Genomic DNA, 52,763 nt, shown 5'->3' with positions numbered 1-52,763 from the left:
AAATTAATGTAAATATCGTAAAAGATACTTCAACAGCTGTTAATTTATTTGAAAGTAAACAAGTAGACCGAATTACGATTAATTCAGAGTTTGTTGATAAATATCAAAAAGATCCGAGCTTAAAGAAAATGGAACGTCCTTCTGTGACGTTTTTCCGATTTAGTCAAAAGAACCCTTTGTTAGCAAACAAAAATGCTCGTAAAGCTATTTCGCTTGCTTTTGATAAACAAGGAATCGCAACAACGATTTTAAACAATGGTTCTATACCTGCGAATGCATTCGTTCCAAAAGGATTCGTAAAAGGACCTGACAATAAAGATTTTCGCAGTACAAGTAATGTAAAAGTAGAAACAAATGTGAAAGAAGCTAAAACACTATGGGAAACTGCGAAAAAAGAAACAAACTTACAAAACGCTTCTCTTTCAATCATAACAACAGATGAGTCTAACGATAAAAAAATTAGTGAGTTTTTAAAAGGTGAACTGGAGAAAAACTTACCCGGATTAAAAATCACATTACAACCACTTCCAGTAAAAGCATTTTTAGATCGTGAAGGAAATGGCGATTTTGAAATCTCACTTTCTACTTGGGGACCAGATTATCCTGATCCTACAACATTTTTAAATATGTTCGTCACAGACGGACCGTTTAATAAGATGAGTTACTCAAACAAACAATACGACGAATTAATTGAGAAAACGAGCTCTACTTTAGTAACTGACTTACCAGCACGTTGGAAAGCGTTCCAAGATGCCGAGAAAATCTTACTTGAAGATGGTGCAGCTATCGCTCCAATCTTCCAATCAGGACTTGTATATTTAGAACGTCCAACAGTAAAAGGTGTTGTTGTTCGTCCATTTGCAGGAATTTATTCTTATAAATGGGCCTCTATTACAGAATAAGAAAAAGGCGATCCTAAAACATTTTAGGATCGCCTTCTTTATTAAATTGCAAAACGCTTATATTTTTCGTAATCGCTCGTCTTACATTCCACTTCTAGTTTCGTACCTTCGTTTTCATAACTCGTAGATAGAACGTGCGCATGAGTATTGAAATAAGAAACCACCTGTCCTTGATCATACGGAATTAACATTTCACACTTCGTATACTCTTTATAAATGTGTGAGCGAATCATTTCGACAAGCTCTTTTATTCCAACATGTTTCTTCGCCGATAAATAAACACGGTCTTCTTGTACTTTCGGAATTTCGACATCTACCATATCTGATTTGTTATAAGCATAGATTGTTGGAATATTTTCTACTCCAATTTTCTTTAACGTTTCATTTGTAATATCAATTAACTGTTCATAATTTGGATTTGCATAATCTACAACATGAATAAGTAAGTCTGCTTCCGCTACTTCTTCTAACGTTGAACGGAATGCTTTCACAAGATGATGCGGTAATTTACTTACAAATCCAACTGTATCTGTTAATAAGAATGATTTATTATCTGGTAAATCAATATTTCGCACCGATGTTTCTAACGTCGCGAATAACATATCTTTTTCAAATACTTGTTTTTCTTCTGTCCCATTATAAATTTCAAGCATCGCATTCATCGTCGTTGATTTTCCTGCGTTCGTATAACCTACTAATGCTACAACAGGAATTTCATTTTTCTTACGTTGCTTTCGCTGCGTTTGACGCTGCGCAACAAGAGCTTCTAAATCTTTATTTAAAACTGAGATTTGTTCTTCAATTTTACGACGATCCAACTCTAATTTCTTCTCACCGACACCTTTATTTTTCGTACCAACACCGCCGCTCTGTCTTCCTAACGATTCGCGAAGACCGATTAAACGAGGCATCATATACTGAAGATGGGCCACCTCTACTTGCAACTGCGCTTCTTTCGTTTTCGCACGTTGCGCAAAAATATCTAAAATTAATATGGTACGGTCAATTACTTTACAATCTAAATCCGCTTCCAAATTTCGAATTTGTGAAGGAGATAATTCGTCATTAAAGATGACCATATTCGCATCTACTTCATTTACATAGGCTGCTACTTCTTCAATCTTTCCTTTTCCAATATAGTGAGATGGATTTACACGTTGTAAATTTTGCGTCACTTGGCCAATTACCTCTACATCACAAGCTTCTGCAAGATTCGTTAACTCTTCCATCGAATACGCAAAGTCATCTTCATTACCTAAATTTACCCCAACTAAAACTGCTCTTTGTAATAATTCTTCCATATATTTATTCCTCCATTTCGATTACGTAAAATAAAAAACACAGGTAACTGCCTGTGTTTTCGTAAACGGATAAGGGTTCACCAAAGAAACAGGAGAAAGCTGTACTTTCATCCTATCTCATAGTCAAAAAGCCCCAAGATCATATACGTATCCACAATAAGTGTTCACCTATACGATCCCATTCTATTTATAAAGGCAAAACAAAAAGAGGGCGTATTCGTCCCTCCCTCTTTTTCACATATAAGCTTAATAAAGGGTTCCTTTAAAATAGGCAGACCAATCCCGTTCACTCTGCACACAGACAGAGCCTTTGAGCGCTATTCAATTATTGGCACAAAGTATTGAGACGTAATCTGATTAAGATCAAAGGAAGCCCCTCCGTTCATTTTAAGTTACATAAAGTGTAGCATAAGTAATTCGCTTTCACAAGGTTAAACCACCTATAGAAACTGAAAGAAAATCTTTGTATTTTTACTTTAATCGTCATTTTTTGCGCTTTTTTCTTACAATAAAAATCACAAGAGCTACTATCAGTAACAGACCTACAGAAAGAGTAACAACTTGCCACCAGCTTAAACCATTCAACATGCCACCTTTTAAATCGACTTTCTTGGTCGGAACAGATTCTTTTGCAATTTGACTTAAAGTTACTTTGTCCGCCCCTGCCTCATCTAATCTCTTCGTTCTACTACAACTATTTGTGTGTAATTGTTTTTCCAATCCTCTTTGAGAAGAATATACTAAGTACTCTCCTCCTTCCACAAAGTGAAATACACAATCACCACCATTTGTATATACAATAATTTGCGAAGAATTTGTCCCTTTCCAAATTTTCTTCACTTCAAATAATACTTCAATTCCAACCCCTTCTTTCCTTCCAACCTCAATTACTTTTCCCTCAAACACTACATCGTTTTTTTGAAAGGCCTCTTCTGCTGATACGTTAATACAATCACAAGCATAAGATTTCTCTGAAAAAATAATAAGAATAAAGCTACAAATAATGACAACAGGCAACATGCGTAAAACTGTTTTCAAGGAGCTCAACTCACTTCATTATCAATTTTAAAAACTTCTCATATATTATTTTTTACAACACTCGCTAAATTCCTTCATAGTAAGCTAAGTCGTTCAATACACCAAAAATCTATATTGACATTTTTATAACCTGATATTAGTATCAGGTTACAAAATAAAGTTAGGAGCTGTTCCTATGAATTCTAAATCTCGTATTACTGCAATTGGTACTCATGTTCCAAATCAAATACTCTCTAATCATGATTTAGAAAAAATGATCGATACGAATGATGAATGGATTGTACAAAGAACAGGAATGAAGGAAAGAAGGATTGCTAGCGAAGACGAATACTCCTCACACTTAGCCATTAAAGCAATTGAAAATTTATGTACAACATATAAGAAAAACTTAGAAGATGTCGACTGTATCATTGTTGCTACTACTACTGCTGATTACGTTTTCCCTAGTGTTGCTTGCCAAATACAACAATACTTCAACATACCTCATACAATAGCATTTGATTTAAATGCCACTTGCGCTGGTTTCACATATGGCTTGCACGTCGGTAATAGCTTGATTACTTCTGGATCACATAAAAAAGTACTTGTCATAGCGACAGAGACATTATCAAAAGTTACTGATTACATCGATAGAACGACCTGCATTTTATTTGGCGATGGTGCTGGCGCTATTTTATTAGAAAGAGATAAAAACAAATCGAGCTTTATTGCTGCTCATATGGGCACAAATGGTGACGGCGGAATTCATCTATACAGAACAAACTTATCTACAACTATGAATGGTACACCACTGCAAACAAATGAAAAAATCGTGCAAAATGGAAGAGAAGTATATAAATGGGCAACACGCACGGTGCCAACAGGGATAAAAGAACTATTACATACCGCAAATATGCAAAAGGATGATATAGACTGGTTCATTCCTCATAGTGCTAATTTACGAATGATCGAATCTATTTGTGAAAAATCTCAAATTCCAATACAAAAAACATTAACGAGTGTGGAATTTATGGGGAATACATCTTCCGTCTCTATTCCACTCGCACTAGATTTAGCTAGAAAAGAAGGAAAATTAAGTAACGGAGACACACTTTTACTATACGGATTTGGCGGTGGTCTTACGCATTTAGGGCTTATTGTGAAGTGGGATTTAATTTAAGTTTATAAAAAGAGGTTCTAGTTAGTAACTAGAACCTCACTTCAATTTCGTTATCCTTTTCGGGACCATATCACAACAGGAATAAGCATGAAAGCTACCCCCCCTCCAGCTAATGATAATGCCGCATAACTTGAATTCGCCACTACCATTCCTGACATCGCTCCACCTGAAGCTCCAGCTAGCGCAATAAACACATCTATTTTCCCTTGTGTCTTTGCACGTGTGGAAGGGATAGTTGCATCAACAATTTGAGCCGTACCACTTATTAAACCGAGGTTCCATCCTAATCCAAGTAATGACAAAGCAACAATTAATAGTATTAAAGAATCACTTGGCGCTATCGCCGCTATGACACCTGCTGCTAGTAAAATTACTCCACCAGCTATACTCATCGTAGTTCTTCCAATTTTGTCAATTAGCATTCCCGTAAAAAGAGACGGAAGATACATTGCACCGACATGAAAACCAATTACAAGACCTACTGCACTTAAAGCGTGACCGTGGTGTCCCATGTGAACTGGAGTCATCGTCATAATTGCAACCATCACGATTTGAGTAAGTATCATTACGATAGCTCCAACCGTAATGCCTCTTTTATTTTCTTTCACTTCCTCTGTTACTGCTTGCCCTTTATATGTATGTTCTTGTTTATATGATTCTATCATATTAGCAATAAGTAACGGATCGGGACGAAGCATAACAAATAGTACAAGACCCGCCAGTATAAATGCAGCTGCTGATAATATGAACGGACCAGCAAGTTCAGGAATTCCAATTGAATGAGCAAACCTTCCCATTACACCTACTAAATTCGGACCTGCGACTGCACCAAAAGTTGTCATTACCATAGTAATACTAATGGCAGTTGCTCTTTGCTTCTTATTCGCTAAATCCGTTCCAGCATAACGCGCTTGTAAATTCGTAGCCGTACCTGCACCGTATATGAGTAAAGAAACTAGTAAAAGAATAATACTATTTATTACAGCTGACAATACAACTCCAATAGCCCCTAGTCCCCCTACTATAAAACCTGCTGCAAGCCCTATGCGGCGACCGTGTTTTTGCGATAACTTCCCGACAAAGAAAGCCGCTACCGCCGATCCCATTGTAAACATAGCAGCTGGTAATCCTGCATATGCATCTGTCCCAAGCATTTGTTGTGCAAGAAGTGCACCTACTGTAATCCCAGCAGCCAACCCTGCTCCGCCGAACATTTGTGAAATACTTATGATTAGTAATGTTCGTTTATATAATTTTTGCTGCTCTTCTTCTGTATACATACGATTATTTATTGAAACATTGGCTGTATTAATCATTTCCTCACCCTCTCTATAAAGTGAAACTTTAATCGGTGGGGGTCTTACTGCCCATTAAAGCGGGATAAAACTAATCCCCCTTGTTAATGTACTATAGAACAACAAAATCCCCAAATTTATAATGCTGAAATGTATTTATACATGTAAAGAACCCCACGGTTTACGTTTCACTCATTACCGAAGGGTTCCTATAATAATTATACTAATTTTTTCACAACTAGCATTCCATCATTTGAGTATAACTCACCTTTAGATTATTTCCCTTACACTCCCCCTACAACTCTTTCTCCTCTCTTTTTACTCAAAGCCTTTCCTTCCCAAAATAACAAACTCACTAAAGCAAAGAGTAAAATAATTGGCACACTCGCTTTATATAAATCTGTAAAACTCATAGCCATCTGATTCTTAGCATAATGATTCACATCGTTCGAAAATGCACGTACTTCTTTCTTTATACTTTCTTCTTGTTTTTCAACTTCATTTGTCACTTGATTCATAACTTCTTCTCTTTTTATATCTCTATATTCTACTGGAACAGCATTTAATACTTCATCTACTTTTTGGTGAATTAATTCGTCTTTTTTCTCTTTATTTAACCCTACAAATTTTTCATTTTGATGCTTTTCTACATTCGTTTCTATACTTTGATTCTCTATTTTTTCTTTTGTTACTTGTAATATCTCAGCTTGCTCGACACTACTCACATGAATATTACGCACCTTTTCTTCTGCATAACGATATACATTCTCTTTATTTACAGTTAAGTTGTGAGTTAAGTTAGATACAAATATTGCGACCGCTAAAACAATACCTACTTGCCGCAACATTGACACAACACTTTGAGAAGCAGTTAATAATTCCCCTTCAAACGAAGAAGCACTTAAAACTGTAATTGGACCTACTACTAAACCATACCCAACACCCAATATCATACATGGAATAATAATTTCTATATTTGTTGAATTAACATCAATCATTTGCAACCAATAATAAGATAAGCCCATAACAAGAAAGCCTGATAAAATAATAGTTACTTTTCCGAGTTTTTTAATTAAAGTTGCTGCAGCTGGTGAGACAAAAAATATCATTGCTGAAATAGGTGTCACTAAAAAAGCTGCTTCAATTTCCGTTCGCCCTTGTATTTTCGTTAAGAATGTTGGAAGTAATACAGTAACTCCAATTAAAAATACATTACTTAATATGACAACGATAGATGCTCCGACAAACATTCGATCTTTAAATAAATTTAAATTCACCATCGGATTATGAATCTTTCGTTCTACTAGAACAAATAGAATAAGAGAAATAGTACTAAGTACATAACAAGACAAAGCTATATTACTTTGCCATCCCCATGTATTTCCTTTTACTAATATGAGAGTAAAAGAGAAAATTGCTAAGCTACTTAATAGTAGTCCTACCCAATCTATTTTTGAGATAATACGTTCTTCATTTTTTATTTTTAACATAGTGCAGCATAAAATGATTCCAAGAATACAAATTGGAACATTTACGAAGAACACCCATCTCCAACCGAAATTTTGTGTAATAACTCCACCTATTACTGGTCCCATCGCAGCTGACAGACCTTGTGTTACGCCTAAAATTGCAAGTGCAACATGCCTCTTAGCTAATGGCATTGCTGATACACCAATTACCATACTAGTTGGAAATAAAATCGCTGCCCCTACACTTTGTATAAAGCGAGAAAAGATAAGAAAATCTCCCGTATTAGCAAAAGCACACAGTACTGACCCGCCACCAAAAATCACCAGACCAAGAATATACATCTTTGCTTTTCCAAAGATATCAGCTATCCGCCCTAGCGGAATAGCAAGTACTGCTATTGTCATTGTATAAACATTTAATACCCAAGACATCTTTTCCAATGAAGTATTTACACTCGTTTGTATCGCTGGTAAAGCTATATTCATAATAGTCGTATCAATCATACAAAGAAATATACCTAAACACATTAAAAAGACAATCTTAATCCCCTTTGATTGCTCCATATTCATCCACCCTTTATTTATTGTGAACTTGTTTTTCATTCTTCTGTTTTATTGTTTTTTTGTTTCTAATTGTTCTAGTTTTCTTTTCAATGTCTCAACTTGAGCACTATACGATGCGATACCTACATCGAGTGAAATTTCCTCAACAAAAGTAATACCTTCTCTCCACTTTTCATATTTCAGACGTAGATCCGCAATGTATGCTTCTTTCCTTTCAATCTCGTCCTTAATCCATCTTTTTATCGCCTGATCATCGCTATAATTACCGAAATACATCCTCATTAAAAAGTCTGAACGTAAAACATCTTTCTCTACATCCGTTTGCATGTATTGATAAAACTCTTCACGCCCCTCATCTGTAATAAAGTACATTTTCTTATTTGGTTTCCCTTCTTGCATAACAACTTCTTTTTTTATTTTCCCCTCTTTTTCCAACTGACGTAACGTTGGATAGATCATTCCAAAACTTCCATCAAAGAAATGAGTAAATACGTCTTCAAACACAATTTTAATATCATAACCAGACAATTCTTTTTCCATTAGTAAGCCTAAAACAACATCTCTTCCCTTCACAATAAGACCCCCACACAGTATATAATCAATAATCATATTAACAATGTTAATATGATTATTGATTATATACCTTATTCTGTTAATTGTAAAATGTTTCTAAATAAAAAATACCCTGTAATTTTGTTGTTCCAAATTACAGGGTATCTCTACTTTATATTTCATATATAAACCTTGTACTATTTTACAACTACATCTTGATTCGTTTCAAAGTCTTCCGTCTTACCTTCTTTCATTTCATAATAATAAGAAGGCAATTCTATACCATGCTCTACAAAATAATCCTCAATTAACGAAATAATCACTTTCAACGTTTTCAAACGTGCGTATAATTTATCGTTGCTCGCGATTATTTGCCATTTTGCATTGGGCTTATTTGTTTTTTCAAACATGTCTTCCATTGCCTCAACATACTCGTCCCATTTTTCACGGTTACGCCAATCTTCATCTGTAATTTTCCATCTTTTTAAAGGATTGTTCTCTCTATCTTTAAACCTCTTTAATTGCTCATCTTTACTAATATGATAGAAGAACTTCCCGATTATATAATGATCATCTGTTAGTAGTTTTTCAAAATCATTAATCTCACCATACGCTCTCATCCACTCTTCCTTTGTAGCAAACCCTTCAACACGCTCAACTAACACGCGGCCGTACCACGAGCGATCGAAAATAGTAATTTGCCCGTACTGAGGTATTTTCCGCCAGAAACGTCGCAAGTAATGGTACCGCTTTTCATGAGGTGCTGGTGCTCCAATTGGATTTACTTGAAACCCACGCGGATCAAGGTGCTCTGTCACTCGTTTAATCGCTCCGCCTTTTCCTGCCGCATCCCAGCCTTCCATAACGAGCATAACTGCGATTTTTTCTTCTTTTACTATTTGCTGCAACGCTAATAAGCGCCTTTGATATTTTTCAAGTTTCTTATTGTACTTAGATTTCGATTCAATTCTTTTCGTTACATCTACTTTAGCAAGAACTCCATTTTCCATAAAACAAATCCCCCTTGTTGTATGACAATGTTATTTTAACATATTATTGGAAATTTTCTACATTAGAAAAAAACTGTGTAGAAAAATTTCTACACAGCTTCCTTCTCTAATTGCACATCTACTTCAATATTCTCATTTTTATTTTTCACAGCTTTTATAAAGAATACAGCAGTTAATATAACGGTAATAACCGCACCTACCATATAAGATATGTTTAACGGAATATTAAAACCAATTTTTGCATTTAAAATGTAAATGACAGTCATGAGCGTCATAAATATCGCCGGAATTAAGGAAACAACATACGGTTTTCCTTTTATAAATAAATACATCGTTCCAATCCATAACGCAATTGCTGCAGTCGATTGGTTAGCCCAAGAGAAATATCTCCATAATAGTGTGAAATCAATTTTCGTTAAACCGTATGCAATAACAAACAATGGAATTGCAATAATTAAGCGGTTTTTCAATTTCGTTTGATTAAAATTGAAATAGTCCGCAATGATAGAACGTGCCGCACGAAATGCAGTATCACCAGATGTAATTGGTAGTACAATTACTCCGATAACAGCAATCGTTCCGCCGACAGCCCCTAACATTGTCTTTGAGATTTCACTTACAACCGCAGCTGGTGTACCAGATTTAATTAACTCATTTAATTCACCATATGAGAAAATACTCATCGCCGCCGCTGCCCAGATCATCGCAATAATTGCTTCTGCAATCATCATGCCGAAAAATACATATCGGCCGTGTTTTTCAGTTTGAAGTGTTCTTGAAATAATTGGTGATTGTGTTGCATGAAACCCGGATAAAGCACCACATGTAATTGTCAGCATTAATAGTGGAAAAATCGGTGCATTATCTGGATGCATATTTTCAAACGTTAATTCTGGGATAGGAGAACCTTTTATTATCATCATTCCCCCTATACCAATAGCACTTATTAGCAATAATGCACCTAATACCGGATAAATCTTCCCAATAATTTTATCAATTGGCAAGATCGTAGACAAAATGTAATATACAAAAATAACAGTTAGGATAATAGTGATTGACACTTTCCCTTGTAATACGATATCAAGTAATGATGCTGGTGTTGTAATAAACACAGTTCCTACTAATACTAAAAGCAACAGTGAAAAAACATTTACAATGTGTCTCATTGCATTTCCTAAAAACTTCCCTGCTAATTCAGGAATATGCGCCCCTTTATTTCGAATAGAAATCATCCCTGTAAGATAATCATGAACAGCACCTGCAAAAATAGCCCCTATTACGATCCAAACAAATGCAACCGGTCCATATAAAGCACCTAATATTGGCCCAAATATAGGTCCAGTACCTGCAATATTTAATAATTGAATCATAGAATTCTTTCGCCTATCCATAGGCACATAATCTACGCCATCTTGGTTCACATAGGCCGGCGTCTTTCTTTTGTAATTGACTCCAAATATCTTTTCAATAAACTTTCCGTATGTAAAATAACCAATTATCAATACGACGATTGATACTAAAAATGTAATCATTCCTATCCCCTCCCCTTTACAGAAAATGCTTTCCTATTCCTATATAAGAAAACGTTTTCAATTTATTCTAGCATATTTAACCAAATTAAATAAATATTTTATATAGAATTTTTAGTATATTCTTTTTATAACAAAAGTATCCCCCTTATAACAATAAGAGTGACTTGATTATTCGTAACTAAATCCATTCCAACGATAAGGCTTAGTACCCCAATACTTATATACACAATTACTGCATTACATGGATTCAAATCTAAAAACATCCCCAAAATAAATATATACAAAAATAATAATTGTAGAAAAATACTGCTTCCCATACTTACGAGTTCTTTCAATATATCCTCTCCCTAAACCGTATGGTATATTATCTCAAAAAGAGAAGAAAATAATGAACAAATCCATTAAAGAATGGGAGCTCTGAAAAAATGAAACAAAAAATATTAACTCTCTTTACGCTTATATGCTTAGCACTACCAATACAAGCTAGTGCATACACATTTCAATCACTACCAATTGCATCAAAGTCTAAACAATGGTATATCGAAATTGATAAATCTCATAACGTAAACAAGCAAGCAATCCAGCCAAAACAAGGTGTATTTGATACATATAGTTTACTCGTAAAAAACATCGGTCATGATGTATCAAACGTATCCGTGGAAATACTTGATAACAATCCTACCTCTAAAGCTACCTTTAAACCTACTACACCTAATGAAAATATTTCTAAAAGTCATACAAGCTTTGACTACATGGTATTCCCATTAGACTTTAATAGCCATAATTTTAAAGTTGTGATTACTTGGGAAGAAAAGAACTTTTCTTACAACGGCCATCCAGTAAATGAAAGTAAAAAAATGAAACAAACATTTGTATTTAATGAAGAGTAAGCCCTAATTTGATTAGGGCTTACTCTTCATTTACAAAACCAGATTGAATTGCTTCTGTCACTTCTTTTGTGATGTCCAGTTTTGTTGCATCGGTGCTAATTTTCTTATGCCAAATATGCACGGAAGGCTTTTCGTTAAAAAAATGTTTTATTAATACTAGTTGATTATATGCTAGCTTATTTTCTCTATGGGTAGCAATATAGACTGTGAAATTTTTTGCTTCAACGATCTTTTCCTGCAAAGTATATTGGTTGTCCCATTCCTTTGCGACTATATCTTTCAAATCTTCTATAATCATATAAATCGTTCCCCCTCCCCTTATATCATCAATCAAATCTTCGAATACTCGGCACACATAATGCTACTCCAATTGTTACAAGTACTAAAATAGCTAGTGTTATAATCGTTATCTCGCCACCTATGACAGTAGCTAACCACCCTACAACTACGTAACCTAGTGGCAATAAAGCAAATGAACCTAACATATCAAGGCTTGCCACTCTTCCGAATGCTTCTTCTGGCACGAGCTCTTGTAAACTCGTTTCCCAAATGAGTCCAAATATCATCATACCGAAACCTTCAATTGCCATTAATACAATTAAAACAGGTGCCCAAGTAATGAACGGCATTATTAAAAGTGCACAACCACTTATTAAAACACCACCATAGGCAAGTAATCCTCGCTTATGCCAACGCTCTTTCCCGCCGAATATTAGCGCAGCAACTACAGCTCCAACACCAGAGGATGCCATTCCTAATCCATACACATATGCTTCAAAATGATGATGAACATTAAATAACCATGGAATTAATACGACGATAATTCCTGCATAACAAATATTGATGAAAGAAAAGACTAAAATTGTAATCCATAACCACGGATGACTTTTTAAAACAAAAACACCTTCCATAAACTCTTTTTTATAGTCGACTTTTTTCTTTTCAATAGGTTTTACCTTTTTAAACTTTATTTCTCTTAAAAATAATAAACATAAAAATGATAACAAATACGTTACTGCATCTAGTCCAAATCCTATTCCAGCAGATGCAACTGAAACGATTAATCCTCCAAGAGCCGGTCCAATTAGTCGTATACCTTGATTACTCATTTGCGTTAATGCATTAGCTGCATTTCGAATTTCTGGTACAAATACTTTCGCTCTTACAGCCGCATACGCTGGCTGAAATATGCCTTCCATAAGTCCATATAATGCTACAAGTACATATAGAAGTGGAATTGTTAAAACATCCATAAATATAAGTGTTGCAAGTAATAGCATTAATATGCAGCGAATTATATCTGTAAATAACATTACTTTCACCCGATCCATTCGATCTACTACTAATCCAGCAAACGGTAACGCAAGAATATTAGGAAGCATGTACATTGCCATAGTCATTCCCATTACAACTGTTGAACCAGTTAATGAATACACAACGACTGGCAAAATAACCATCGTTATCGAACTACCTAAAGTCGAAAGCAATTGCCCAATCCACAAAAATTTAAAATGTGGTGACGCTTTAACTGGCAATAGCAATTTACCGATATAGCTTAATTTTTTCTCTGTTGGTATTTCTCCTTGCATACCTCTCTCCTCTTTTCGAAGGATTAAATCCTCCTAATAAAATGTTTTATTTTTAATAATATTCAATCTAATTATATATGAAATTATCAAATTTATGGTAATATTATCAAAAACATAAAGGAGATAATATATGAAAACAATTGAGACAGAAAGACTCATACTACGCTCATTACAATTATATGACGCTCTAGTAATCGAAAAATTAGCTGGCGATTATGATGTTGCTAAAACAACCCTATCTATTCCACACCCATATCCAAAAGGCTCTGCAAAAGATTTCATTACACATATGCTACAAGCAGAGATCGATAAAAAAGTTGTGATTTTTTCTATAATAGATAAGAATAATAAAGAATTAATAGGTGTAATTAATTTAAATTTAAATCATATTCATAAACGTGGGGAACTGGCCTATTGGGTTGGAAAGCCTTATTGGGGAAATGGATTTGGTACCGAAGCATCGAAAGCACTACTACACTATGGATTCAACGAGCTGCATTTAAATAAAATATTCGCTGCAGCTTTTACAAATAATCCTGGTTCATGGCGAATTATGGAGAAAATCGGAATGAAACATGAAGGAACGTTTAAACAGCATGTTGTAAAATCTGGTGAACCTATGGATATTACATACTATGGAATATTACTTGATGAATATAAATAAAAAGGTGTTTTCATAAATGAAAACACCTTTTTATTTATAATTTTAAGTTCTTCTTCAATGTCCAATATTTTTCTTGAGCATTTTCAAATGAAAATTCTACCCAGCCATTTGGATCTTCACGATATACATTTACTTTTGTACCATTTTCTAATTTTCCAACTTCATTTTGTGTCACATTTGGTACACTCTTAATTGGATTGTTAAACGGGAATGGCACTTGATAGTAAGATCCTACCGATTGGACAGTAGCTTTTGCATCTTTTGCATAATCTGTATAAGGAATCGCTTCACTTAATACTTCTACATTTAATGTATTAGGGTTTTTCGGTAGTCGTTTTGCATTTTGGTAATCCGCTTTATTAAAAGGCTTAATGCGTTCCATGATATTAGCGATTTTCCCAGCCCATGCTGTATCTGTTGAATACATAACATTCATTGCTGGTAATGTGTAACCTTTGAAATATCTTGCACCATCTTCTAAGTAGTTCTTTTTTACATAATCAGCGTTATATGAAATACTTAGTCCGTATGACGGTAAATATTTTGCATATGCAAATGGATCACGATCATATGCTCTTAAACCAAATAAATTATGTTTACGATATGCAATTTCTGATTTACCGTAACCAGATTCTAAGATTGCATGTGCAGCTAAGTATAGTGCATTCACACCATACTCATTTTGCGCTTTAATAAAGTCTTGTCCAATTCCAACTAACGGGCTATCTGGATGGAATCTTTGAATATAATTATCAATCTCTTGCGCTGTTACGTTAGATGGTAATGTCACATCTAGATTAATATATGAAGGCTGTTCAGCAGGAACATCCTTTTTAATTTGCATCGCTCTATATAACAATTGTGCATAGCTTTCACGTGTTAATACACCTGATGGATCAAATCCTCCAAGCTCATTCCCTATTGACACACCATTAGATTGCAATGCACTAATTGCTTCTTTTGCCCACCAATATGATGCATCTATATCGTTAAATGTATGTGGTGCTTTTACTTCTAATTTAAATGCTCTTTGCAAAATAACAGACATTTCAGCACGGGTTAATGATTCTTTCGGTCTAAACGTTCCTTTATCATCACCTACAAAAATCCCCATATCTGTTAATGCTAAAATTTCCTTTGGGAACATTGTCGTTCCTGCACTAATATCAGAGTATGGATTTTTGTAATCACTTTTTGCTTCTGGTTTTAATGCGCGATACATTAATGCTGCTACTTGCTCACGAGTTACAACATCTCCGAAGCCGAATTTACCATTATCGTAACCTGCAATAATTCCTTTTGACGTTAAATCAGTAATTGCTTCAAGTGCCCAATGATTTTTTGGAACGTCTGGAAATTCTTTTGTAGATGCAAACGAAGTTGCTGGAGCCATCACTACTTGAAGCGCGACTGTCACTGCTAACACATTAGAAATAACTTTTTTCATAAATTTTTTAACACGTTTTTTATATGCTTGTCCCGTGTTAACTTGCCTCCCTTTATCGTATAATTTTCCCTATTAAACTAACAAACTCTTAAATAGTCAACAGTAAAAGTATACGTGATAAAAATCAACTAATCTACCATTATTTTATTTATAATTAACATAATACGATATATCTTTTTATTTCGATACAAAATTACATAAAATCACATAAAAAGCCCATCTATATAAAGACGATGGGCTTAGCAATCAACATTATTATTTTGTTAAACGGGATTTAGAAACATCAAAGCCTTTCCACTCATAATAATCTAAAATCCCCTCATAAATTGCCTCAGCAGCTATTTGTCTTCCAGATTCTGAAGCTAACTTCTCATAATCCGTACTATTATCTAAAAATGCTAGCTCCGTTAGTACTGCTGGCATTTCATTTTCTCTTAGTACATAAAAATCTTCTGATTTTACACCACGATCTCTTGTATCTAGAGCTTTAACTAATCTCTTTTGTATTTTATTAGCTAACATATAACTATCTTTTTCACGTTCGGTTAATTCTTTCTTTTCAGATCCTTTAAAATAAAAAGTTTCTGTTCCATATCCATCATGTTTTTGAGAAGCATTTGCATGGATACTTACAAAAATATCTCCATTATGTTCCTTTGCGAAATCCACACGCTTTTTAAGGTCTTCTCCTTGTTTTTCATCAAGGCGAATATCTGTTTCACGTGTTAACATCACGCGGAATGGAGTTTGTTTCTCTATTAAACTTTGTAATCTTTTAGATGTATCTAATACAATATCACTTTCATGTAATCCTTGCGTTGCCTTCCCAGGGTCTGTTCCTCCATGGCCCGGATCAATAATAATTACCTGTTCTACTAAAGGGTTACCTATTTTAAGAGAATCTGCCTTTTTTATAAATTGAGCTGCCTCTGCTTTAGTTAGAATTTTTTCGGGCTCCCATTTGTCACCGGTTCCAATAGAAATCCCTAATTCAACTAGAATGTTAGCTTTTGCTTTACCCCAACTTTTTTCTAGATCACTAAATTTAGTTGCTGGAGTACCATTTACTTTAGAATCTAATTTGTAAGCTTCTACAATAAGAGAGGCCATTGAAACTCGGTCAATTTTCCCAGTTGGATCGAATACGCCCGCTCCTTTCCCTTTTACAACGCCAGCTTTTTCTACAGCTGCGATGAATGGGGTATACCATTGGTTTTGAGAATCACCGAAAGATGGTTTAGCATTTTTATCGATTGGTAAGTTTAAGATTTTAGCCATCATTGTAGCTGCTTCTGCACGAGTGATTTCTTTTTCTGGCTCAAACATTCCTTTTTCGTTACCTGTAACTGCACCTTTCTCTACTAAATAGTAAATAGAGTCTTTTGCCCAATGTTTAGCTGGGACATCTGGAAAATTTTTCGTTTGCGCGAAACTACTAGATGAATAAGATAATATACTAGCTGCAATTACTCCTGCTGCGATTATTCTATTTTTCATAGAATATATTCCCCTCTCAAGTACGATGTATTTATGTAACAGACTAATTATAGTTCTGAAAATTAGTAATAGTCAATTAAAGAATGTATAATTTTGTATTATTATTGTATTTTTTGTCATACATAACTATAGTTAAAAACTATAAGATTTTATTAAGAGGAGAGATTCATATGAGCAACAATTGGAAAGATATAGAGCACCGTATGTATACAATGTGTATGATTCAGCAGAATAACAAAGTATTGTTAATACAGCGCCCCAATCATCTTGGCTTCCCTGGTTACATCGCTCCCGGCGGAAAAGTAGATTTTCCAGAAAGTATCGTTCAAGCTGCTAAACGAGAAGTAAAAGAAGAAACTGGATTACTTGTTTCAACTTTAACCTTTAAGGGATTAGATGAATATGTAAATCCGAAAGAAAATGTTCGATATATGGTATTTAACTATTGGACAGATTCATTTAAAGGTGAACTCCTTTCGAATCCTCCTGAAGGCAAATTATTATGGGTACCAATCGATACAGCACTAAATCTTCCTATGCAAGATTGGTTTAAAGAAAGATTTCCATTATTTTTTGAAAAAGGTACGTTTGAAATTCAACGTGTTTGGGACAAAGACTTAGATAAACAAGTCGCTATGACAATTACCCATACGTAAAAAAGCTTGGAATCTCTCCAAGCTTTTCTTACTTCTCCTCTATTTTCTTAATCTCATAATCAATTTCTAAAAACTTAACTCCAAATATCCACATTTTATGGTTAGCTTCTAACATTTGATTGGTGCCCTCTTTAATAATAAACGTCTCTGCTAACGGTAACCGTACTGTAAAGAAACGAGTATGTAAATAAATCCCCTCATCTCCCTTACCATTTCTTCTCAGCTTACTAGTAATAATTAAATTATTATTATCATTACGTAATTTTAAAATCCCCGTCATATTCGAATATGGTAGAGGTAATGCGATATTCATATATGTCTCATTCTTATACGTATGTTTTGAGTAAAGAGCTACAAAAATAGATGCTCCTGCTTCATTTTTTCTTAACCAAGCTCTTACATTCTCCCTTCCATCCTTCTCATCCATTACCCCTATGATAGAGCCGTGCATTGTTTCCCACTTGCCGCCCATTCCTAAATGTATTTGTCCTACACGCTTACTCATTTTCTCATAACAAAATGCTAACAGGCGGAACGAACGAGTCCATTTAATATGCGATTGTAACTCATACTCTTTTGTATTTTCATAAAACCGAATAATGCTTAAAGGTATCTTCGTCACGTCAAATGCCTCACTATGAAAATCATTCATTTTATCAACTAAACCGTTGTATTCCTTACTATCTATTACATTTCTGTTATGTAAAAACGCTTCACCAACTGTCGCCTTTCCTCTTAATCTGCTCATTGGTTTCCCGTAATATTTATAGTTCGGAACACTCTTTTCAATCATCCAGCCGACAAATGCCGGTAACGCTACTCCAATTCCATTCACAACACCGTGAATCCAAACCATTTGAGCAATTGTAATCGTCATTACATGTTTCAAATTCCCATACGAGTATATAAGTGAAAACATAATTGTTACCATAAGTGTACTAGACGATATGATCAGAAGAATCTTTGCGTTGATAGCATTAAATTTCGTACGCCAAACATAAATTCCATAACCATAAATAGCGCATAAATATAGGAACACTGCAAAAAATTCAAATACCCTTGAATACGTAATTCCTACTGCGACTGTCAGAGGTGAAATAACGATGACAAACATAATAACATCATATACTTTACTTCTCTTTTCTCTTTTTCTCCCAATTAAACCAGCCGATAACGGCAATAGAAACGCCGAATAATGAAAGTGTGCAGCTGTGAGTAAAACAATGTCAGAACTAAAGTGCATAATGGAAAGCTTTGCTACTGAGGCGAAAAACCAGAAGCCACCTAAAAACAAATAAATAAACGCACTATCGATTGCCGTTTCTTCTAACGGTTTCCATCCTCTTTCTAGTAATCTACTCACACCAAATAACGCGACAATTCCTGTATATACAAACCAAAATAGCGCAAAGAAATAGTGACTTGTTACGAAAGCTAACATTGCACTAATTGCTGCGATTGGATATAAAAACGATAAAAATTTATAAAAGAATACATATGATCCATTTCTTATTTTCTTATCAATGATGCTAAATGACATCGGTATAAATAACAACATAGCTAATAAAATAATTGCTTCCACTGGATTTATATTTGGCCACTCACATATTAGAAAAATAATATAACAAACAAGTCCAACTATTATATTTTTCATATTATTTATTTCCTCTCCACAAACGTTCCCCTATATGAAAATAATGAACCAATTAACGGATTGCGTACTTGAACATGAATTCGAAAGCATTGTTGTGTTTCATCATAACTTTCTACAATGTTGGCCTCCCCGTATAAAAATCTAGGTAACGGGACTTTCCTTCCAAACATGTAAAACCATTGTTTCTTTGAAGAAATATGCATTGCCCCTAACTCATCAATATAAAAATTCAATGTAGAGACGAGTAAATGTGGTTCACCAAAATAATCTACAATTTCATTTTCATCAAGTTTCATTACCGCATTAAAATATCTTTTCTTATTATGAAAATAAAAAGTACGATTCCACCGCACAAGTTCATGTCCATGTTCATCACGCTCAGCGGTATTATGTATTGTAAATGGCACTCCCTTACCTCTCTCAGAGAAAAACATTCGAAACTTCGATGCAATTTTTAATATGAATTTTACGAAAAAAGAACCACCGTGAATTTCATCCATCTTCCCTTCTCCAATAAAGCTATTTTCTTCTGTAATCTCATAACGTTTCTGTAATTTCGGATGAAGTTTTTTATAAGAATCCCCTAATAGTCTTTCATACATATTAGCCATACATTATCCCTTTCTCTTCCTCTTGCAATTTTTTGCACTTGGCAAATTCGTACTATTTATATAACCGACAATCGATAATCCAATTAGAAGTAGATTTAACGTAATTGGATTAAACGGCTCTGTAAAGCTTGCGATATTCGTAAATCCTGCTGCTATCGTTAAGGCTATTAACATAAAAATATGTACGATAAATACTTTTCGTTTTGGAAATGGTAACAGCCATAGGACACCAAAAATAATTTCTAGTAATCCAATTATTTTAAGTACAAAAATACTATGTTCAGTTGAACCAACCATCACCGATAGCATTTTTACTTCTTCTGAATGAGTAAACACTAGTTTCGGTACTATTCCTTGATACATCCATACGAAAGCAAATAAAAAACATATGAGCCAATACGTCACTGTTCTTCTAATGAGCAATCTAGGATGAAGTCCCTTTTCTAACCATAATTTTAAAGCATCAAAACTCCAAGCAGTCGCCCAGCCTAATAATGGCCGAAACATATAGAAATCTATTACATTCCCTATACGACCAAACCTCGTATCATAATCATATTGTGTCTCAAAATGAATGTGTTCTTTACACGGTGCATACTTCCAATAACCACGCCCTATTTGAATAAGTGATAATTGATTGTCTGTCCAAAATTTTAAAGAAGAAATCCGTTCACCTGTTTCTTTTCTTATTTCACCTATCGATTCCCCTTCCCCAGCTATTTCAAGTCCAAATCCGATTTTTGTTTTATATAGAAATTTCTGTGGTTCTCCTTCTTTTTTCTCTAAATATGAAATTTCAGTAAAGCGAGCATCCCATTCTGTATGTATATGTGGTTCTTGCGTATATTCCCATAATTTCTCCATCGTTGTGTTCATTTCTGCTGAAACATAAATAGGCTTTTTCCCTTTCATTCTTCCACCTCCAATGAACTATAATTTTAATGTACATGTAATAAATTTATTTTGCTACATTTTTCACAAACTTCCTCATAAAAAAATAGAATTTTTAAAATTTATACAAAACACTTGATTCCCCAAAAAATTTAAATTATTATAAAACAAATGTTACCAACAACTTCATAAATCAAACACTCTCGCCTAAAACGTGAGATAGAGGTTGCGATACTTATGAGTATTCTAATGGAGACACAGAGAGGTCTATGAAATTAGATGAAAGGAAGTATTGCCGAAATCGATATATTTCTCTGTATGTATCGATTGGGGCTGTTTTCGAATAGAAACAGAACTGTCATATGTACAGACGCGTATGTATGAAGAGCTATCTACAAAAAAGAGATATCATTTTCATGGTATTCCTTTTTTGGCGGTTTTTTTATTAGCTCCGTTTTCTGTTTCCCTTTTCCTGTAACAGCACCATCCTCACTTATTTGAGATGGTGTTTTTTGTTTTTCTCTGGTAACTACAGGAATATTGGGATTTATATATGTCCTAATCTATTCTTAAAAATGGATGAAAGAAGGAATTCGCAATGGAAACGATTGTACAAAAATTTGGTGGCACTTCTGTCGGAAGTGTTGAGCGTATTCAACATGTAGCAAATTTAATTATTGAAGAATATGAACGAGGACATAGTATCGTCTCTGTCGTTTCAGCAATGGGAAAAAGTACAGATGAACTTGTAGCACTTGCTAACGCAATTACAGAAAATCCAAGTAAACGTGAAATGGATATGCTTCTATCGACAGGAGAGCAAGTAACTATTTCATTATTAACGATGGCACTACAAGCAAAAGGGTATAACGCGATTTCATTAACAGGATGGCAAGCTGGTATTACGACAGAATCTGTACATAGTAGTGCACGGATTACTGAAATTAATACAGATCGCATTCAATCTTATCTTACTAAAGGCACGATTGTTATTGTAGCTGGTTTCCAAGGCGTCAGTGAAGATTTTGAAATTACAACGCTTGGACGAGGCGGTTCTGATACAACTGCTGTCGCATTAGCTGCTGCACTAAACGCAAAAAAATGTGATATTTACACAGATGTGACCGGCGTATATACGACGGATCCACGAGTTGTAAAAGATGCTTATAAATTAGATGAAATTTCTTATGACGAAATGTTAGAACTTGCAAATCTCGGTGCTGGTGTATTACACCCACGTGCTGTTGAGTTTGCTAAAAATCATAATGTCATTTTAGAAGTTCGCTCAAGTATGGAACAAGAAAACGGAACAATTGTAAAAGGAGAATGTAACATGGAACAACAATCAATCGTTAAAGGTATTGCATTTGAAGATAATATTACACGTATCACATTGAAAGGATTGGAACAAGGCTCGCTTTCAACAGTTTTCGCTACATTAGCAGCGGCACATATTAATGTAGATATCATCATTCAAAGTATTACAAATGAAGGAACTGTTCATCTCTCCTTCTCCATCCATTCTAATGATTTAAAAGAAACATTAGAGGTATTGGAACAAAATCAAGAGGCACTTCACTATGAATCAGTAGAATATGAAAATCATTTAGCAAAAGTATCAATTGTAGGATCTGGTATGGTATCTAATCCAGGTGTTGCTGCGAATATGTTCACTACTTTAAAAGAAGAAGATATTCATATTAAAATGGTAAGTACATCAGAAATTAAAGTGTCTGTCGTTATTGACCGCCTTCATTTAGTAACAGGTGTCGAGGCGCTGTATCAATCATTTATGGCGAAAATTGAGCCTTTAGTGCAGATGAGCTAATTTCTACTAGTAAAACTTAAAACAAATTATATGAATCTACTTCCTTCCTATATAAATAGAAAGCTATTTGCATATAGAGTAATAAGAAATGTATTTATCATTTAAATAATACACTTCATTCTATACAACGATCGGGCCCTTTAAGAGCATACAGCGTAGAAACATTTTTCGAGGAAATCGCGGTATTGTTTGTTAACAAGATACTATATGACATATCTAAAAACAGCTTGTCACATTTTCCTATACTGTGACAAGCTATTTTTTGTTTGAAAGGAATTTGTAACTTTTTAATAGTATAATTAAGAAGATGATTAGATAATACACTTTTACATATAAGGAGATAAAGACAATGTCAAAAAATAAATTACTCAGAATGGACAATGTCAGCATCGTTGTAGAATCCCTTGATCATGCAATCTCTTTCTTCGAGGAGATTGGGTTAAAACTCGAAGGGCGCGCCACTGTCGAAGGCGAATGGGCTGGTCGCGTAACTGGACTCGGTTCGCAGTGCGTAGAGATTGCTATGATGGTAACTCCAGATGGCCATAGCCGCATTGAACTTTCGCGATTTCTTACCCCGCCTGCTATAGCAGATCACCGGGCAGCTCCTGTCAACGCCCTCGGTTATTTGCGCGTCATGTTCACCGTTGAAGACATTGACGAAATGGTATCTAGGCTTACTACTAAGCATGGTGCTCAGCTCGTTGGCGAAGTAGTTCAATACGAGAACTCTTACCGTCTCTGCTACATTCGTGGAACTGAAGGCATTTTAATCGGTTTAGCGGAAGAACTCGGTAATAAATAATTAATGTTTTATTAGAAGCCTTTACTGAAGTAAAAATATTTGAAAGAACTTTACACTTAATAAAACTTAGATTTTGAACCCCGTCCTAGCTTTAGAACGGGGTTATACTTGTTTGAGCTTTTTAACATACTATTAATATCCTAAAATCATTATAAAACAATTTATTTTCTTGTTATACTCTTTCCTAGGAAATATAACTTACTCTTCTCACTTTTTATCATATTATATTCTTTAAAAAAACGATCTAAACTCATTCAAAATAACTTTCTTCACATCCGAATAAAAAACCATCATGAATAGTGCAATTACTAATACAACCACCTGTATTTTTTCATAATCAATGAACGCACTCATAATTAGTAATCCAAATCCAATATAAAAACCAAACTCGTTCTCTTTCTCAAAATCCTCATCTTCTTCATCAATATGTATTTTTTCTTTAATGTTTTGATTCCCTTTTATTAACTCATCGAGCGTAACATTGTACATTTCGCTTAGTAAAATTAAATTATCAATATCAGGACAACTTTTATCATTCTCCCACTTGTACACTGCTTGCCTCGTTATACCAATCTTTTTAGCAACATCTTCCTGCGAAAACCCTTTTGACTCTCGTAATCTTTTAAGTTGTTGTCCTAAGCTCATAACGTCCCCTGGTTTAAAATTCTTATAAAAATCTATAAATTGTTGGCGAACCAAGTCAAATGCCAACTACCGAAAAGGAATCTCACCTTTTTCCTGTCCGTAAGGGTTGTGACCTTTTCATCCACCTATTGTGAAAGAATGACGGCAGGTTCCTGTTAGGAACGATCTGTCCTTGCATACTACCATTCATCCAAGTCAGTAGTATGCAAGAGGTTATAAGAAATAAACCAGTACCCCCCTTCTCATTTAAATTTTAAATACGAATTGTTGATTGTTCATATAAACAGTTTTGTGAAGAATGCTCCACAATTTCCAATTATGATATTCTTTCCACGTTTGAATTGTTTGTAACCATTTTTTATATACTTTTTGCGTATTCTTTTTACTTTCTTCCATGGAAGCAACAAGAATACGCAGTTTTGTTGTAATTTGGTTTTTTAATAATAATATAATTTCTTGTGGTAATTGTTCTTGCAATTCTAATCCACGTCTTGCGATCGTGAATGCGGCTGCTTCATGAACGCTAATACCGAAATTTTTACTATATTTTAATTTTCCGATCACACTTGTATAAGCGGGGTTTACTGTTTTAACAGAAAATCCGTTACGAAGAGCCATACGAATTAAACTGTTCAACATCTTTTTATACGTAAATTGATGGAAATTACGATTACTGTATTTATCAGTATCATGAGATTGTTGAAACTTTAAATCTTCTAAAACAATTCCACCTACATTGTTTTCCAATAACCATGTTTTAATTTGTTGTACGATTTGTCCAATTATCGTTGCGCGTTTGTTTGTTGAAAATGTATTCAGATTGTGTAGATAAAAAATTTTTGAACCTTTAAAATTACCTTGTTTTGTACATAAACTAATTGCAATTCGATCCGGATTCACATCGATCCCTGCAATTAAATCAGATTGTGGTGTTTCTTTAAAATCTAATACACGACCTATTTCCGTTTCATCAAACGTAATATTTACATAAAATTCATTTTGTTTACGAATGATTTCTACACTATATTTTTGATGCTCTATAATCGGTTTTCCTTTTGAATTTACACCGATTTGCTTTCCCATAACGACATTTGTAATTTGATGATAAAAACGATATGGAATCATAATCGGAACTTTGATTCGTGGGCTTTTTGTTTTTCCATTTATTCGTCCTAATGGATTTGCAATTTCTAACCATCCTTGCCCACAGTCATCAACTGTAATGCGCATGTTCAAATTCCCTTTTTTGCTTTTATCTCCACGAGAATATAATTGTCGTGTACGCAAATCTTTCCATTCTTGATTGGATATCTTGTTTTTCATTCTTTCATAGAAATTTTTCCTCCCACCAAAAATAATAGGAGGTAATGTTTCATTTTTAATATGTTTTGCATACGTTTCTATTCTTTGCTCTAATTTTTGTTTTCGTTTTCTTAAACCAATTAAACAAGTTTCTAATAAAACTTGTTTAGGTCTTTTTTTACCACTTTCATAATCATCTATTTTTTGTAACGTCTTTTCTAACTTTTTTTGATTATTTTCTAGGTAAACAGGAAGAAGTTCTTTTTGAGAGAAAAGGATCGTTTGCGCTTGTAAAATCGCATCTTCACAAAAACGTTTATTTAACAAATATTTAGGTTGTAGTTTTTTTATCAATTCTTTCTCGTTTTCGCCCTCAATCAAACGATTAAAACTATATCGTTTTGCACTTTCGAACGTACGGATCAAAGTAATTAAAGCTTCCGTTTGTTCTTTTGTAATAGAATTGATTTTACAAGTACGTGTTGTTTTCATCCTTTTCCCCCCTTTTCATCACCTGAAAATATTATAGGTTGAATTCTGTAAAATATAAAACCTGTAATTGTAAATTTTTATAGTTTTTTATAGATTCTTATTTACTGCCATTAACTCCTTTAACAAATTATTACATAAAAAGAGATATAAAAGAAAGAAACCATTAGTAAAACTCACTGTAAACCATTCATTTACACAGTAAAAAAGAGAGAATAGCTCTATATTTAAGCTATTCTCTCTCTTCTATTAAAATAGATGAATGTTTTCTTTCTTGCAAGCTTCACGTAAATCGTCAGGCCATACAGAAGATTGAACTTCACCAATATGTGCTTTACGTAAGAAGTACATGCACATTCTCGATTGTCCGATACCACCGCCAATTGTTAATGGTAGTACGTCTTCTAAAATACCTTTATGGAAATCATACTCACGTTTGAAGTCTTCACCTGTTTTCGTTAACTGCTCATCAAGTGATTTACTATCAACACGAATTCCCATTGATGATAATTCAAATGAAGATTGTAGTACTGGGTGCCAGAATAAAATATCACCGTTTAATTTCCAATCATCATAATCAGCTGCGCGTCCATCATGCTTTTCACCTGAACGAAGTGCATCACCAATTCCGATAATGAAGACTGCACCGTGTTCTTTTGCAATTGCATGTTCACGATCTTTCGGTGTTAATTCTGGATATTTATCTTCTAGTTCTTGAGAAGTAACGAACACAATTTCTTCTGGTAAATACTTCCCAAGGAACGGATATTTTTCAAATAAGTGATCTTCTAAATCTTTGAATATTCCATAAATTGTTAGTACTGTTTTTTGTAAGTAATCTACAGTACGCCATTCTTTTTGAACGATTTTTTCCCAATCCCATTGGTCAACGTAAATAGAATGTGTTGCATCAAGTTCTTCATCACGACGGATTGCGTTCATGTTTGTATATAAACCTTCACCAGCTTCATATCCATATTCATGCAGTGCAAATCGTTTCCACTTCGCTAGTGAGTGCACAATTTCTAATTCTTCTCCTGAGTGTAACATATCAAATTCAATTGGACGTTCTACACCGTTTAGATGATCGTTTAGTCCTGATCTTTTCGTTACGAATAATGGTGCAGATACACGGAATAGTTCAAGTCGTTTTGCTAATTGATCCTCAAAAAATGTTTTAACTTCCTTAATTGCGATTTGAGTCTCTCTTACTGTCATTAATGATTGATACATGGTGGTTTCCTCCTAAAATGTTTGGATGTTGTGAAAAGAAGCCAACAAAAAAAGCCCTTCTTTCCCAAAAAACTGGGACGAAAGGCTTTGGTTCCGCGGTACCACCCAAATTAGCAACAGAGGTTGCTCACTTATACAATACGGAGATGAAGTATCTCGATACTGTTCTTCTTGTAACGGCGAAGTTCCCGGCTAAGTCTACTTTCCTGTCAAGGATTTCGGTTAGCAACTCCAGGAGGTTCTTCATAATAGGCTTCGTATCAGGCTCACACCACCCCTGACTCGCTTAAACTACGTCCTACTACTACTCGTCCTTTCATAGTCGTTTTGTTGTCACATCTCTGAAACATTTTATTAATGATTATTCTATACAAAAAATAAATAAAGTCAACAAAAAGTTTTAAAATATTTTTCAATTCTTTATTTTACGGCTTTATTGATTGTTTCCAATATACCTTCTTTACTTCTTTTGTCTGGGCATTCCAAAAAACGCTTCACTAATAGAAACTAACATATATACAACAATTAATGTAATTGTCCGAAATATAGAATCCGCAGTATTTCGTATTATTTTCATTTTCTTTGTAATTCCTTTCAGTTTACTTGCAAATTCATGATATACTATAGCATTCAAGCAGTTTGTTTTTACTTAAAACAAACATAGTCATTTATAAAGAGTATTTTCTAAATCATTGACTATTATCAAATAAGATTTTTATATAACGGAGTGATTATATGAGTAAAACGAAAGCAAAACCGAAAAAAGGTGTAGGTCAAGGTACAGGAAGTAAAGGATGGAACCGTTGGCAATCAAGCGCAAAGAAAAAGAAAGCTGCAAAGCCATACAAAAGTAAAGGTACAAAGAAATAATTGAAATAACATTTGATTTCTTTACTTTGTACAAAACAAAATATAATTATTACAACAAAAAAGCTATACCCTCATACATTTGAAGGCATAGCTTTTTTTATTAGATCATTAAAATATCTCGAATTTCTTCCTCCGTGATTGATGATAATTTCTCTTCTCCTGGCTCAATCACTTCAGCGATTAAATGTTTCTTACTCTCTTGTAGTTCATGCATTTTTTCCTCAATGGTTCCGTGTGCTACTAATTTAATAACTTGTACTGTATTTTTTTGCCCCATTCGATATGCCCGATCTGCTGCTTGTTGTTCAACAGCTGGATTCCACCATAAATCGTATAATATAACCGTATCAGCGCCTGTTAAGTTAAGACCTGTACCACCAGCTTTTAAAGAAATGAGGAATAGGTCTCCTTCTCCTTCGTTAAACCGATTACATAGTTCTACACGTTCTTGCGAAGGTGTATTCCCGTCTAAATAAAAGTATGGAATTGCTTGACGATTTAATTCACGACCAATAATGGACAGCATCTTCGTAAATTGAGAAAAGATTAAAATTCTCTTACCAGTGCTTCTACATTCCTCTAGTATGTCTAACAGTTGCTCGAATTTAGCTGAACTCCCCTTGTAATCATCAACGAATAAAGCAGGATGATTACATATTTGTCTTAATCTCGTTAAGCCAGCTAAAATTCTAATTTTATTTTTACGTAACGTATCTTTGTCTAAATGCTTTAATGTTTCTTCCCTTAATTTCGCTAAGTAAGCAGCATATAGTCTCTTTTGATCTGGTAATAACTCCGATGACTGTAAGTGCTCTATTTTATCTGGAAGCTCTTGTAATACATCCTCTTTTAATCGTCTTAATACGAACGGTTTTACGCGCTTTGCAATATCTTCACGCCTTAAATCACCGAATTCTTTTCTTCCTGGTAATAATTCTGGAAATACGACATGAAAGATAGACCATAGCTCTTCTAATGAATTTTCGACAGGCGTTCCCGTTAGTCCAAAACGATATTCAGCTTGAATTGTTTTCACTGCTCTTGCAGTTTGGGTTGTAGGATTTTTAAACGCCTGTGCTTCATCAAGAAATAGTGTATGAAATGGCCTCGCATACGACCTTACATCTCTTCTCAGTAATGGATATGACGTAATGACGACATCAAATTCCGCTACGTCTTTTAAGATTTTTCGTCGTTCTGTTTGATTTCCATCTGCAATAACCGCTCTAATATGTGGGGCGAATTTTTTCAATTCACTAAACCAATTATAAACGAGCGAGGACGGTGAAACGACTAATATAGGCAGCTTCTTCTCCCGAATTTCAGGCAAAACAGAATCTATATAAGCAATACTTTGCAGCGTTTTTCCAAGTCCCATATCGTCTGCTAAAATACCGCCAAAACGGTAATAGGCGAGTGTTTTCATCCATTCGAACCCGTATACTTGATACTCTCTCATTACAGCAAGTAAAGTTGGTGGTACTGTAAACTTTAACTTTTTCGGATTTTGAATGCTTTCAACTAAATCTTGAACAGACTCATCTAAACTTAAAACATTACCTTCATGTAGTCCATTCATCCATTTTACACTCCGAATAAGCGGAACATTCACTTCTTCCCCATGTAAAAATTCTTTTCGAATACCTGATTCCTTTACAAACTGATTAATTTCATTAAACTCTTTGCTCTCTAGCGATAATAAAGAACCATTCGCAAGCCGATAATATTTCCGTTTTTCTTCAAGAGCCGCTAATACACCTTTAATTTCAGCTTCCGGTATTCCTTTTATATCAAAACGAAATGACAACCAATCAATTCTTTCTTTCCTTCTCACTCTAATAAGTGGCGCTGTATCCCCTTTATGAATGCGTAATTTGATTGCTGTTGTCGCGTAAATATCAACTAAACCTTTTAACGTTGGAACAATGTGATATAAAAAGTTATACTCAGCTTCTTCATTATGCATAAAGTAACCGCCTTCTGTTTTCGCAAAGGCACTTTCACTCATAATGTCTAAAATCTCTTTTTCCTTTTTCTCATCACGATTAAAAACAGAAGGTTGCCCGTCTTCTTCTAGCGGATTAATCACGACGTTTCCATAATGAAATTCAAGACCTGCTAGCAAACGATTTTTCACTCGATCTAAATATAGCTTTGCTTTTAACGACGGCGTTTCAACACGATCGGATATGACTTCATCAATGCGCACTGTTCCAAGTTTCATTAATCCAGGCACAACTTTCGCTACGAAATGTTCCATCTTATTTTCAGGAATATAAAACTGATTGCTATTTGAGCGACTCATCATTTTTTGCAATTCAATAAGTCGCATACAATCTTCCATAGGTAAATGATATAATTTCCCATCGTAAAGAGCGTTGTTATACATCTCCATAACTCGAACACGATTTAGACCGTCTATATGAAGGGTAAACCCGCCATTATTCCCTTTCGTAAACTCAAAATGTAATGGCAATAACCCTTTTGAAATGTGTAATCCCTGGAACAGTTGCTCATTTTGGTTCAACTGTACATACTCGGCTCTAGAAAGTGCAGAGAGCATATCATTCCATGAAGCTGGCGGTATAAATATCATACTTTCATCTTGTTTCGCATGTACTTCTAGTGCATCTTCATACATTTTTTCGTTATGATATATTTTAATAAGTTGTTGTATAATCGCGTCTGTTTCTTGTTTAAAACTGTGTACATCTGGCGTATATGTAAATTCATTGGAACAATGAAAAGCCTCTCTCTTCTCCACTTTAGAAAGAAATTCTCTAATATGATTTATAAAATATGTTTTCGCAAGTTTTAACTGAATTCCAAGAAGAGCCCCACCGCTTTTCTTCGCTACTGGTGAACATATAAACGCAACATCTAATATTTCACGTGTATCAAACCGATGTTGTTTACTTTTTGGCCTCAGTGGTTTGTCTGCAAATAACTGAAACATCCCGTTTGTTAATTGATCATTTCTGCTACTAACAGAGCCCATTCCACCCGTTTGTTGGTTATAATTTATTTGTATTAGTACGGCTGCAACATGTTGACAGTACGTTTGAAAAGACGCTAATGAAGGACAACTACATCTCGCAACAACATCACCTTTTTTAGCTTTTTCTACTGTAACACGAAAATCCTCGTTCCCTTTTACTGTCGCCTCACAAATTTCTTTCGTTTCATCATAGTAATTCACGATTACTTTATTTGATTTATAATAAGCTTCGCCTCTTTTATATGAGGTTTCTCCACATACTTCTTTAATAATCGATTTATTTAATGTAAAACTCATTGTTTTAACACTTCCTTAATGTAAAACCATTTTCTCTTACTTAACATTTTACATGCTTCACGAGAAAATATAAAATGTTGATTTAACAAAAAAAGATGCTTATTTATAAGCACCTTTTCACTCTATCTCTATCAGTCGTTTCGCCTCAAAGTACAACACTTGAATAAATTTTTTCGTATTAATTCGTATATGTCCAGAAGTCGCTACCCCATCCTTTGTCATTTCTGTCATCCGTTTTCTAACTACAGTGAAATCAAAAAACTTCGGAGCATAACTTTCAAATTTCGGATTTGAAAAGTCTGTTAATCCAAGGGAAGCTAAATGATTCAATGATTGATAAATCGCTCTTCTTACACGTTGTTCCGATGCTTTTTTCTCCTTCTCTATATCTGCATCTGAAGCTAGTCCCCCTAATTTTTTCAGTGTAATTTGGTGGAAAATATCTTTTAACGCAGGAAATCCAAATTCAAATGTTTGCGCCTTTTCTTGTCCGTATAAATATTCCAGCATACTAAGTAAATCTTTACTTCCGTTCTCTCCCGCAATACCGAGTTCTGATAGTAAGAAGCGTCCTGAATCTGATATCTTTTTCCCTTCTTGCACTGTTTCACTACGCATTTGTGGCTTTTCCCACTGAAACACATTATTTAATGATTTTTGAATGTCATATATAGAGCGTTCCAAACGAATACGCTCTATCACTTTTCGTACAACAGATACTACTTCTATTTTGTTTAGTGGTTTTGTAATATAATATTCTACACCAAGTGTATATGCCTCACCAATGAGCTGTTTCGATTCAACTTGAGAAATCATAATAATTTTTCCAGTAAATGAAGACGCTATATGACGAACTGTTTCAATACCGTCCCTCATCGGCATGAGTAAATCAATAAATAAAATATCCACTTTTTTATAATTTAGCTGTTCTGCTTCAACAAAAGCTCCATCTTCCGATTCTCCAATTACTTCCCCAAGATCGCCATCCTCAATAATTTGCGAAAGCATCGAACGGAAAACTTCATCATCATCTACAATATAATAAAACAAACCTATTCCCCTTCCCGCTTTAAACTGCACTCCGGTAAACAAACGATAAACTTACACCCTTTCCCATTTTCATTGCCTTCTAATCTTACTTCTCCGCCGAGCTCTGTTACCATTTCATCTATGTAAGAAAGTCCAATACCTGTGGACGGTGTTCCTGTTTGATCATACTTTGAAGTAAACCCGGGCTTAAATACTAATTTCTTATACTTTTGCGCAATACCAGGGCCATCGTCAATTACTTCAAAGATTACATGTTGCTCTCGTTTATATAACTTAATACGAATGAGGCCTCTATCTTCAATTGCTTCAACTGCATTCGCAACTAAGTTATTAAAAATTGATAGTACTGTATACACGTGATATGCAGCATGCTCGCCTTCTATATGTTTAGAGAAACGTATATCTTTCTCTAGCATTTCAGCATACTTTTCATTTATTCTTACAATCATTTCTGTAAGCTCATGACCTTCTACGTACTCAGCCACATTTTTATCTAATAACAGTTTAGATAATCCTGCAAAAATCCTTTGATTATCTTTTTTTATTTCATGCACTTCTCCTGCTATTTTCAATGCAGTTTTACCATTCGAATGATCGCTTACTTGTAAATTCCGATATAATTGATACGCTTCTTGTGTAATTAATTCTGCATTTTGTAACGTTTTTTTCAAATGAACAGATTCTACATATAAATTGGATAAGTGCATTAACATTTTTTCATTTTCTTTTCGCACTTGTGATTCTTTTAATTTCGTTTCATATAAATTCATCATATTTAAAAAGCCAAGTGCAAAAAAGCTACGAAAAATAGCAATAATGATGAGTTTATTTACTTCAGAAATTGTTATTGTTGTACCTAGTACTAAAATGTGATAAAACGCAAGTTCCGACATACTTGCAACAATTTCAATTGAAATTCCAAGACATCCAATAATAATTGGTCTCTGATGAAACTTATTCACCCTACAGAGTGAAAAAAGACTTCCATAAATAAAATAATAAAAAAACACAGGATAGCGCAAATAAAATGATTCTGTCATATGAAATGAACCTTGCATGACCCAGTCAAGACATACGCGGAATAAGACTACACATATACCAACAACAATACCTGCAACTCCTGCTGGTATTCTTCTTAAAAATAGTAATAAAAAGAAGAATAACGGCGTACCAAAGCTAACGCGAAACGTATCATTAAAAGGATGAAAATTAAGCTCTCCAGCAATCGGAACAACAACCATTAATATAATTAAAAGGGATATGTCTTTCTTCCATAATTGATTCCAATTCAAAGGTGCCACTTCCTATATTCTTTTTTCGATAATAAAAGTGAAAGCCCGCTTATATTTATAAACGGGCTTTATTTCTATATTCTAACCTTTTCTACCGCTTTTATTTGGCGATACTCAGGCTCCCAGATTGCTTCTTTCACTGCAATCTTGATATCGTTATCACTTAAGTTCTCTCTAGCAACACCTTCTGCAACAGCAACTTTCGCTACTTCAATTGCTACCATTTCCGAGATATTACGTAACTCTTCAACTTCTGGTAAAATAGGTGCTCCTGGCTGACTTGTATCTACCATGCTCGCAACTGCTTCAGCTGCTGCTGCGAACATCCCATCCGTCATGACGCTTGCACGTACGACAATTGTTCCAAGACCAAGACCTGGGAAAATAAGTGCGTTATTTGATTGTCCAATCACATACGTTACACCGTTGTATGTAACTGGTTCAAATGGACTTCCTGTTGCAACTAACGCTCTTCCTTCTGTCCACTTGATTAAATCGGCTGGTTTTGCTTCAGCAAGTGGCGTCGGGTTCGACATCGGTAAAATGATTGGTCTTTCTACGTGAGAAGCCATTTCTTTAACAATCTCTTCTTTAAATGCGCCTGCAACAGTTGATGTACCGATTAAAATTGTCGGTTTTACATGTTTCACAACTTCAGCAAGTCCGATTACACCATTTTGCTTCCACTCACTTACTTCCGCTTCTTTTCTTGCATACGGCATTTGGAAATCAAGAAGATCTTTCATATTATCTGTAACTAATCCGTTACGATCAATACACCAGAAACGCTTATACGATTCTTCTTCTGATACACCTACGCGGACCATTGCATCTCTAACTTGATCTGCGATACCGATTCCAGCCGTACCAGCACCAAATACAACAACGCGGTGTTCACTTAGTGGTACACTCGAAGCTTTCACTGCCGATAGCACAGCAGCAAGTGAAACTGCACCTGTACCTTGAATATCATCATTAAACGTACAAATATCATGACGATATTTATCTAAAATTTTTCGTGCATTTCGAGAGCTAAAGTCTTCCCAATGTAAAAGTGCTTTCGGGAATTGTTTATTTACCGCTTGTACAAATGTATCAATAAACTCATCGTAAGCTTCACCTGTTATACGAGGGTGACGATTTCCAATATAAAATGGATTGTTTAATAGTTCCTCACGATTTGTACCTACATCTAAAATTACCGGTAATACACGACTAGGATCGATTCCAACCGCGGCCGTATAAACAGCTAATTTTCCGATGGCGATGTTAATACCACCAACGCCCCAGTCACCAATTCCTAATATACCTTCCCCATCAGTTACAACGACTAAATCAATATTTTCTGCTGTTGCACCAATATTGGCGAACGCTTCTTCAATACCTGACGGATCGTTAATTGATAAATACACACCACGTGGTTTACGATATTCATGACTATATCTTTGAATCGCTACACCGACAGTTGGTGTATATACGATTGGTAACATTTCGCGTAAATGATCTGTTAAAATACGATAAAATAATACTTCATTTCGATCATGTAACGCTGTTAAGTATACATTCTTTAATAAATCATCCGGCTGAGAACAAAATTGTTCGTATGCGCGGCGTGCTTGTTCTTCCAATGTTAAAACTGCTGGCGGTAATAACCCTTTTAAACCTAATTCTTCTCTTTCTTCTTGCGTGAAAGCGACCCCTTTATTTAAAAGTGGTGTTGATAATACTTCTACTCCTCTTAATGTCGTTTCTAATGAACCATTAGAAGCTACTGTAAACTTACTCATAACATCCCTACCTCTATTCATATATAGCATTTCTATATTGTAAACAAAAAAGAGGGGCTTGTCCCCCCTCTTCTTTTAATTTTTCTTTAAAAGAGTTGCTCCTGCAATCCCTGGGTGTGTCATTTCGAATGGATCTAGAATTAATTCTAAGTCTTCTTGTGACAGTACACCATTTTTCACACAAAGTTCTCGAACGGATTGCCCTGTCGCGATTGCTTCTTTTGCAACGCGAGCTGCTGCTTCATAACCGATATGAGGGTTCACGGCTGTAATAATTCCTACACTCTTCTCAACATACTCTTTTAAGCGATCTTCATTCGCTTCAATTCCTTTTAAGCAATTATCTGTAAAGGCACGGAAACCGTTATTCATAATGCTAATTGATTGAAGTAAGTTGAAAACTAGTACTGGTTCCATAACATTTAATTCTAATTGTCCCGCTTCTGAAGCAAGACAAATTGTATGGTCGTTACCAATTACTTGGAATGCAATTTGATTAATTACTTCTGGCATAACAGGGTTTACTTTCCCCGGCATAATAGATGAACCTGGTTGACGAGCTGGTAGCATAATTTCTGCTAAACCAACACGTGGACCTGATGCCATTAAGCGAAGGTCATTCGCAATTTTAGACATGTTCATCATACATACTTTCAGTGCTGCTGATACTTCAGTGTATGCATCCGTATTTTGCGTTGCATCTACTAAGTCTTCTGCACCAACAAGTGGTAGTTCACTAATTGCAGCTAAATGTTTTACAACCGCTTCAATATATTCTGGATCTGCATTTAAGCCTGTACCAACTGCAGTTGCTCCCATGTTCACTTCATATAAGTGTTGACGTGATTGCTGAATTCGTTTCATATCACGTTCAAGCACACGAGAGTACGCTTTAAATTCTTGCCCAAGACGAATTGGCACAGCGTCTTGTAAATGTGTACGACCCATTTTAATTACATGATCGAACTGTTCTGCTTTTAATTCAAATACATCGTGCATATAGCCCATCGTTTGTAATAAACCTTCTAATGCGTTTAATGTAGCGATATGAATCGCCGTTGGGAATGCATCGTTTGTGGATTGCGCCATGTTTACATGACTATTTGGACTAATATAATGATAGTCTCCCTTTTCCATTCCTAATAATTCAAGAGCACGATTGGCAATGACTTCATTTGCATTCATGTTCATTGAAGTACCTGCTCCGCCTTGGATTGGGTCTACGATGAAATGATCATGCCATTTCCCGTCAAGAATTTCTTGAGCAGCTTCTGCGATTGCGCCGCCCTTGTTCAATTCCAATCTTCCTACATCTGTATTCGCAAGCGCTGCAGCTTTTTTTACAACTGCGAATGCTCTAATTAAACCTTCATGAATTTTGTATCCTGTAATTGGGAAGTTTTCAACTGCACGCATTGTTTGTACGCCGTAGTATGCATAGTTTGGTACTTCTTTTTCACCTAAAAAATCTTTTTCAATTCGAACACCATTTTTAACTTCAGTTAATGTTGCCATACTTATTCACTCCTTAACGATTTCTTATGCTGCTTTTGTTTCTTTGACTGTTTCTACATATTGTTTTGCTTTCTCATTATCGAATTCGCCTTCCCACTTCGACATAACAATGGCCGCTAATGCATTCCCTAATACATTGACAGATGAGCGAATCATATCTAAAATGCGGTCAATCCCCGCAATTAACGCGATACCTTCTAGTGGTAACCCCATTGAACCTAACGTTGCTAATACAACAACGAACGATGCACCTGGAACTCCCGCCATACCTTTGGATGTTAACATGAGAACGAATAATAACGTTATTTGCTCTGTCAGTGACATGTGCACACCGTACATTTGTGCAACAAATAATGCCGCTAACGCTTGATAAATAGCCGATCCAGTCAAGTTAAATGTATAACCTGTCGGAATTACGAAAGAGGCAACTGCCTTTGGACAACCGAACTCTTCCATTTTTCTCATTATATTGGGTAAAACAGCTTCTGAACTTGCTGTCGTAAATGAAAGAATAAGTTCTTCTTTTAAAATTTTCATTAACGTAAAAATGTTTACGCCAACCATTCTTGCATTTATACCTAATACAATCACAACGAATAGTATAACAGTTACGTATACAGCTAGCACTAGTTTTCCTAAAGGAAGTAGTGTTGCTACACCAAATTTTGCAACCGTAACAGCAATTAATGCGAATACACCAAATGGTGCAAATTTCATAACTTGATTTGTAACCCAAAACATCGCTTCGAGTACACCTTCAAAGAAGTTAAAAACAGGCTTTCCTTTTTCCCCAATTGCTGCAACTCCTAAACCGAATAATACTGAGAAGAAAATAATCGGTAATAAGTCACCTTGTGCAATCGATTCAAATACGTTTTTCGGTACGATATGAACAATCGTCTCAGCGAATCCTTGCTTCTCTGTAGCATCTGCTGTTTGTTTATAAGAAGAAATATCACTTTGCTGTAAGTTATTCATATCAACGCCAGTACCCGGCTGGAATATATTCGCCGCAAGTAACCCCATTAAAATAGCGATTGTCGTAATGATTTCGAAATAAAGAATTGTCTTCCCGCCTAGTTTCCCAAGCTTCTTCATATCGCCTACACCAGCTACTGCAACAATTAATGCTGAAATAACAATTGGTACTACAATCATCTTAATTAAGTGAATAAATATATCCCCAATTGGTGTAATATAAGAAATCGCCGTTTTATTGCCATAAAAGACTGCCCCTACTACAATCCCTAAAACAAGCGCGACAAAAATTTGTGTTGCCAATCCGAATTTTTTCATTTATGTTCATCCCCTTCATGCGAACGCTTTCAATTTGAATTTATAAAAGCTACTCACACATCTTATAAGCGAACCTACAAAATCATACAAAAACCTACAAGTTCGTCACAAAAAATTCAAATATTTTTCTTCTTTTTTTCATTGACACCATTTTGTTAAAAAACTATAAAATATACTTGATAAGTAATCAGATTGTTTCGTATAATCAAAAAGATATATACTTACAACAAATCAAAATGAAAAGGAGTGGATGATATGAAAAATTATGTGCAAAAATTCGTTCTATCTTCTTCTTTTCTTTTTCATTTTCTTAAAAAGGAACAAAGGCATTCGCCTTTGTTCCTTTTTTATTGCGATCTATATAGGGGGAATTGTTATGAGGCCATATAAACGTGTCTTAATTAAATTAAGCGGCGGTGCACTTGCCGATCAAACCGGAAATAGCTTTAACTCCAAACGATTAGAACATATCGCAAACGAAATTTTATCCATCGTTGATTTAGGTATTGAGGTATCTATCGTCATTGGAGGCGGGAACATTTTTAGAGGTCATCTAGCGGAAGAATGGGGAATCGATCGTGTAGAAGCTGACAATATCGGTACGTTAGGTACAATCATTAACAGCTTAATGCTACGCGGTGTTTTAACAAGTAAAACAAATAAAGAAGTGCGCGTTATGACTTCCATCCCGTTTAATGCTGTAGCTGAACCATACATTCGCCTACGTGCAGTCCACCATTTAGATAACGGGTATATCGTTATTTTTGGAGGTGGTAACGGGCAACCGTTCGTTACGACAGATTATCCAAGTGTTCAAAGGGCCATTGAAATGAATAGTGATGCAATATTAGTCGCAAAACAAGGAGTAGATGGCGTCTTTACTAGTGATCCAAAACATAATAAAGCAGCAAAAATGTACAAAAAACTAAATTATAACGATATTGTTAGGCAAAACATACAAGTAATGGATCAAGCCGCTTTATTACTTGCCCGTGATTATAATTTACCAGCACACGTCTTTAACTTTGATGAGCCTGGAGTAATGAAAAGAATTTGCTTAGGTGAACATGTGGGGACGTTGATTAATGATGATGCTTCATTGCTCGTGCATGAAAAATAATTATTTCTCATAAAAAAGGGGTGTCTATAAAAGACCCCCTTTCTTTAAACTTTAGAAATAAAAATCAGCCAATCCCCCCAACTTTTCCTTACAACGCTCCCAAAACGATAACTTCTCAAAAAATTCTTTCGTCATTTCTTTTGAATTATGAAAATCCTCCGTTAACGCCTCATTAACTTGTCCTACAATTGAACCACCATGAATATACAAATTCATTTCATCATTTATATTGAAACTTCGCGAAGTAAAATTTGTCGTACCAATAACAGTTAGTTCATTATCAATAAGCATTAATTTGCCATGAAACATCCCTTTTTTATAACCATATACTTTAATTCCATTATTAACAGCTTGGCGAATATACGGATACGCCGCCTCTTTAACAAGAGGAATATCTGGTTTATATGACCAAAGTATTTTTACAGTAACTCCACGTTTTTGTGCTTCCATTAAAGCATTCATTACTTCTTTATTTTTGGCTATAAAGTAAGGTGTTGTAATGACAATTGAATGCTTTGCTTCTTTTATTAATTCTATATATTTTTCAGCGACGTGATGTCCATTGTAACTAGCCATCGTATGTAATGTATTCCCTTTACTCGCTTTATTCGTACTTCTTTTTATCTCTTCTTTCGTATCTCGTTTCCAATCTAAAGCGAATTGTTCTTCTAAATCTTTTGCTCCTTCTCCTCTAAGTCGCACATGATAGTCACGCCAATATCCAAATCGTTTATCTTTCCCTAAGTACTCATCCCCTATATTAAAACCACCCGTATAACCAATCTCTCCATCAATCGTCGTAATACGGCGATGATTACGATGGTGAAGTGAATAAAACCCGAATGGTAATTCAGGTTTTCTACTATATGTAAAACGTACACCACTTTCCCGCAATTCACTTATCATCTTTCTTTCAAATGATAAATCATTAATCCGATCCACTGATAAATAGACGTTTACTCCTTCTTTTGCCTTCTCTTTTAATAAATTTAAAAAAGTATGGCTACTTTTATCATCTGACAAAATAAAAAAGTACGTATAAATAGATCTCTTCGCCTCTCTTATATCAGTAAATAACTGTTTATAAAATGACTTCCCTTCTACATATAATTGAAAGTCACTATAATGAGGTGCATACTCTGTCGGCATGTTTTTCCCGGCTTCCATTTTTCTACCTAAGGTAACATCGATATGCATGCAAATTAAAATAAAAACAACAATAGCAACAATAATAGAAGTAGCTCGCAATATTTTTTTAATCATTTTGATTTCCTTCCGCTCAAATTACATTCTACTCTGTAGTGTTTCATTTAAATATATTTTCATACGGAATGTATTTCTTCATTTTCATCGATGTTAAACAGGTAAAGGAGCGAAGAATATGAGAAAAGGAAAAACACCTATTGTTTTTGTCCCAGGACTTTTCGGTTCAATGAATAATATTATTATTCCGGGTACTGGTGATTGGAGCTTCGGACTATCTGCATTTGTTTATGAGCCATTTATTTTGATGTTAGAAAGTATGGGCTATGAACGAAATAAAAACCTATTTATTTGTTTTTATGACTGGCGTCAGCGGATTATTTTTTCTACAAAAAAATATTTATTACAAACGATTGCTTATGCTAAAAAAATTACAGGGCGCGATAAACTAAATCTAATCTGTCATAGTATGGGAGGACTTCTTGGACGTTCTTACGTTCAAAGTGAAGAATATAAAAATGATGTAAATCAACTTATCATACTCTGTACACCAAGCGCTGGATCTCCGGCAAATTATAGTTATTGGACTGGAGGTAGTCTCCCTGTCCATGCCTCTTCTAAAATAAATATCGTTCATTTTTATATGGAACAATACATTCACTACTTAAGCACCTTATATAACATGAATACAGTTGAGGCGATACATCTTTACTTTCCAGGATTACAAGATGTTATTCCGTGTAAAGATTACGGGAATTATTTATTTATAAAATCTGGATCTTCAATTACATTTATTCCTTATAGTAAAATGAAAACGAAAAACCCTTTCCTCGATACTTTAAATAAAAATAGATTTATGATACAAAAAAGAAATATTGAAACTACACTCATTGCTGGAGATGGAGAGGAAACCATTCAATATTTACAAGTCGTTCCTTCATATTCTAATCTGAAATGGACAGACGGCAAAGTCGTCGGTGATATGCTGACAAAACATGGTGACGGAAACGCTATTTTACATAGCGTTTTTCTCCTAGAGGGAAATGAATGTGTTGTGCATGCTTCACATAACGAAGTGCTCTACAAAAGCATTCCTATATTACAAAAGATACTCTAAATTACACAAAAAAAGGTGTAGCACTACGCCACACCTTTTTTTGTTAAACAAAGTTCCTCGCATCATTATTTCTCCCGAATTTATAAATTGCAATTAAGAAGAATGCAATCGCAAAGGCAAATAAAATTAAAATGTTTAAATACAACTCAGAGAATGGAATTCCTTGCTGTAGTTTTGCTATCGTGTCTAATAACCAGCGCTGCGGAAGAAAATTAGCTACTTTTTGTACTGCATTTGGCATAATGTCGTACGGGAAATAACATCCAGCAAGCAAACATGTTGGTACTATCACTAGATTTTGCATTGCATTTGAAGCAGCTGAACTTTTTGAAAAAGACACAATGACTAATGATAAACCAATTGCAATTAAAGCGAATATCATAAGCACACCAATCATTACTATGAAAGGCATATTAATATTTGTATGAAAAACATTCGTCATAAATAGTACTGCAATTACAATTTGCAATGTTAATATCATCATATTTACCGCGACATTAGATAATATAAATTTCTTTCCGTCAATTGGTGTTGATAATAATCTAAAGTACGTTCTATTCTCTTTTTCTTTTAAAATAAATCCAGATAAGTTCACTGCTGAAAACAGCATAAACATAATAAGATAACCCATCGTTTGGTTTGTCATATCTTTATTTTTCGAAGTATCTTCTAGCGTCTCCGTTTTCATTTTAAATGCACTTTTTTGATACCCTACGTACATAGTATCAAATACACTTTGATCTGTTCCTGCTACTTTACTAATAGCTGCTACATTATCAATATAGTTATATAAATATGATTTTATAAATGCTGTTACTTGATCACCTTTAATTGATGCAACTTCTATATGATCTGGCTTCCCTTCTCGAACACTTTTTGAAAAACCAGATTCTAATGTAATAACCCCATCAAGTTTTTTAGAAGTGAGTTTATCTTCTACTTCAGACTCCTTAATCTTACTGACACTCACATTGTTTAATCCTTCTAAAAACTTTATCGTATCATTTGCTATCGGCTCATTTTCTTTATTTACAATCCCGATATTTAACGCACCTTGCCCCGCATTTCCGTATATCGAAAAAGAGATGAGCGTCCCGATTATTGGCAAACTAATAATAATGAATAACCCTTTTTTATTTTTCAAAAGTACAGATAACGTTTTTTGTATGAGCCATAAAATATCTTTCATACTATAGCCCCTCCCGTCTACGTAATGCAATAATTGCAATGAATAAAAAGAGTGCCGAAATTCCAAGGTTTAAACCTATTACCGGCAGTGCTGCCCCTACATCATTCGCATAAATAATTTTCATAACAGCTGTATTTGCCCACGTTAATGGTGATAAATTCGTAACGAAATTTTCTTCTATTACGAAATATGCACCGCCAAAAATAGAAGCTAATTGCACTACCACCATAATAATTGCTCTAGACGATTCAGGTGTTTTGGTAATATATCCAATCCCTAAACCGAAGCTAATTGCTAGAAAGACTTCTGTTAATAAAATAATAAATATAATTCCAAGATGATCGCCCCAATTCGCTTGAAAAACAAATTTACTAAATAACATGACAAGCAATATGCACAGAGCATTTGCTACTAGGCTCCCAAGTACTTTTCCAATGAATATTTCAGCCTTACTTATAGGCGCAGCAATGAGACGATCTCCTGTTTTACGTATTCGTTCTCCTCGAATTAAAGAACTGGCTCCCATCGCTGCATATAGCGCAATCATCGTCGTCATTACAACTGCATAGTAATCCATAGAACCTGGCTTTTTCGCAGCTTGTAAAGATGTTTCTTTTATATAATCATTATGATTTCCATTTGAAATAACTGCGCTCACCTTACTAGGATCTACTTTTGCAACTTCGGCTGCTACATTGTACTTATCAACAAATGTTGTTAGCATGCCTTCCACAATACTTCCCTCAATACTACTTTTGTCACTTCCGTACAATTTTGCGCCATCTTTATTTAATTCTACATAAGCAGCATATTTATTTTGCTTCACTGCTTCCTTCCCATCTATACCTTCAGAAGCTTTTTTAAAATGAATACCCGATTTATCAACTTCTTTCGCAAATGCTTCAAATGCTTGAGAAAACGTGCTACTCGCTTCATCTTTATATAGCACCTGTATATCTTTAATTGAATGACTATCACTATTAAATGCGTTTGTTAATGCTGTACCTAACACAAGCATAAGCACAATCGGAAAAGCTAACATAAAAACTAAAGTTCTTGCGTCTCTGAAATCTCTTTTCATATGCATAATTGCAATATTAAAGATGTTCAATTGATGAACCTCCCTTTACCTTTTCTTCATTTACTCTTTATTTATCTCGTAAGTTTCTTCCAGTTAACGTAAGGAATACCGTTTCTAAGTTAGGAGCCTGCTCCTCTAACGAACGGATTTCAATGTCATGATTAATGAAGTGCTGAACAATTTTATTTAAATTATTTAATCCTGCATCCGAGTTTACTTTAATTACGTTCTCTTCAATTTGAACAGCTTTCACTCCATTTATCTCTTTTAACTGTTCTATATCTAAATTTTCTACTGACTTCACTTCAATCCAAATATCTTTCGTATCGGTAATAATTGCTTTTAACTGCTCTTTCGTTCCTTCTGCAATCACTTTACCGTGATCTACTATAGCTATTTTCGTACAAATCTCTTCTACCTCTTCCATGTAGTGACTCGTATAAATAATCGTACTTCCCATTTCGTTTAATTTCCGAACAGACTGCAGGATATAATTTCTTGACTGTGGATCAATTCCAACTGTCGGCTCATCCATAATAATTAACTTCGGTCTATGAGCAATTGCACAAGCGATATTCAGTCTTCGCTTCATCCCACCAGAAAAGTTCTTTGGATAGCTTTTCTTTTTGTCACTAAGTCCTACAAATTGAAGAGCTTCCTCGACCCTAGCTTTTAATTCAGCTCCTCGTAATCCGTACAATCCAGCAAAGAATTTCACATTTTCATAAGCTGTTAACTCTTCATAAATCGCAATATCTTGCGGAACGATACCGATATTCATCTTCGCAAATCGATTATGTTTCTTTATATTTTTTCCTAGTATGCTAATTTCACCTTCATTACTTCTTAACAAACCAGCAATCATGTTAATTGTCGTACTCTTACCAGCACCATTCGATCCTAAAAAGCCAAATATTTCTCCTTCTTTAATAGATAAAGACATATTATCAACTGCGATGAAATCACCAAATTTTTTCGTTAAATTTTTAATTTCTAAAGTATTCATCGTTTCACCCCTATTTCGGTTTCTCTGCTTTTAGTATAAACAAAAAGAATGAACCTGCTCAGTGCAGAAGTTCATTCTTTTCACATGAGATTATTCACTTTTTTCATATGAGATGATTCATTCTCATATCGGTAGCAACATTGTTACTGAAAAACCACTTGTTCCATCTACTATAATTTTACCGTTTACAGACGCCGTTCGTTCCTCCATCCCCATAATACCGAGACCTTTTTTAACAAGCATTGCACCTTTTCCATTATCCTTCACTTGTACCTTTACCATCTTGTTAAGTACATGAATATCGATTGAAATGACTGTCGCATCAGCATATTTCATCGCATTTGTTAATGCTTCCGTGACATTTTCACCGATAATCTTCCACTGTATAGGAGAAATCATATCTAAGTTCCCTTTATAAACGAAAGGAATATTCACATCATGCTTACCGGCAAATTCCTCTATGAATAATTTCATACGATGAATACCAATTTGCTCAGTTGGTGGCTTCATATTTTTTAATGTAATCCGAATGCTTTCAATTCCATCTTTCGAAATATGAATTGCATTTTGTAATAACTCAGCAGATTTTTCTTTATCTATCGCCATTAATCTCTTTGCTGCTTCCATTTGAATAAGTGCACCTGTCATCGAATGGCCAATTTTATCATGAATTTCTTGAGAAAGTCGATTTCTCTCTTCTAACTTAAATGTGTACTCTGATTGCCTTATGTACTCTTTATTTTCATTTAAGCTTTTCGTCAGCCGCTGCATATTTTTTCGCATCTTATCATTTTGTGATTCAAGCTTTAATACGCGCGATATATACCGTTCTGCCATCGTTAATACGAGGAAAGAAAATGCAACAATTAATCCATATGTCATTCGAATGCTTTCATTTGTAAATATAATAGGAATCATCATAATGATAAAGAGTTGCCATTTCTTCTCTATATAACGAAATATAATTTCATATAAGTTCAATGGTAAAAACAAAATGAAAAACGGATGAATCTTCCATGTAAATAACATAACTAAGCCAATCGACACAGAAGTTACTATGTTTTTGTACGTATCTTTTTTAAATATAGAGATTAGCACGTTTACAGAAAGATATAAAAGCAAAGTAAGTATAATCCATGGTAAGTTCTCAACATTTAAATACATGTAACTAAACACAATATATATAAAGACAATTAATTTACTTACAATTAACCAAAATTCCATATCTTTAATCAACTTTCCCTGTTAAATAATAAATCGCGATTTGTGTACGATGTTCCAGTCCAGTTTTCCCTAAAACTGACGTAATATAATTTGCAATTGTTCCTTCTGATATGAAAAGTTGCTTCGAGATTTCTTTATTCGAAAAGCCTTTTGCAATTAATGCGATAATACTCAGCTCTCTTTCAGTAAAAAGACTTTTATCTATTTTACATTCTTCCTCTTTACTTTCCATTAAATTAGACTTAATTTTATCGAGAACTACATCTTGCATAACTGTTTGACCGTTATATACTCCTTTTATCGCATCACGAATACGCTCTGGATCATTATTTTTTAATAAATAACCTTTTGCCCCGTTCTTCACTGCGTCCAAAATATATTCATCATCATCGAACGTCGTTAAAATTAGCGGTTTCGTTTTCGTCTCTTCACAAATGAATTTCGTCGCCTCTACCCCGTTCATATTTGGCATGCGAACATCTAAAAGGGCGATATCAACGTCGTTCTTTTTGCAATATTCCACTGCTTCTTTCCCATCATTTACTGTATCTACTACTTCGAACTCTTCATATGTATTTAAAATAATTTTCATGCCTTCTCTAATAAAAGAATTATCATCTGCTATTAATATTTTAATTTTCATGTTTGTTAGTATGGACATTCCCCTACTAACACTCACATCCTTTCTCCCTGTAACATTTCCTACTTGCTCATTATATACTTCTCTTTACCATTTTTTCACACCTTTTTTCATCTAGCTCTCCTGCAAAAAATATATTATTCTTTTTTTACAAAATGTGTAGGGTGACTTATCATTCTTTACGTCTATATAATAGAATGCGTCAAAAAGGAGGGAGAGACCCATTGAGGAAAAACAATTAATTGAAAAAGCACAGCAAGGAAGCGAACATGCTTTTCGTATCCTTGTGCAAACATATCGTCACTATATTTTCCAAGTTATCTTTTCTATTTTAAGACATGAAGAAGATGCGAAAGATGTTACACAAGAAGTATTCGTAAAAATTCACGCCTCTCTCCCAAATTATCAATTTCGCGGATTAAAAACGTGGATGGCGCGTATTGCCACCAATCACGCTATTGATTATAAGAGAAAAAAAGCTAGAGAAAACGAAGAACTCTCCTTATGTAAAGAAACTGAGGAAAATATAAAATCCTCTCAAAATATTGAGGATTTATTATTGACGAAAGAACAAAAATTACTAATTGCTCAAAAACTGAGAGAACTTCCCCATAATTACCGTGATGTCGTTCTCGCACATTACTTAGAAGAAAAAAGTTATCACGAAATTGCTTTGCAGGAAAATATCGAAGTGAAAACAGTCGAAATGAAACTGTATCGGGCAAGAAAATGGATTAAAAAACATTGGAAGGAGGAAGAGTTTCTATGATGCATTATTCAAAAGAAGATTGGCGCAATTATACATTAGATGTTATAGAAAGCAATGAACGTGAATCTATGGAAGAACACCTTTATGAATGTGATCATTGTTTAGCGATTTATATGGAAAGTATTGATGAACAACAGGAAAACCTTCCAATGATAAATGATGATTCATTTACGAACGAAGTTATGACACAAATTGATTTTGAAACGCTACAACCTAATGAAAATATAAAAACAAACTCATTAAAGCGAACGATTATTCACTACATAATTGCAACCGCAGCTACAATTATTTTTATGGTAAGTGGTTTATTCCAATATATTTTCACAGCGACATCAAATTTCGAGAAATCTTCAAAACATAACGAGTCTTCTATCTCACAACAAATTGTAAACAAATCGGTAGACTCATCAAAAAAGGACGGAGGTTCAAAGCATGAATAAAAACCCCTTTTTAGCACTTGTATTAGGGCTAATTCCTGGGCTTGGACATTTATATTTAAAGAAATTTGGACGGTTTATTTTATATAGCGGAGGGGCTGTATTTCTATTTATCTTTGCAGCATTTTGTACAATAGCATTGGGAGCGCGTGATATTGCTTTTCTTTCTCTATTTTTACTAGCCGTGTTATGGGTGGTCAACTTACTAGATTTAGTTATCACGATTATTAACCAATCGAAAAAACAAGCAACCGGAGAATTAACAGAGTCCTCTAAAGAGAGCGAACGATTTTATATCATTCTTCTTTCCATCATCCCTGGACTTGGTCATTTTCAATTAGGGCTTATGCAACGTGGACTTACATTTTTAGTAGCTTGTACAGGAATCGGAAGTATGATCATTTTCGTTGCCCTTTTAACATCTCAAGAAAGTTTCCTTATCTTTCTCGTGACGTTACCTGTTTTATGGATTTATAATTTCTTCGATGTTGTTCAGCAACTCCAGAAAAAAGAACGTGGTGAACAATTAGTTGACCGCACTATTTTTGAAGATTTTGAAGAGCACCGTGAACAAGGAAAGAAAAGTAAAACATTCGCTTCTATTTTAGCGATGTTTCCTGGAGCGGGACATATGTATTTAGGCTTACAGCGACGAGGCCTCCAGCTTATGGCAGCCTTTTTACTTTCCATCTATTTACTTGACTTATTAAGACTTTCAGCGTTTTTATTTTTAGTACCAATCATTTGGTTCTATAGCTTCTTTGACGCTTTACAGCAAACTGCAAAGTATGGAAAAGAACGTGTACATGACGAACCTATCATTGATTATTTTATCAATCATCAAAGATGGATCGGTATCGGGTTAATTACACTCGGGGGTTATTATTTATTAGATCAAACAGTCCTTCCTATTTTGAATGATTACTTCGCAACTATATTTAACATTCATCTTAGCGAGCTGTATTATCGCTATTTCCAAACATCTATCGTTGCACTCCTCTTAATTGGTGGCGGCTTTAAATTGTTACTTGGAAATAAAGAAAATAAAGGTGGTACGAAAGAATGAGAACATGGCGCGTTGGAACATTTTCAATGGGGCTTTCTATTATTGCATTAGGTTGCTTCTTACTATTTTCAGTTATAAAAGGTACTGAGGTATTAGATTCCTTAACAGCATGGTGGCCTGTTTTACTTATTATACTTGGCGTGGAAATTTTACTTTACCTTCTATTTTCTAAGAAGGAACAATCATTTATTAAATATGATATTTTTAGTATTTTCTTTATCGGTGTTTTAGGAAGTGTTGGCATTGCTTTTTACTGTTTATTATCAACTGGATTGCTAGATGAAGTTCGTCATTCTATTCATACCACTCGCCAAACGAGTAATATTCCAAGTGGACAACTTAATATACCTGAATCTATCAAAAAAATTGTAGTGGATGCAGGACAGTACCCTCTAACAATAGAGGGTACTGATACAAATCAAATTCATCTTCTTGGAACATATGAAATGACGACGAAAGCTAATGAAAAACTTAATTTAAAACAAGAAGATTTTCTTTCCGTTGAAACAGCCGGGGAAACGATGTATATCACTTTAAAATCATTACCAGTTCAACATACGTTATGGAATTCCGCACCACAGGTCAAACCGACACTCGTTCTTCCACAAAATAAAAATGTAGAAGTTCGTGCTTCAAATAACGAACTATCCCTTTATCCAGGTCAATTACAAAATAATTGGTTTGTACAGGAAAGTTCAAATGTATCTGTTCATTTAACGAAAGAAAGCGATGTATCTTTAATCGCCATAACAAACAAAAAAGAATCCCACGGAAACACACCTTGGGAACAAGTTGAAGATTTAACGAAAAAAGAAGAGAATACTTCAGCAGAAAATCCAGAATTAAACGAACAAGAACATTGGTATAAAAATTCGATTAAAACTGGAAATGGAACGTATAAATTAAGCATTGAGAAAGCTTACAATTTAAATATGAGTGTTATTGAAAAATAAGAAACCTTCCACAATTGTGGAAGGTTTTTCTCATATAATCGCTTTAATTCCCTCTAACACTAAGCCAATCATAAATCCGCAAACAGCTCCGTTTACTCGGATCCATTGTAAATCTTTACCGACATTATTTTCAATCATTTCAATTAACGTTTTATCATCTAACTTATCAAGATTTTCTTGCACAAGCTTTCCGATTTTCGAATGGTTATTCTCAACAAGCTTCACAACTTGTTTTTGTAACCAATCTTCTATTTTTTGAACAGTCACTTCGTCATCTTTTATTTTATTCATTTGTTTTTGTAAAAATGGAATAACATACTTATCCGCAAATTCTTCATTGTTTACAAAGGCAACTGCTTTTTGCTGCGCTTGTTCCAACATCTCTTTAATTTTGTCAGTAGCATTCCAATTTGAAATCCATTTTTCTTTCCAATTTTCTAATTCTTGTAGTAACGCTTCATTTTCTTTTACATTTATAATTTCTTGACGAATTTTTGCTAATATAAGCTGTCTCGTGCTATTATCCGCATCTTGTAAGCTGTTAATATTGCTAATAATGAATTTCTGCAAAATGCCGCCAATTTTATCTTCATCTACAATATTCATAAACGACTTCAATGTAAACTGTAAAAATCCATCTACTTTTATATTTTCCATCGCCTTCATCCCTAAACTTCCGAGCTGGTAGCGTGCTTCATCTTGCGCTGTCCAATCTTTCACTTTTACTAAAATGTAATCCAGTGTCTTCTCATCATATTCTTGCACAACTAATTGATCAACAAGCACTTGTAAGATGTTACTTGTATTCATTGTATGCAAATACGTTTTTAATTCTTTTTCAATAATAACCGCTAATTTTTCCGTATCTATTGAAACAATCGCCTTCTCAGCAATCGTTACAATCCCTTTTTTCACAGCATTAGACTGCATTTCTCTCTCTGCAATTTGCAGCACCATTTGTGCTAGTTGCATTTCTTTTACTTTATTCGTAATACTTTCTTTCGTTAGCCACTCATTTTCTAACGTATTGATGAGCCCTTTCGTTACTCGTTTACGGTTTTTAGGTAACAAAGCTGTATGCGGAATTGGAATTCCCATCGGGTGACGGAATAATGCTGTAACTGCAAACCAATCCGCAAGTCCACCAACTAACCCAGCTTCAAATCCACCTTGAATAATCTCACCAGCTACCGTCCCTTGAAAAGGAATAGAAGCCGCAAAACCTACCCCCATAACCCCAAGCGAAATACCCGCTATATATTTAGTCTGTAATGACATCGTATACACATCCTCTTATTATGTAAAATAAAGCTTTTTTGTTATATTTATTCGATCTTAGTAATCCTTTATATCTATACTATAAAGAACATATGTGAAAATAACAAAGATTTTTATGTACATGAAAAAATGAGACTATAACTAGCCTCATTTTCCTTACAGTATTAATTCTAAACCTTTCCTATAATACCCATTCATCACATCTTCTGGAACCATACTACCGCCAGTTCCCCACACAATATGAGTACCTTTCTTCATCTTCTCTGTTAACTGTTGTTTTTGTAAATACTCATCTTCTGTACATACTTTTACTGGCCCTATCATACCGGCTAATGCAGAAGGCTCTAAATAAATCTTTTCCGTATCAGCTAGTTCTTTTAATAATCTATATAACTCTTCATCACTTACTGTGTAATTTCCACTCAAAAATGGTTCTATCGTTTTACCGACAAATCCAGACGGTCTTCCTACCGCTAGTCCGTCCGCGTCTGTTACATTGTCAATCCCGATATCTTGAACGGAAATTTTATCATGAAGTCCTGTCATTAAACCGAGTAACATGCATGGAGAATGCGTAGGCTCGGCAAAGAAACAGTGTACGTTGTCTTTATACAATAACTTTAAACCAAATGCGACTCCGCCAGGCCCGCCCCCTACTCCGCATGGTAGATAAACGAATAAAGGATGTTCTTCATCCACTACAATCTCTAACTCTTCTAATTGTTTTTGTAAACGCGATGCTGCTACTGCGTATCCTAAAAATAAATCATGTGAGTTTTCATCATCTACAAAATAACAGCTAGGATCTGCATCTGCTTGCCTTCTTCCTTCTTCTACAGCTTTACTGTAATCAGCTTCATATTCAATAACATTTACACCTTTGCTTCTTAATAAATCTTTTTTCCATTGTTTCGCATCTGCTGACATATGAACCGTTACGTTAAAACCTAACTTCGCACTCATAATCCCAATACTTAATCCTAAGTTTCCTGTCGAACCTACTGCGATAGAATACGTGGCAAAAAACTCTCTACATGTATCACTATCTAAAATGGAATAATCATCTTCTTCTGTTAACATACCACACTGCAAAGCTAATTGTTCAGCATGCTTCAATACTTCATAAATGCCTCCTCTAGCTTTAATTGATCCTGATATCGGAAGATGACTATCACATTTTAATAATAATTCTCCTAAAATAGGTTGCTCATAATTTTTCTCTAAAGCTTGTTTCATTGAAGGGATTTTCACTAAAGGTGATTCAATTATGCCGTTAGTCTCTTTCGTTTCAGGAAAAATTTTCGCAATATATGGTGCAAAACGCTTTAACCTCTCTTCCGCATCTTTTACATTCTCTTCATTCAGTGGCGAATCTTTTATTGCCGTTTCATACTTTTCCATGTTCGGATTCACCCAAAACACTTCTTCTGTTGCGATTAATTGATTTAAGAGTGGATATTCCTCTTTTAATTTCTCTATTTCCTTCATTCCTCTTCCTCCTCATCACCTTGTAGCTTACAATTTAATAAATTATAATTAAATTAATTTTAAT

General features: G+C 34.6%; 45 protein-coding genes, 1 pseudogene, 1 riboswitch and 1 other annotated feature. Of the genes and pseudogenes, 14 read left to right on the top strand and 32 right to left on the bottom strand.

Annotated features, from left to right (window positions below; translation table 11 throughout):
• Window positions 1–902 (top strand): peptide ABC transporter substrate-binding protein (locus MR079_RS13130; protein ID WP_242294105.1); only part of this gene is annotated, 902 nt, incomplete at its 5' end.
• A gap of 41 nt (window positions 903–943) precedes the next feature.
• On the opposite strand, the gene hflX is transcribed toward MR079_RS13130, so the two are convergent.
• The gene (gene hflX / locus MR079_RS13125; protein WP_000391879.1) at window positions 944–2,203 is read right to left on the bottom strand and encodes a GTPase HflX; all 1,260 of its coding nucleotides are present in this window, start codon (window positions 2,201–2,203) and stop codon (window positions 944–946) included.
• Between the two features lie 483 nt (window positions 2,204–2,686).
• Window positions 2,687–3,241, bottom strand: coding sequence for a cobalamin biosynthesis protein CbiN (locus MR079_RS13120; protein ID WP_242294104.1), 555 nt, complete (start codon window positions 3,239–3,241; stop codon window positions 2,687–2,689).
• Window positions 3,242–3,416: 175 nt separating this feature from the next.
• On the opposite strand from MR079_RS13120, the gene MR079_RS13115 reads away from it, so the two are divergent.
• Entirely contained in the window at window positions 3,417–4,400 is a 984-nt protein-coding gene (locus tag MR079_RS13115; protein ID WP_242294103.1) for a ketoacyl-ACP synthase III, read from the top strand.
• Window positions 4,401–4,450: 50 nt separating this feature from the next.
• Here the strand turns inward: MR079_RS13115 and MR079_RS13110 are convergent, their stop codons facing one another.
• The 6 genes and pseudogenes from MR079_RS13110 to MR079_RS13085 form a co-directional block, all read right to left on the bottom strand.
• Window positions 4,451–5,716: an MFS transporter gene (locus MR079_RS13110; RefSeq protein ID WP_242294102.1), complete on the bottom strand. Its 1,266-nt coding sequence runs from the start codon at window positions 5,714–5,716 to the stop codon at window positions 4,451–4,453.
• A 263-nt stretch (window positions 5,717–5,979) separates the two neighbouring features.
• Window positions 5,980–7,728: an MFS transporter gene (locus tag MR079_RS13105; protein WP_139867792.1), complete on the bottom strand. Its 1,749-nt coding sequence runs from the start codon at window positions 7,726–7,728 to the stop codon at window positions 5,980–5,982.
• Between the two features lie 35 nt (window positions 7,729–7,763).
• Window positions 7,764–8,301 (bottom strand): annotated as a pseudogene (locus MR079_RS13100) (PadR family transcriptional regulator).
• Between the two features lie 176 nt (window positions 8,302–8,477).
• Window positions 8,478–9,290 carry a polyphosphate kinase 2 family protein gene (locus tag MR079_RS13095; protein WP_242294101.1) on the bottom strand — a complete coding sequence of 271 codons (813 nt, stop codon included), beginning with the start codon at window positions 9,288–9,290 and terminating at the stop codon, window positions 8,478–8,480.
• An 89-nt stretch (window positions 9,291–9,379) separates the two neighbouring features.
• A complete protein-coding gene (locus MR079_RS13090) occupies window positions 9,380–10,822 on the bottom strand; it encodes a carbon starvation CstA family protein (RefSeq protein ID WP_139867795.1) in 1,443 nt (480 codons plus the stop codon).
• Between the two features lie 125 nt (window positions 10,823–10,947).
• Window positions 10,948–11,157 (bottom strand): hypothetical protein, encoded by a 210-nt coding sequence (locus MR079_RS13085; RefSeq protein ID WP_242294100.1) that lies wholly within the window; start codon window positions 11,155–11,157, stop codon window positions 10,948–10,950.
• 90 nt (window positions 11,158–11,247) lie between these two features.
• Between MR079_RS13085 and MR079_RS13080 the strand changes: the two genes are divergently transcribed.
• Window positions 11,248–11,712, top strand: a complete 465-nt coding sequence (locus tag MR079_RS13080; RefSeq protein WP_139867800.1) for a hypothetical protein — start codon at window positions 11,248–11,250, stop codon at window positions 11,710–11,712.
• A 19-nt stretch (window positions 11,713–11,731) separates the two neighbouring features.
• Here MR079_RS13080 and MR079_RS13075 read toward each other — a convergent pair whose 3' ends face one another.
• Together MR079_RS13075 and MR079_RS13070 are read right to left on the bottom strand one after the other, a co-directional pair.
• Window positions 11,732–12,010 (bottom strand): hypothetical protein, encoded by a 279-nt coding sequence (locus MR079_RS13075; RefSeq protein WP_242294099.1) that lies wholly within the window; start codon window positions 12,008–12,010, stop codon window positions 11,732–11,734.
• A 28-nt stretch (window positions 12,011–12,038) separates the two neighbouring features.
• Window positions 12,039–13,301 carry an MFS transporter gene (locus MR079_RS13070; protein WP_242294098.1) on the bottom strand — a complete coding sequence of 421 codons (1,263 nt, stop codon included), beginning with the start codon at window positions 13,299–13,301 and terminating at the stop codon, window positions 12,039–12,041.
• A 130-nt stretch (window positions 13,302–13,431) separates the two neighbouring features.
• Here MR079_RS13070 and MR079_RS13065 point away from each other — a divergent pair, with 130 nt between their 5' ends.
• Window positions 13,432–13,965 (top strand): GNAT family N-acetyltransferase, encoded by a 534-nt coding sequence (locus MR079_RS13065; protein ID WP_242294097.1) that lies wholly within the window; start codon window positions 13,432–13,434, stop codon window positions 13,963–13,965.
• A 34-nt stretch (window positions 13,966–13,999) separates the two neighbouring features.
• On the opposite strand, the gene MR079_RS13060 is transcribed toward MR079_RS13065, so the two are convergent.
• Both MR079_RS13060 and MR079_RS13055 read right to left on the bottom strand, forming a co-directional pair.
• Complete coding sequence (locus MR079_RS13060; protein ID WP_139867807.1) at window positions 14,000–15,412, bottom strand: S-layer homology domain-containing protein; 1,413 nt, start codon at window positions 15,410–15,412, stop codon at window positions 14,000–14,002.
• 255 nt (window positions 15,413–15,667) lie between these two features.
• Entirely contained in the window at window positions 15,668–16,909 is a 1,242-nt protein-coding gene (locus MR079_RS13055) for an N-acetylmuramoyl-L-alanine amidase (protein ID WP_242294096.1), read from the bottom strand.
• Window positions 16,910–17,079: 170 nt separating this feature from the next.
• Here MR079_RS13055 and MR079_RS13050 point away from each other — a divergent pair, with 170 nt between their 5' ends.
• Complete coding sequence (locus MR079_RS13050) at window positions 17,080–17,565, top strand: 8-oxo-dGTP diphosphatase (protein ID WP_139867811.1); 486 nt, start codon at window positions 17,080–17,082, stop codon at window positions 17,563–17,565.
• A 28-nt stretch (window positions 17,566–17,593) separates the two neighbouring features.
• On the opposite strand, the gene MR079_RS13045 is transcribed toward MR079_RS13050, so the two are convergent.
• Genes MR079_RS13045 through MR079_RS13035 form a run of 3 tightly spaced genes read right to left on the bottom strand, consistent with a single transcriptional unit; the run spans window position 17,594 to window position 20,742 of the window.
• On the bottom strand, window positions 17,594–19,219 hold the full coding sequence (locus MR079_RS13045) for a YndJ family protein (protein ID WP_139867813.1): 1,626 nt from the start codon (window positions 19,217–19,219) through the stop codon (window positions 17,594–17,596).
• A gap of 5 nt (window positions 19,220–19,224) precedes the next feature.
• Window positions 19,225–19,830 carry a DUF4166 domain-containing protein gene (locus MR079_RS13040; RefSeq protein ID WP_242294095.1) on the bottom strand — a complete coding sequence of 202 codons (606 nt, stop codon included), beginning with the start codon at window positions 19,828–19,830 and terminating at the stop codon, window positions 19,225–19,227.
• A 3-nt stretch (window positions 19,831–19,833) separates the two neighbouring features.
• Entirely contained in the window at window positions 19,834–20,742 is a 909-nt protein-coding gene (locus tag MR079_RS13035) for a DoxX-like family protein (RefSeq protein ID WP_242294094.1), read from the bottom strand.
• Window positions 20,743–20,933: 191 nt separating this feature from the next.
• Window positions 20,934–21,120, top strand: a riboswitch (Lysine riboswitch).
• A gap of 199 nt (window positions 21,121–21,319) precedes the next feature.
• On the opposite strand from MR079_RS13035, the gene MR079_RS13030 reads away from it, so the two are divergent.
• Both MR079_RS13030 and MR079_RS13025 read left to right on the top strand, forming a co-directional pair.
• Window positions 21,320–22,549: an aspartate kinase gene (locus tag MR079_RS13030; RefSeq protein ID WP_242294093.1), complete on the top strand. Its 1,230-nt coding sequence runs from the start codon at window positions 21,320–21,322 to the stop codon at window positions 22,547–22,549.
• A gap of 349 nt (window positions 22,550–22,898) precedes the next feature.
• The gene (locus MR079_RS13025) at window positions 22,899–23,354 is read left to right on the top strand and encodes a VOC family protein (RefSeq protein ID WP_000041939.1); all 456 of its coding nucleotides are present in this window, start codon (window positions 22,899–22,901) and stop codon (window positions 23,352–23,354) included.
• Window positions 23,355–23,585: 231 nt separating this feature from the next.
• Here MR079_RS13025 and MR079_RS13020 read toward each other — a convergent pair whose 3' ends face one another.
• The 3 genes from MR079_RS13020 to asnA form a co-directional block, all read right to left on the bottom strand.
• Window positions 23,586–23,999, bottom strand: coding sequence for a helix-turn-helix domain-containing protein (locus MR079_RS13020; protein ID WP_139867821.1), 414 nt, complete (start codon window positions 23,997–23,999; stop codon window positions 23,586–23,588).
• A gap of 246 nt (window positions 24,000–24,245) precedes the next feature.
• Window positions 24,246–25,793, bottom strand: coding sequence for an IS200/IS605 family accessory protein TnpB-related protein (locus MR079_RS13015; RefSeq protein WP_242294092.1), 1,548 nt, complete (start codon window positions 25,791–25,793; stop codon window positions 24,246–24,248).
• Window positions 25,794–26,039: 246 nt separating this feature from the next.
• Window positions 26,040–27,023, bottom strand: coding sequence for an aspartate--ammonia ligase (gene asnA, locus MR079_RS13010; protein ID WP_000284918.1), 984 nt, complete (start codon window positions 27,021–27,023; stop codon window positions 26,040–26,042).
• 70 nt (window positions 27,024–27,093) lie between these two features.
• Window positions 27,094–27,352, bottom strand: a binding site (T-box leader).
• A 406-nt stretch (window positions 27,353–27,758) separates the two neighbouring features.
• Here asnA and MR079_RS13005 point away from each other — a divergent pair.
• Window positions 27,759–27,893, top strand: coding sequence for a DUF3934 domain-containing protein (locus tag MR079_RS13005; protein WP_000047591.1), 135 nt, complete (start codon window positions 27,759–27,761; stop codon window positions 27,891–27,893).
• Between the two features lie 100 nt (window positions 27,894–27,993).
• On the opposite strand, the gene MR079_RS13000 is transcribed toward MR079_RS13005, so the two are convergent.
• From MR079_RS13000 to MR079_RS12975, 6 genes are all read right to left on the bottom strand, one after another.
• Window positions 27,994–31,188 (bottom strand): SNF2 helicase associated domain-containing protein, encoded by a 3,195-nt coding sequence (locus MR079_RS13000; protein WP_242294091.1) that lies wholly within the window; start codon window positions 31,186–31,188, stop codon window positions 27,994–27,996.
• A gap of 117 nt (window positions 31,189–31,305) precedes the next feature.
• Complete coding sequence (locus MR079_RS12995) at window positions 31,306–32,238, bottom strand: response regulator (RefSeq protein ID WP_242294090.1); 933 nt, start codon at window positions 32,236–32,238, stop codon at window positions 31,306–31,308.
• Between the two features lie 2 nt (window positions 32,239–32,240).
• Entirely contained in the window at window positions 32,241–33,539 is a 1,299-nt protein-coding gene (locus tag MR079_RS12990; protein WP_139867829.1) for a sensor histidine kinase, read from the bottom strand.
• Between the two features lie 65 nt (window positions 33,540–33,604).
• Entirely contained in the window at window positions 33,605–35,317 is a 1,713-nt protein-coding gene (gene malS, locus MR079_RS12985) for an oxaloacetate-decarboxylating malate dehydrogenase (protein ID WP_242294089.1), read from the bottom strand.
• 75 nt (window positions 35,318–35,392) lie between these two features.
• On the bottom strand, window positions 35,393–36,832 hold the full coding sequence (aspA, locus tag MR079_RS12980; RefSeq protein ID WP_000224205.1) for an aspartate ammonia-lyase: 1,440 nt from the start codon (window positions 36,830–36,832) through the stop codon (window positions 35,393–35,395).
• A gap of 24 nt (window positions 36,833–36,856) precedes the next feature.
• Window positions 36,857–38,128, bottom strand: a complete 1,272-nt coding sequence (locus MR079_RS12975; protein WP_000713289.1) for a cation:dicarboxylate symporter family transporter — start codon at window positions 38,126–38,128, stop codon at window positions 36,857–36,859.
• Between the two features lie 376 nt (window positions 38,129–38,504).
• On the opposite strand from MR079_RS12975, the gene pyrH reads away from it, so the two are divergent.
• Entirely contained in the window at window positions 38,505–39,248 is a 744-nt protein-coding gene (gene pyrH, locus MR079_RS12970) for a UMP kinase (RefSeq protein WP_001248049.1), read from the top strand.
• 51 nt (window positions 39,249–39,299) lie between these two features.
• Here the strand turns inward: pyrH and cls are convergent, their stop codons facing one another.
• Window positions 39,300–40,511 (bottom strand): cardiolipin synthase, encoded by a 1,212-nt coding sequence (gene cls / locus MR079_RS12965; protein ID WP_139867831.1) that lies wholly within the window; start codon window positions 40,509–40,511, stop codon window positions 39,300–39,302.
• 118 nt (window positions 40,512–40,629) lie between these two features.
• Between cls and MR079_RS12960 the strand changes: the two genes are divergently transcribed.
• The gene (locus tag MR079_RS12960) at window positions 40,630–41,568 is read left to right on the top strand and encodes an esterase/lipase family protein (RefSeq protein WP_139867833.1); all 939 of its coding nucleotides are present in this window, start codon (window positions 40,630–40,632) and stop codon (window positions 41,566–41,568) included.
• A gap of 43 nt (window positions 41,569–41,611) precedes the next feature.
• Here MR079_RS12960 and MR079_RS12955 read toward each other — a convergent pair whose 3' ends face one another.
• The 5 genes from MR079_RS12955 to MR079_RS12935 form a co-directional block, all read right to left on the bottom strand.
• Window positions 41,612–42,757 (bottom strand): ABC transporter permease, encoded by a 1,146-nt coding sequence (locus MR079_RS12955; RefSeq protein ID WP_242294088.1) that lies wholly within the window; start codon window positions 42,755–42,757, stop codon window positions 41,612–41,614.
• A 1-nt stretch (window position 42,758) separates the two neighbouring features.
• Complete coding sequence (locus tag MR079_RS12950; RefSeq protein WP_139867837.1) at window positions 42,759–43,868, bottom strand: ABC transporter permease; 1,110 nt, start codon at window positions 43,866–43,868, stop codon at window positions 42,759–42,761.
• 37 nt (window positions 43,869–43,905) lie between these two features.
• Window positions 43,906–44,844, bottom strand: coding sequence for an ABC transporter ATP-binding protein (locus MR079_RS12945; RefSeq protein WP_098299115.1), 939 nt, complete (start codon window positions 44,842–44,844; stop codon window positions 43,906–43,908).
• A 123-nt stretch (window positions 44,845–44,967) separates the two neighbouring features.
• Complete coding sequence (locus MR079_RS12940; protein ID WP_139867839.1) at window positions 44,968–46,068, bottom strand: sensor histidine kinase; 1,101 nt, start codon at window positions 46,066–46,068, stop codon at window positions 44,968–44,970.
• Between the two features lie 4 nt (window positions 46,069–46,072).
• Window positions 46,073–46,711, bottom strand: a complete 639-nt coding sequence (locus tag MR079_RS12935; protein WP_000694106.1) for a response regulator transcription factor — start codon at window positions 46,709–46,711, stop codon at window positions 46,073–46,075.
• Window positions 46,712–46,994: 283 nt separating this feature from the next.
• On the opposite strand from MR079_RS12935, the gene MR079_RS12930 reads away from it, so the two are divergent.
• Genes MR079_RS12930 through exsE form a run of 4 tightly spaced genes read left to right on the top strand, consistent with a single transcriptional unit; the run spans window position 46,995 to window position 49,933 of the window.
• Window positions 46,995–47,477: an RNA polymerase sigma factor gene (locus tag MR079_RS12930; RefSeq protein WP_001195477.1), complete on the top strand. Its 483-nt coding sequence runs from the start codon at window positions 46,995–46,997 to the stop codon at window positions 47,475–47,477.
• The gene (locus MR079_RS12925; protein WP_139867841.1) at window positions 47,474–47,917 is read left to right on the top strand and encodes a hypothetical protein; all 444 of its coding nucleotides are present in this window, start codon (window positions 47,474–47,476) and stop codon (window positions 47,915–47,917) included. Before MR079_RS12930 ends, MR079_RS12925 begins: the two co-directional genes overlap by 4 nt.
• Window positions 47,910–48,980, top strand: coding sequence for a hypothetical protein (locus MR079_RS12920; RefSeq protein ID WP_001039094.1), 1,071 nt, complete (start codon window positions 47,910–47,912; stop codon window positions 48,978–48,980). Before MR079_RS12925 ends, MR079_RS12920 begins: the two co-directional genes overlap by 8 nt.
• The gene (gene exsE, locus MR079_RS12915) at window positions 48,977–49,933 is read left to right on the top strand and encodes an exosporium protein ExsE (RefSeq protein ID WP_242294087.1); all 957 of its coding nucleotides are present in this window, start codon (window positions 48,977–48,979) and stop codon (window positions 49,931–49,933) included. Before MR079_RS12920 ends, exsE begins: the two co-directional genes overlap by 4 nt.
• 30 nt (window positions 49,934–49,963) lie before the next feature.
• On the opposite strand, the gene MR079_RS12910 is transcribed toward exsE, so the two are convergent.
• Entirely contained in the window at window positions 49,964–51,211 is a 1,248-nt protein-coding gene (locus tag MR079_RS12910; protein WP_000058334.1) for a DUF445 domain-containing protein, read from the bottom strand.
• 156 nt (window positions 51,212–51,367) lie between these two features.
• Window positions 51,368–52,699 carry a D-serine ammonia-lyase gene (gene dsdA / locus MR079_RS12905; protein WP_139867846.1) on the bottom strand — a complete coding sequence of 444 codons (1,332 nt, stop codon included), beginning with the start codon at window positions 52,697–52,699 and terminating at the stop codon, window positions 51,368–51,370.
• Between the last annotated feature and the right edge of the window lie 64 nt (window positions 52,700–52,763).

Source organism: Bacillus cereus group sp. BfR-BA-01381 (genome assembly GCF_022663555.1).
Lineage (GTDB): Bacteria > Bacillota > Bacilli > Bacillales > Bacillaceae_G > Bacillus_A > Bacillus_A pacificus.
The sequence above is the reverse complement of the archived record's forward strand: the minus strand, read 5'-3'. Positions and strand labels throughout refer to the sequence as shown.

What these genes read in the sequence shown, in the direction of transcription:
- MR079_RS13035 (WP_242294094.1), bottom strand. Translation starts at nt 20,742, where the DNA reads ATGAAAGGGAAAAAGCCTATTTATGTTTCAGCAGAAATGAACACAACG.
- MR079_RS12975 (WP_000713289.1), bottom strand. Translation starts at nt 38,128, where the DNA reads ATGAAAAAATTCGGATTGGCAACACAAATTTTTGTCGCGCTTGTTTTA.
- MR079_RS13025 (WP_000041939.1), top strand. Translation starts at nt 22,899, where the DNA reads ATGTCAAAAAATAAATTACTCAGAATGGACAATGTCAGCATCGTTGTA.
- MR079_RS13105 (WP_139867792.1), bottom strand. Translation starts at nt 7,728, where the DNA reads ATGGAGCAATCAAAGGGGATTAAGATTGTCTTTTTAATGTGTTTAGGT.
- MR079_RS13045 (WP_139867813.1), bottom strand. Translation starts at nt 19,219, where the DNA reads ATGAAAAATATAATAGTTGGACTTGTTTGTTATATTATTTTTCTAATA.
- MR079_RS13055 (WP_242294096.1), bottom strand. Translation starts at nt 16,909, where the DNA reads ATGAAAAATAGAATAATCGCAGCAGGAGTAATTGCAGCTAGTATATTA.
- pyrH (WP_001248049.1), top strand. Translation starts at nt 38,505, where the DNA reads ATGAGGCCATATAAACGTGTCTTAATTAAATTAAGCGGCGGTGCACTT.
- MR079_RS13110 (WP_242294102.1), bottom strand. Translation starts at nt 5,716, where the DNA reads ATGATTAATACAGCCAATGTTTCAATAAATAATCGTATGTATACAGAA.
- MR079_RS13015 (WP_242294092.1), bottom strand. Translation starts at nt 25,793, where the DNA reads ATGAAAACAACACGTACTTGTAAAATCAATTCTATTACAAAAGAACAA.
- MR079_RS13000 (WP_242294091.1), bottom strand. Translation starts at nt 31,188, where the DNA reads ATGAGTTTTACATTAAATAAATCGATTATTAAAGAAGTATGTGGAGAA.
- MR079_RS12955 (WP_242294088.1), bottom strand. Translation starts at nt 42,757, where the DNA reads ATGAAAGATATTTTATGGCTCATACAAAAAACGTTATCTGTACTTTTG.
- malS (WP_242294089.1), bottom strand. Translation starts at nt 35,317, where the DNA reads ATGAGTAAGTTTACAGTAGCTTCTAATGGTTCATTAGAAACGACATTA.
- MR079_RS13065 (WP_242294097.1), top strand. Translation starts at nt 13,432, where the DNA reads ATGAAAACAATTGAGACAGAAAGACTCATACTACGCTCATTACAATTA.
- MR079_RS12935 (WP_000694106.1), bottom strand. Translation starts at nt 46,711, where the DNA reads ATGAAAATTAAAATATTAATAGCAGATGATAATTCTTTTATTAGAGAA.
- MR079_RS13040 (WP_242294095.1), bottom strand. Translation starts at nt 19,830, where the DNA reads ATGGCTAATATGTATGAAAGACTATTAGGGGATTCTTATAAAAAACTT.
- MR079_RS13030 (WP_242294093.1), top strand. Translation starts at nt 21,320, where the DNA reads ATGGAAACGATTGTACAAAAATTTGGTGGCACTTCTGTCGGAAGTGTT.
- cls (WP_139867831.1), bottom strand. Translation starts at nt 40,511, where the DNA reads ATGATTAAAAAAATATTGCGAGCTACTTCTATTATTGTTGCTATTGTT.
- MR079_RS12920 (WP_001039094.1), top strand. Translation starts at nt 47,910, where the DNA reads ATGAATAAAAACCCCTTTTTAGCACTTGTATTAGGGCTAATTCCTGGG.
- MR079_RS13020 (WP_139867821.1), bottom strand. Translation starts at nt 23,999, where the DNA reads ATGAGCTTAGGACAACAACTTAAAAGATTACGAGAGTCAAAAGGGTTT.
- MR079_RS12925 (WP_139867841.1), top strand. Translation starts at nt 47,474, where the DNA reads ATGATGCATTATTCAAAAGAAGATTGGCGCAATTATACATTAGATGTT.
- MR079_RS12945 (WP_098299115.1), bottom strand. Translation starts at nt 44,844, where the DNA reads ATGAATACTTTAGAAATTAAAAATTTAACGAAAAAATTTGGTGATTTC.
- asnA (WP_000284918.1), bottom strand. Translation starts at nt 27,023, where the DNA reads ATGTATCAATCATTAATGACAGTAAGAGAGACTCAAATCGCAATTAAG.
- MR079_RS13005 (WP_000047591.1), top strand. Translation starts at nt 27,759, where the DNA reads ATGAGTAAAACGAAAGCAAAACCGAAAAAAGGTGTAGGTCAAGGTACA.
- MR079_RS13070 (WP_242294098.1), bottom strand. Translation starts at nt 13,301, where the DNA reads ATGCAAGGAGAAATACCAACAGAGAAAAAATTAAGCTATATCGGTAAA.
- exsE (WP_242294087.1), top strand. Translation starts at nt 48,977, where the DNA reads ATGAGAACATGGCGCGTTGGAACATTTTCAATGGGGCTTTCTATTATT.
- MR079_RS12960 (WP_139867833.1), top strand. Translation starts at nt 40,630, where the DNA reads ATGAGAAAAGGAAAAACACCTATTGTTTTTGTCCCAGGACTTTTCGGT.
- MR079_RS13075 (WP_242294099.1), bottom strand. Translation starts at nt 12,010, where the DNA reads ATGATTATAGAAGATTTGAAAGATATAGTCGCAAAGGAATGGGACAAC.
- MR079_RS13060 (WP_139867807.1), bottom strand. Translation starts at nt 15,412, where the DNA reads ATGAAAAAAGTTATTTCTAATGTGTTAGCAGTGACAGTCGCGCTTCAA.
- MR079_RS13115 (WP_242294103.1), top strand. Translation starts at nt 3,417, where the DNA reads ATGAATTCTAAATCTCGTATTACTGCAATTGGTACTCATGTTCCAAAT.
- MR079_RS13090 (WP_139867795.1), bottom strand. Translation starts at nt 10,822, where the DNA reads ATGATTACATTTTTAGTATCAATCGTCGTATTGATAATTGGTTATTTT.
- dsdA (WP_139867846.1), bottom strand. Translation starts at nt 52,699, where the DNA reads ATGAAGGAAATAGAGAAATTAAAAGAGGAATATCCACTCTTAAATCAA.
- MR079_RS13080 (WP_139867800.1), top strand. Translation starts at nt 11,248, where the DNA reads ATGAAACAAAAAATATTAACTCTCTTTACGCTTATATGCTTAGCACTA.
- MR079_RS12940 (WP_139867839.1), bottom strand. Translation starts at nt 46,068, where the DNA reads ATGGAATTTTGGTTAATTGTAAGTAAATTAATTGTCTTTATATATATT.
- MR079_RS13050 (WP_139867811.1), top strand. Translation starts at nt 17,080, where the DNA reads ATGAGCAACAATTGGAAAGATATAGAGCACCGTATGTATACAATGTGT.
- aspA (WP_000224205.1), bottom strand. Translation starts at nt 36,832, where the DNA reads ATGGCAACATTAACTGAAGTTAAAAATGGTGTTCGAATTGAAAAAGAT.
- MR079_RS12910 (WP_000058334.1), bottom strand. Translation starts at nt 51,211, where the DNA reads ATGTCATTACAGACTAAATATATAGCGGGTATTTCGCTTGGGGTTATG.
- MR079_RS13095 (WP_242294101.1), bottom strand. Translation starts at nt 9,290, where the DNA reads ATGGAAAATGGAGTTCTTGCTAAAGTAGATGTAACGAAAAGAATTGAA.
- hflX (WP_000391879.1), bottom strand. Translation starts at nt 2,203, where the DNA reads ATGGAAGAATTATTACAAAGAGCAGTTTTAGTTGGGGTAAATTTAGGT.